Raw genomic sequence first — 56,359 nt, forward strand, 5'->3', positions numbered from 1 at the left:
GCGTCATGGTGGTCCAGGCCGACGGCGCGTCGTACATGGTGGACCTCGACCCGGCGCGGGCGAAACGGGCGATGGAGACGATCGGGGCGACCGGGCGGCAGGCGCTCACCGAGATGCGGCGCATGCTCGGCGTGCTGCGCGAAGGCGGCGACGCCGGCCCGTACGCTCCGCAGCCCGGCATCGAGCAGCTGACCGAGCTGGTCGGTCAGATCCGCTCGGCGGGGCTGCCGGTCGGCCTCACGGTCGAGGGGGTGCCCTCGGAGCTGCCCACCGCGTTGCAGTTGGCGGTCTACCGGATCGTCCAGGAGGCGCTGACGAACACCCGCAAGCACGGCGGACCCGCGGCCACGGCGGCGGTGAACCTCCACTACGGTGATGACGCGGTGGAGATCCGCATTCGCGACGACGGCCGGGGCGCGGCCGCCGCCGATGACGGACAGGGCCACGGGCTGGTCGGTATGAGCGAACGCGCCGCCCTGTACGGCGGGTCGGTGCGCACCGGCCCGCGACCCGGCGGCGGGTACGAGGTCTTCGCCCACCTCCCGGTGACCGAACCCCGACGAGCGGAGACGAGCGCGGCATGACGGACGAGACCAGGCCGATCCGGGTGATGCTCGTCGACGACCAGGAACTCGTGCGCGCGGGTTTCCGCATGGTGCTCGACGCGCAGCCGGACCTGGAGGTCGCCGGTGAGGCCGGCGACGGTGAGCAGGCCCTGCGCGTTCTCCAGGGGACTTCGGCGGACGTCGTGCTGATGGACGTGCGGATGCCGCGCATGGACGGCATCGAGGCCACCCGGCGGATCTGCGCGCTGCCGGACGCTCCCAAGGTGATCATCCTGACCACCTTCGACCTGGACGAGTACGCCTTCGCGGCGCTGAAGGCCGGGGCGTCCGGGTTCCTGCTCAAGGACGCCGGGCCGACGCAGCTGATCGAGGCCATGCACGCGGTGTGCTCCGGTGACGCGGTCGTCGCGCCCAGCACCACGCGCCGCCTGATCGACAAGTTCGTGCCCCACATCCCGGCCGAGGAACCGGTGCCGGACGGCAGGCTGGACACTCTGACGGCCCGCGAGCGGGAAGTGCTGGGCCTCGTCGCCAAGGGACTGTCCAACGGGGAGATCGCCGGCCGCCTGTACGTCTCCGAGGCGACCGTCAAGACGCACGTCGGCCGCGTCCTCATGAAGCTGGAGCTACGGGACCGGGTCCAGGCGGTCGTGTTCGCGTACGAGGCCGGCCTGGTCCGCAGCGGCGCGACCGACTGACGGCCCGGTCGGGCGCCGCGCACACCCGCGCCGACACCGCCCGCTATCGCCCTGGCCTGGCGTGATAAATGCCCATGTAATGGGCGCCGACGGCACGTCACTGCCTCAGCCGCCGTCCACTGAGACGACAATTTTCTCGTCTGAGTAGACGCCGTGGAAACACACGGATCCCCCCGGGACGATTTCGAGGCTGCGTGTTTCGGAAAAGAATCCGGCGCGGGCGAGGTTCGCGCCCATCGGCCGTAAGTTGCGCATCGATTTCGATCGTCGTGACGTTTCCGTCGCCGACCCGGCAGCACAATGTCCCGTACGACCGGAGTCTGATCGCGCGCGGGGCTGTGTCACCGAGAAGGCTGACGAAAGCCTCCCCTGCGGGCCGATGGCGGATCGGCGCCCGGAATCTAGCGTCGATCGCGACATTCCGCAGCGATCGAGGAGTCATCGGTGACAAGCACCGTCGTAGGCGCTCCGCCCGCCGTCCTGGCCGAGAACGTGGTCAAGGAGTACGGCTCCGGCGAGGCCGCCGTCCGCGCCCTGCACGGGGTGAGCGTGGGGTTCGCCCGCGGCGCCTTCACCGCGATCATGGGCCCGTCGGGGTCCGGCAAGTCCACGCTCATGCACTGCCTGGCGGGCCTGGACACGGTCAACCAGGGCGCGATCCGCATCGGCGACGTGGAGATCACCCGGCTGTCGGACAAGCAGCTCACCCTGTTGCGCCGCGACCGGGTCGGCTTCATCTTCCAGGCGTTCAACCTGTTGCCCACGCTGACCGCCGAGCAGAACATCCTTCTGCCCCTGGAGCTGTCGGGCCGTACGCCGGACCGCCGGTGGTTCGACCAGGTCGTCGACACGATCGGGCTGCGCCCGCGCCTGACCCACCGGCCCAGCGAACTGTCCGGCGGCCAGCAGCAGCGGGTGGCATGCGCCCGCGCCCTCGTCAGCCGGCCCGAGGTGATCTTCGCGGACGAGCCGACCGGCAACCTCGATTCCAGGTCCGGCGCCGAGGTCCTGTCGTTCCTGCGCTCCTCGGTACGGGAGATGGGCCAGACGATCGTGATGGTCACGCACGACCCGGTGGCGGCCTCGTACGCCGACCGCGTGGTGTTCCTGCGCGACGGGCGGATCACCTCCGAGCTGCACCGGCCCACGCCGGACAGCGTCCTGGACGCGCTGAAGAGGCTGGAGTCCTGACGTGCTGAAGACGACACTGGCCGGGCTCCGCGCGCACCTGCTGCGCCTCATGCTCACCGCCCTCGCCATCACCCTCGGCGTGGGCTTCGTGGCCGGCACGTTCGTGCTGACCGACACGATGAAGGCCGGGTTCGACCGGCAGTTCACCGCCTCCGCCGAGAAGGTCTCGGTGGCCGTCCTCGCCAAGGACGACAAGATCCCGGAGTCGACACTGCGCGCGGTCCGCGCCGTGTCCGGCGTTCAGGACGCCCAGGGACAGCTGCGAGGGGACGCCCCGCTGCTCGGCAAGGACGGCCGGGCGTACGGCGAGACGCCGACGCTGGGGATGTCGATGGCCACCGGCGCGCTGTCCCGCTACACGATCGAGAAGGGCCGCGCCCCGGCCGGCCCGGGCGAGGCCGTCCTGGAGAAGACGATCGCCGGGCACACGGGCTACCGGGTCGGCGACGCGATCCGGGTCCTGGACAAGAAGGGCACCGCCCACGCGTTCACCGTGACCGGCCTGGTCGACGTGGGCGTCGACCAGGAGATCGGCTTCCGTGGCGCCGTCGGGTTCACCAGGCCGGTCGCGGCGCAGATGACCGGCGAGCACGGCTACATGGAGATCGACGTCAAGGGCGCCCCCGGCGTCTCCGACGACCGGCTGCGCGCCGCCGTCGCCGCGGCGGCCGGGCCGTCGTTCACCACCGTGACCAGCCACGGACTCGCCAAGAAGCTGGCCGCCTCATCGGGCCTGGACGTCGACTCGATCGCCATGTTCTTCCTCGCGTTCGCGGTCGTGGCACTGTTCGTGGCCGCGCTGGTCATCTACAACACCTTCAATATTCTGATCGCCCAGCGGACTCGGGAGATGGCGCTGCTGCGCTGCGTCGGGGCGACCCGGGGCCAGGTCTTCCGGAGCGTCCTGATCGAGTCGGCGGTCGTCGGACTGCTGGCCTCGGCGCTCGGCGCGATCGTCGGAATCGGCCTCGGATACGGCGCGGCCCTCATCTTCAACTCCGGGAGCGGCATGCCGGGCGGCTCGCTGACCGTCTCGCCCACCCCGTTCCTCGTCGGCATCCCCGTGGGACTCGCCGTCACCGTGCTTTCGGCGCTGATGCCGGCCCGCGCGGCGACGCGGGTTCCGCCGGTCGCCGCGCTCCGTGCGCAGACGGAGGGACGGGTGAAGGGCCGGGCCGGCGTCCTCCGCGTCATCGCCGGCGCCCTTCTCGGCGCGGCCGGCATCGGCGTGGCCGTCCTCGCGCTGACCTCGAAACCAGGGCAGACCCCCTTCCTCATGGTCATGGTCGCGGGCGCATTGCTCTTCCTCGGTGTGATCGCGCTCAGCCCGCTGATCGTCCGGGCGCTGAGCGGGATCGTCGGCTGGCCGCCCGCGCGGATCTTCGGGGTGCCCGGCCGGCTGGCCCTGGCGAACTCCCGGCGCAACCCCAAGCGTGCGGCGGTCACCACGGTGGCGCTGACGGTGGGGGTCACACTGATGACGATGTTCTCGGTGGCGCTCACGTCGGTGCGCTCCACCGCGGACAGCAGCCTTCGCGACCAGTTCCCGGTCGACTACCAGCTGAGCACGCAGACGGGCGACGACGACCGGCCGATCGCCGGTGACGCGGTGGCCCGGTTGCGCGCCAAGCCGGAGTTCTCTGCCGTCATCGAGATCCGTACGGCGTCCGCCACGGTGGGCGGACACAAGGAGGACGTCGGGTCGATGACCCAGCGGTTCCTCGGCAGGGACCTCAAACCGAAGGTCACGGCGGGCTCCCTGACGGACCTGCGGCCGGGCGCCGTGGTGCTGCACCAGCGCCGGGCCGGTGGCCTCGGCGCGCGGGTCGGCGGGACGGTGTCCGTGCGGACCCGCCAAGGCACGGCGAACCTTCGCGTGGCCGCGATCGTCTCCGGGGAGTCGATCCTCCCCGACGTCCTGCTCGACGAGACGGACTTCACACGGTCGTTCGGCCCCAAGGATCCGGAGCAGGTCTATCTGATCGCCAAGCCGGGGATCTCGACGCTCTCCTCGCGGGCGGCCGTCGACGACGCGCTGAAGGCATACCCCGCGGTCCGGGTGCAGTCGGCGGCGGACATCAAGGACCAGCTGTCGAAGGCCCTCGACCAGGTCTTCCTGCTGGTCGCCGGCCTGCTCGCGCTGGCGATCGTCATCTCGCTGATCGGCATCGCGAACACGCTGACCCTGTCGGTGGTGGAGCGGACCAGGGAGTCGGCGCTGTTGCGGGCGTTGGGCCTGACCCGGCGCGGGCTGCGCCGGATGCTGTCGCTGGAGGCACTGATCATCTCCCTGATCGGTGCGCTCATCGGAGTGGTGCTGGGCACGGCGCTCGGCTGGGTCGCGATCTCCGCCGCCCTCGACAGCGCGGTGCTCGGACTGCCCATCGGCCGGATCGTCCTGTTCGTCGTGCTGGCGGCCGTCGCCGGCGTGGCAGCGGCGATCATGCCGGGAAGGCGGGCCGCGCGGACGTCGATCGTCGAGTCGCTGGCCGCCGAGTAGGGCGGCCGTTATCGACAGACGGCGACAAAACAGTCACTTTATGTAACGATCCGATTGCGCCAAGGTAGATCCGCTTACTGTTACCTGTGAGTATCTGGATAACTACCGTACGTACCGGCCGCTCTTCGGGGCGGCTGTGAACCGAAGTACGGGAGGAAATCAGGTGCTCAAGAAGCTCACCGCGGCCGGGGTGGCGGCGGCAGCCGTCACCGGCGCGCTGCTGCTCGCCGCCCCCGCCAACGCCGGCATCGGCATCGGCACGAGCGGCGAGGGAGGCGTCCTGTCCGGAAACCAGGTCCTGGTGCCGATCACGGCCCCGATCAACGTGTGCGGCAACAGCATCGCCGTCATCGGCGGCGCGATCGCCGGCTGCAAGGGCGGCTCCTCGGTCGGCGGCGGTCCCGGTTACCACCGCCCGCCCTGCCACCACCCCCACCGCCCGCCGTGCCACCGCCCTCACCGCCCGTGGTCGTCGTCCTGACCCGGTCGCAGAGGTAAGAGCGTTCACCGGCCCGCCCGCAGTGCCACCGGGCGGGCCGGTGTGCGGTCCGGCCGAGATAAGCTGTGGCCGCACCGTCCGGTACCCGCAAAGGACTGGAACGCCCTATGACCGAGCGAAACCGGCTCATCGACCGACCCCTGCCCCCGCCTCCGGAGACGGAGGCTGGATGACCGCGTCCCACGACCGGCCCGGACGGCTGGCCGTCGGCGTCGTCGGCGTCGGCCGCGTCGGTTCCGCCCTCGGTCACGCCCTCACACTCGCCGGCCACACCGTCGTCGCCGCCGCCGGCGTCTCCGAGGCCTCCCACGAACGCGCACGGCAGCGGCTCCCCGGCGTTCCGATCCGGTCCGTCCAGGAGGTCGTCTCCGCCGCCGACCTCGTCCTGCTCGCCGTTCCCGACGACGCGCTCGCGCCGCTGGTCGCGGGGCTGATCGCCACCGACGTCAAGGTCGAGGGCAAGTTGCTGGCGCACACGAGCGGCCGGTACGGCGTGCGCGTCCTGGAGCCCGCCGCGCGCGCCGGCGCCCTCCCGCTCGCCCTGCATCCCGTGATGACCTTCACCGGACGGCCCGACGACGTCGATCGGCTGGCCGGGATCAGCTTCGGCGTGACCTCGCCCGAGCCGCTGCGCCCCGTCGCCGAGGCCCTCGTCGTGGAGATGGGCGGTGAGCCCGTCTGGATTCCCGAGGACCGGCGCGCGCTCTACCACGCGGCGCTCGCGGGCGGCGCCAACCACCTCGTCACGCTCGTGGCCGAGTCGATGGACCTGCTGGCGCGGGTCGGCGTCGACGCGCCCGGCCGGATGCTCGGGCCGCTCCTCGGCGCGGCGCTCGACAACGCCCTGCGGCTCGGCGTGAAGGGCCTGACCGGCCCGGTCGTCCGCGGCGACGCCGGGACGGTCGCCGAGCACGTCGCCGAACTCGCCCGCGTCTCGCCCGAGGCGCAGGGAGCGTACATCGCCCTGGCCCGGCTCACCGCCGACCGCGCGCTGGCCGCCGGGCTGCTCCGCGCCGAAGACGCCGAACGCCTGCTCGATGCCCTCGCGGGCGGCTCTGGAGACGACACCGAGGGGACCCGAGAATGATGCCCGTCATCGCCCGCACACGTGAGGAAGTCGCCGCCGCCCGCGCCTCCCTGGGTACCGTGGCGCTCGTCCCGACGATGGGCGCGCTGCACGACGGCCACCGGTCGCTGCTGCGCCGGGCCCGCGAGCTGGCCGACGCCGTCGCGGTGAGCATCTTCGTCAACCCGCTGCAGTTCGGGCCGGGGGAGGACCTCGACCGGTACCCACGGACGCTCCCCGACGACGTCGAGATCTGCGCCGCGGAAGGCGTCGACCTGGTCTTCGCGCCGACGGTCGACGTCATGTACCCGCCGACCGCGCTCGGCGCGCGCGTCACGCTCGACTCCGGGCAGATGGGCACGATCGTGGAGGGTGCCTGCCGCCCGGGCCACTTCGACGGCGTGCTCACGGTCGTCCTCAAGCTGTTCAACCTGGTCCGCCCGGACATCGCCGTCTTCGGCGAGAAGGACGCCCAGCAGCTCGCGATGATCCGGCGGATGGTCGCCGACCTGAACGTCCCCGTCCGCGTCGCCGGCTCCCCGACCGTACGCGAGGAGGACGGCCTGGCGCTGTCCAGCCGCAACCGCTACCTGTCCGCGTCCGAGCGCCTCACCGCCCTGTCGCTGTCCATGGCCCTGCGCGCGGGCGCCGACGCGGTGGACGACGGCCCCGCCAAGGCCGTACGCGCGGCGCGGACCGTGCTCGACGGGGCGATCGCCGCCGACCCGCCGCTCGAGCTCGACTACCTCGTGCTCGTCGACCCGGAGACGTTCCGCGAGGTCGACGACGCCCACACCGGCTCGGCCGTCCTCGCCGTCGCCGGCCGGGTGGGCGCCACCCACCTGATCGACAACGTCCCCCTCCACTTCGGCTAAACCGTTTTGGAGTTTCACTGCCGCGCCCTTCGGAGTGACGCCTATGTTCCGCACAATGTTTAAGTCGAAGATCCATCGCGCCACGGTGACCCAGGCGGACCTGCACTACGTCGGCTCGGTGACGATCGACGAGGACCTGATGGAGGCCGCTGACCTGCTGCCCGGCGAGCAGGTGCAGATCGTCGACATCGACAATGGCGCCCGCCTGGAGACGTACGTCATCGCCGGCCCGCGCGGCAGCGGCGTGATCGGCATCAACGGGGCCGCCGCCCACCTCGTCCACCCCGGCGACCTTGTGATCATCATCAGCTACGGCACGATGACCGACGAGGAGGCCCGGTCGTTCCGGCCGCGCGTCGTCCACGTCGACCGCGACAACCGGATCATCGACCTGGGCACCGACCCGGCCGAACCGGTGCCGGGCACGATGACAGTCCGCGGCGACACGGCGACCACGTGCGCCTAAGGCGCCGGGTGGCCGCCCCGGACCATTGGCCGGCCGGCCGGCATTACGTCGCAAGCCCTCAGACTCAGACGTCGTAGGTCAGACTGATCGTCTCCGAGACCGGGTACGACTGACCTCGCCGCCGACTCGGGTGCCTGGAATTGCTTCGCGCGGGGTCATGCCTCGGCCCGACTTTGGCGCAGCAGCTCAGCAGCGATCGAGTAGGGGGGTGCCGCCGCCTCGGACCGGGCGGCGTGCTCGACGATCGCGTCCACTATGGAGCGGTCTCCGGCGGGCCGGGGGTACGCGGCGTAGACCTGCGGCAGTTGGGCGGCCAAGCTGTCGGTGTTGCGGCCGGCGTCGATGAAGACGCCTTTGTGGGTCAGATAGGTCAGAAGGCCGCGCCGGTCGGCGATCCCCAGAGAGGAGTGCAGGGCGATCGCTTCCCAGACCCTGTCGACGTCCGTGGCGGCGATGCCGTGATCGGTCAGCAGCGAGGCCGCGAGGTCTGCGCCTTCCACCTCAAACCGGGCCTTGCCCGGCGCGAGGTTGCCTAGTCCCAGGTCATGCAGCACGCAGGCGGCGAAGAGCAGGCCCTCATCGTAGGCGGCGTCGTCTAGGCAGCCTTCGTGCTCGGCCAGTAGCCGGGCGAACAGGAAGCTGCGGATGCTGTGGTCGGCAATCGGCGAGCTCTCTGACGTCTGCGCCAAGGAGAGGCTGGCATCGGCCAGCGGCCCGGTGGGCAAGGCGAGTGCGCGGTTCATACTTCGACCGTACGAGCGGGCCGCGGCAACCAACAGTGGCCCGAAGGCCAACCGACGCTATGATCGGGCCATGACGACGGCGGTGGATCGGCATCGCGTGGTGGTCCTTGTTCTGCCCGGCGTGTCGGCGCTGGAATTTGGGATCGCGATGCAGATCTTCGGGGCAGACCCCCATTACGAGATGACGGTGTGCACGGACGGCCAGGGCGGACAGGTGCCAAGCGCTGGCTTCACGATCACCGCTTCGGCCGGTCTCGACGCCATGGGCGTTGCCGACACTGTGATCGTCCCCCGTTACGAGAACGTCGACGTTCCTCCGTCGTCCGATGTATTGGCGGCGCTGCGCGCGGCGCACGCCCGAGGCACCCGCCTCGTCTCCATCTGCACGGGAGCCTTCGCCCTCGCAGCGGCCGGGCTACTCGATGGCCGCCCCGCGACCACGCACTGGCAATACGCCGATCAACTGCGCCGGCGATACCCGCGTATCGACGTCCTGCCGAACCAGCTCTACGTCGACGATGGCGACATCCTCACCTCTGCCGGCATTACTGCGGGCGTAGACCTCTGCCTGCACCTGGTCCGCCTCGACCAAGGCTCTGCGGCGGCCAACACCCGCGCGCGGTTTCTCGTCGCCCCCCCGCGGCGCACAGGAGGCCAGGCACAGTTTGTCGATCCGATCCGCGCTGACGCGACCGGAGATCGACTCGCCCCTCTAAGGGACTGGATGCTGGAAAACCTTGCGGACGATCTGAGCATCGATGTTCTTGCGACACGCGCCCACATCTCCCGACGGACCCTCATACGCCGATTCCGGGAAGAGGTCGGCACTTCGCCGATGGCGTGGCTGACTCACGCACGCATCGACCGTGCGCGTGAACTATTGGAAACGACGACCATGTCGGTCGAACGTATCGGCCGCCTCACCGGGCTCGGCGCGCCCGCCTCCGTTCGGGCGGCCTTCCATCGACAAGTCGGCACTTCCCCACGGGAATACCGGGCCCTTTTCCGTCATTCCGGATAGAACCGTCGCGCTGGTTAGGGGCTCATTCGCCGGGTGCGCTCGCTCGACCTGGCTCCCTGGCCCCGCACTTCGCTTTGCATCCGGGTACTATCAATTTGATAGTATGATCAAGGTGGAGGTTTGCGTCGTGACCGAACAACACATCGCGACACCGGAACGCAACGTCTACGCGGCGGACTGCCCGACCCGGCAGGTGCTGGACCAGGTGGCGCACAAGTGGACGGTTCTGATCATCGGCATCTTGTGTGAAGGGCCACATCGCTACGGTCAAATCGCGCGGGCAGTGGAGGGAGTGAGCCCTAGGGTGCTGTCCCGCACGCTGCGCGACTTGGAGCGCGACGGGCTGGTGCGTCGGGAGCTCCTCAACGCCAGCCCGCCCGCTGTCGAGTACACGCTTACCCCCCTGGGGCAGGGGCTGGAGGAGATCATCTCGCCGATACGGGACTGGGCCGAGCGGCACCTTGACGAGATCCACGGCGCGCGAGAACGCTTCGACGACGAGGCCGGGCAGCAGGATCGCACGCCGTGGCAACGGCAGAAGCCCATGCCCTGATGAACGCTGCGGGCTCAAGGCAGGGGTACGGACTCACAAGTCTGTACTGGGCGCCGCTCGCTCGACCGCTTAACGTCGGAAGCGGCAATCCCAACCTCGAAGGACTCCCCAAATGAGTACCGTCACCATCTTCGGCGCCACTGGCTACGCGGGCGGCGCCATTACCACTGAGCTGCTGGACCGGGGCCACGCTGTTGTGGCGGTCGCACGCTCGACCTCCACGCTGACCGAGCGAGCGAATCTGACCGTGGTCTCCGGCTCGTTGCACGACCCGGCCGTGCTGGCGCAGGCCACGAAGGGCGCCGACGTGATCCTGGTCGCGCTGCCGGCGGGAGCGATCGACGGCGTCCAGTTGATTGACGCGTTGCCCTCCCTGCTCACCACTGCCGCTGAAGGAGGCGCGCGGCTCGGCATCATGGGCGGGGCGGGCAGCCTGCAGACAAGCCCGGACGGGCCGCTGCTTGTGGACTCACCTGATTTCCCGGCGTCCGCCCTGGACGAAGCGCTAAGGCACAAGGCGATCCTGGAGGCGCTGCGTAGCTCCGGGACGGAGGTGGACTGGTTTTACGTGAGCCCGGCGGCAGGGTTCGGCTCCTGGAACCCGGGCAACCGGACCGGTCGCTATCGCACTGGCGGCGACGTGTTGCTCAGTGATTCCAGCGGCAACTCGAACATCTCGGCGGCCGACCTGGCCATTGCGTTCGCCGAGGAGGTTGAGCACCCGGCGCACCACCGAGAGCGCTTCCACGTTGCTTACTGAACCTCAACCATCTAGGTGCTGCCGGCCGCAGTGGGCGCTGACCGGTCAGGAGCCGCCCGGCGCGTCGGCGTGACGCGACGCCCGTAGGGCGGGGATCAGGGCGGCGACCCGGTCGAGTTGGTCGCGCTGGGCGCGCAGGTCGAGCGCGCCCAGGCGGATGACGAGGTGGCGTGCTCCTGCGGCGACGTAGCGGCCGAGGCCGTCGAGCACCTCGTCGTCGGAGCCGGTGACGACGGCCTGGATCCGCTCCAGATCCTCCAGTGGCATGCCGTACGTGGCCCGCGCGTAGTCCTCCAGGGCGCGGCGGCCGCTCTCCACGCTCTCGTCGACCCGTACGGACACGAACAGGGCCGGGGTGATGTCATCGGCCGTACGGCCGGCGTCGGCCGCCGCCTTCCGTACGTCGAGCAGGCCGGTCTCGTAGTCAGTGGGGTCGGGCGGGTAGGGCAGCCAGCCGTCGTACAGCCTCCCGGTGCGCGCGAGCGCCGCCGGGGTGGCGCCGCCGAGCCAGATCGGCGGGCCGCCGGGGCGGAACGGCCGGGTCGCGGGCGGGAGGTCGTCGAACCGGAGGATCTCGCCGTGGAACGAGGTCGCCCCCTTCCACAGGTCGCGCCAGAGCGTGACCGTCTCGTCCAGCCGGGCGAAGCGGCGCTCCCACGGCACCTCCGACAGTGTGTAGAAGGGCCGGCCGAAACGGCCGGGGAAGCCCGCGCCGACCGTCACGGTGAGCCGGCCGCCGGACAGCAGGTCGATCGACGCGATCGCCTGTGCGGCCTGGACCGGGCGGCGCAGGAACGGCAGCAGCGCTCCGGTCCCCAGCGTCACGCGTTCGGTCGCCGGGACCAGCGCGGCGAGCATCGTGAGCGCCTCGATGCGCGGACTGATCAGGCCGTCGTTGGCGAAGAGCGAGGTGAAGCCCGAGCGTTCGGCACGGCGGCCGAAGGCGACGAGGTCCCGGGGGTCGCCGTCCGGGCCCCACTGGGCGCTTCCGGTCGGGATCAGTACACCGATGTCCATGCCGACGATGCTCACGCCCGGTGTCGGCGCCCACAATTCCCTGCTGGGAATGGCCGCGACTCCGCGTCCTGCCGTACAACAGGCCCGTGGACTTCCCCCGTAAGCTCCGCGAACGCCGCACCCGCCGGCATCTCAGCCAGCTCGACCTGGCCATGCGAGCGGGCACTACGCAGCGGTACCTCAGCTTCATCGAGTCCGGCCGGTCCGTCCCCGGCCGGACCATGGTGCTGCGTCTCGCCGAGTCGCTCGAACTGCCACTGCGCGAGCGCAACGAGCTGCTGCTGGCCGCCGGGTTCGCGCCCGCCTACCCGGAGAGCTCACTCGACGAGCCGGTGCTGGCCCCGGTGCGCACCGCGATCGACCACATCCTCCGCGGTCATCTGCCGTACCCGGCGCTGGTGATCGACCGGAACGGCGGCCTGATCGCCGCGAACGACGCGATGAGCCTGATCGCGGAGGGCGCGGCCCCCGAACTGTTCGGCCCGGGAAGGAACGTCTACCGCTTGGCGCTGCATCCCGACGGCATGGCGCCCCGCATCCGCAACCTCGCCGAGTGGGCGCGCCACATCCTGACCCGGCTGAGCGATCGGGAGGAGCTGCACGCCGAGCTGGCGGGCTACGTCCCCGATCTGGAGCCGTCCGCCGGGCAGCTGGGGTTCGCCGTCCCGCTCCATCTGGCGTCCTCACGCGGTGAGCTGCATCTGATGACGACGGTGACGACGTTCGCCACGGCCGTCGACGTGACGCTCGCCGAGCTGAAGCTGGAGGCGTTCCTGCCGGTGGACGCGGCGACGGCGGAGGCCCTCCAGGAGGCCGCCGGCCTTCGCCCGTCCGTGTCCGGTGCGATGGATCACTCGGGGAACTGGTAGTCGGTCGTGATCCGGCCGTCGTCGTCGAGGACGAGGACGTCCAGGCCGCCGCCGGCCACCGTGCCGTCGGCGGCGGACACCGCGTCCCAGCCGAACTTGACGACCTCGTGGAGGCGGATCGCGCCGCCGCGCGCGCGGAAGGTATACCGCCCGGTGGCGACGTACTCTTCGTAGCTCCGCCTCACCCGGGTCTCGATGGCGTCGTGCCCCTGGGCCTCGAGGGTCGTGTGGTCGAAGCCGAGTCCGGCGGCGACCTCACGGATCTCCACGGGTGGGTGGAGGATGTGCGTCGCGTCCTCCGCCCAGAGGGTCTCGATGGCCTTGCGCCGCTGCCCGGCGTCCGGCTCCGTCCACTGGGCCATGTAGCGGTCGGCCAGGTCCTGCGGGTCTATCTCGATCATGGAGGCTCCTCGGCGAGTGGATGAGGGGTCGCCCAAGATCCTGCGGGCGGCGGCGACGGCCGACAATTCCCCGTGGGGAATGACCGGCCAGGGCCCGAGTACGCGCCCCGGCGGAACGAGGTGGGAGAACGGGCGGTTATAGTCAATCTGACGAGAACTCGCCTCCCGAGGAGGGTCCATGATCCCTCGACGCCTCACCGCCCCCGATCCGGGCTGGACCATCGACACCGACATCGTGGTGATCGGCTCCGGCATCGCCGGACTCGTGACGGCGCTGCGGGCCCGAACCGCCGGGCGGGTGCTGCTCGTCACCAAGGCACTGATGGACGACGGGTCCACACGGTGGGCGCAGGGCGGCATCGCGGCGGCCCTGCACCCCGACGACTCCCCGGAGGAGCACCTCCAGGACACCCTCACCGCCGGCGTCGGCGTCTGCGCCCCCGAGGCCGTGCGCGTGCTCGTGACCGAGGGCCCGGACGCGGTACGCCGTCTGATGGATCTCGGCGCCGAGTTCGACCGGAACGACGACGGGCGCATCGCGCTGACCCGCGAGGGCGGTCACCTCAAACGCCGCATCGCGCACGCGGGCGGCGACGCCACCGGCGCGGAGATCAGCCGGGCGCTGCTCGCGGCGATCAAGGGCGCCGGCATCGAGGTGGTCGAGCACGCCCTGGTGCTCGACCTGCTACTGGACCAGGGCCGCGCCGCCGGTGTGACCCTCCACGTCATGGGCGAGGGCCAGCGCGACGGCGTCGGCGCCGTACGGGCCCGCGCGGTGATCCTCGCCACCGGCGGACTGGGGCAGGTCTTCGAGGCCACCACCAACCCGGAGGTGTCGACCGGTGACGGCGTGGCGCTGGCGCTGCGCGCCGGGGCGGCCGTCGCGGACCTGGAGTTCGTGCAGTTCCACCCCACCGTCATGTGGCTGGGGCCGGACGCGAAGGGCCGGCAGCCGCTGATCTCCGAGGCCGTACGCGGCGAGGGTGCGTTCCTCATCGACGAGCGGGGCGACCGGTTCATGGCCGGGCGGCATCCGCTGGCCGATCTCGCCCCCCGTGACGTCGTCGCCAAGGCGATCATGGCGATGATGCGGGAGACCGGCGCCCCGTGCGCGTACCTCGACGGCCGGAACCTCGGACCACGGATCTGGGCGAACCGCTTCCCGACGATCCTGGCGGCCTGCGAGGAGCACGGCATCGACCCCGTGCACGAGCCGATCCCGGTCATCCCCGCCGCGCACTACGCGAGCGGCGGCGTCCGTACGGACCTGTGGGGCCGCACCTCCGTTCCGGGCCTGTACGCCTGCGGCGAGGTCGCGTGCACCGGCGTGCACGGCGCGAACCGGCTCGCCTCGAACTCCCTCCTCGAAGGCCTCGTCTTCGGCCGGCGCATCGCCGAGGCGCTGCCCGCCGACCTCGCCGGGGAGACGCCTTCGCGGACCGCCGGAGCGCTCCCGGCGCCGGTGCTGCTCGATCCGAGCGTCCACGCCGAGGCGCAGCGCATCATGACCTCGGAAGCGGGCGTGCTACGGAACGGTCCAGGACTGGAGCGGGCCGCTGGGGAGCTCGCCGCCCTCGCCGACCGTACGACCGGCGAGCCGTGCACCGAGGCGTGGGAGGCGACCAACCTGCACACCGTCGCGTCCCTGATCGTCGCGGCGTCGCGGCGCCGCGAGGAGACCCGGGGCAGTCACTGGCGCGAGGACTTCCCCGACGCCGACGACACCTGGCGCGGCCACCTGGTCTCGACCCTCGCCGACGACGGAACCCTCACCACGAACTACGAGCCCCGGGAGTTGTCATGAACGCCGAGCTGGAGACGAGGCTGCGCGCCGCCGGACTGGATCCCCAGGCTGTGGACGGCCTCGTCCGTACGGCGCTGGCCGAGGACGGCGGAAAGGACGTCACCAGCGAGCCGATCTTCGGGTACACCGCCACCGGCCGCGCCGACATGGTCGCCCGGCGGTCCGGCGTCGTCGCCGGGCTCCCCGTCGCCGAACTCGTCTTCGCGGCGGTCACGGAAGGTGACGGTTTCGGGGACCTCAAGGTCGTCACCCGGGTCGAGGACGGCTCCCGGGTCGCGCCCGGGGACGTCCTGCTCACCGTCGAAGGCCCGCTCGTACCGCTCCTGCGCGCCGAGCGCACCGCGCTGAACTTCCTCACCCACCTGTCCGGCATCGCCACCCTCACCCGCCGGTGGGCGGACGAGATCGCCAGCACCAGGGCCCGGGTCCGCGACACCCGTAAGACGCTGCCGGGGCTGCGGGCGATGCAGAAGTACGCCGTCCGTTGCGGCGGCGGCGTGAACCACCGCATGTCGCTCTCGGACGCGGCGCTGATCAAGGACAACCATGTGGCCGCCGCCGGCTCGGTGACCGCCGCGTTCACCGCCGTGAGCACGCCGGGTCTGCACGTCCAGATCGAGTGCGACACCCTCGACCAGGTGCGGGAGGCGCTGGCCGCGGGGGCGCGGTCGATCCTGCTGGACAACATGAGCGTCGCCGAGATGACCGAGGCCGTACGCCTGACCGAGGGCCGGGCCGAGCTGGAGGCCAGCGGCGGGCTCACTTTGGACGGGGCCCGCGCTGTGGCCGAGACCGGAGTCGACTACCTTGCCGTGGGAGCGCTGACCCATTCCGCGCCCGCGCTCGACATCGGCCTTGACCTCACCACAGCGGGGACCTGATGCTGCTCACGATCGACGTCGGTAACACCCACACGGTGCTGGGCCTCTTCGAAGGCGAGGAGGTGATCGAGCACTGGCGGATCAACACCGACGCCCGGCGCACCGCCGACGAGATCGCCGTCGTTCTGCAGGGCCTCGTGCAGCAGAGCCCGCTGCTGGCCGAGACCGACATCAGCGGCATCGCCCTGTGCTCCACGGTCCCTTCCGTCCTGCACGAGATGCGGGAGATGTGCCGCCGCTACTACGGCGACGTCACCGCCGTCATCGTCGAACCCGGCGTCAAGACCGGCGTGCCGATCCGGATGGACAACCCCAAAGAGGTCGGCTCCGACCGCATCATCAACGCGCTCGCGGCCGGCCACCTGCACGGCGGCCCCGCGATCGTCGTCGACTTCGGCACCGCGACGACGTTCGACGCCGTCTCGGCCAAGGGCGAGTACGTCGGCGGCGCCATCGCACCCGGCATCGAGATCTCCGTGGACGCGCTGTCCGCACGCGGCGCCCAGCTGCACAAGGTCGAGCTCGTACGCCCCCGCAACGTCATCGGCAAGAGCACCGTCGAGGCGCTGCAGGCCGGCATCATCTTCGGGTTCGCGGGCCAGGTCGACGGCGTCGTACGCCGGATGGCGGAGGAACTGTCCGACGACCCCGAGGAGGTCACGGTCGTGGCGACCGGCGGCCTCGCTCCGCTCGTCCTGGATGAGGCCCGCAGCATCGACGTGTACGAGCCGTGGCTCACGCTCATCGGTCTGCGCCTGGTCTACGAGCGCAACGTCGGCGTCTCCGGCTGAGGCGCCGACGACCCGCTCGGCGCGCACCTCACCCGCATGCCTCGGCGGCCGAACCCGACTCACGAGGGGGCTCGGCGGCCGAGGGGGGTCCGCCGGACCGGTAGCCTTCTTAGCCGTGAGCGAGTCGTACGACGATCTTCCGGAGCAGATGCGGGTCCGCCGCGAGAAGGTGGAGCGGTTGCGCGCGAACGGCGTGGACCCCTACCCACTCGGATTTCCGCGCACCGCGACGATCGCGGAGGTCCGCGCGAAGTATCCCGACCTGGAGCCGGGCGCGTCGACCGGGGAGAAGGCCGGCGTCACCGGCCGGGTCATCCTGGCCCGGAACACCGGCAAGCTCTGCTTCGCCACGATCCGCGACGGCAGCGGCGACATCCAGGTGATGCTCTCGCTGGCCAACGTCGGCCCGGAGGCCCTGGAGTCCTGGAAGCGCGACATCGACCTCGGCGACCACGTCGGCGTCGAGGGCGAGGTCATCACCTCCAGACGCGGCGAGCTGTCGATCATGGCGGACCGGTTCGCGCTGACCTCCAAGTCGCTGCGCCCGCTCCCGGAGAAGCACGCCGGCCTGACCGACCCCGAGCAGCGCGTACGCCTCCGCTACGTCGACCTGATCGTCAACGACGAGGCGCGGCGGATGGCCCGGCTGCGCAGCGACACCGTCCGGGCGATTCGCGAGTACCTCACCGGCCGCGAGTTCCTCGAGGTCGAGACGCCGATGCTCCAGCCGATCCACGGCGGGGCGACGGCGCGCCCGTTCGTCACGCACATCAACGCGTACGACATGGACCTCTACCTGCGGATCGCGATCGAGCTGTACCTCAAGCGGCTCGTCGTCGGCGGCATCGAGAAGGTCTTCGAGATCAACCGCAACTTCCGTAACGAGGGCGCGGACTCCACGCACAACCCCGAGTTCACGATGCTCGAGGCGTACGAGGCGTACGGCGACTACGACACGATCGCCACCCTCACCCGCGAGCTGTATCAGGCCGCGGTGGTCGCCGCGCTCGGCACGACGGTCGTCGTTCACAAGGACCAGGAGATCGACCTAGCCGGAGACCAGTGGCCCCAGGTCACCCTGTACGGCTCGGTGTCCGACGCGGTCGGCGAGGAGATCACCACCGAGACGCCCATCGAGGACGTCCGGAAGATCCTCGAGCGGCGCGGCCTGGAGTACGACCCCAAGTGGGGGCAGGGCAAGCTCGTCCAGGAGCTCTTCGAGGCGCTGGTCGAGCACACCCTGGTCCAGCCGACGTTCGTGCGCGACTACCCGCTGGAGACCTCGCCGCTCGCCCGCACGCACCGCGACAACCCGCTCCTCACCGAGAAGTGGGACCTCATCGGCTTCGGCACCGAGCTGGGCACCGGCTACTCCGAGCTGATCGACCCGATCGAGCAGCGCCGCCGGCTGACCGAGCAGTCGCTGCTGGCCGCGGGCGGCGACCCGGAGGCCATGCAGCTCGACGAGGACTTCCTGCGCGCCCTGGAGTACGCCATGCCCCCCACGGGCGGCGTCGGCATCGGCATCGACCGCATGATCATGGCCTTCACCGGCAAGAATATCCGCGAGACGATCCTGTTCCCGCTGGTCAAGCCGGAGTGACCACCGCGAGCCCCGGCGGTCCGTCCGCTCCGCCCGGGGCTCGTCTCATCCGCGAAGACGCATCCATCTCTTTTCATTTCCGCGGCCTGTCGTCGCTCTTCGGCGTGTTCGGTGGGAACCACGGGACCGGCGGTGAGCCGGCCGCGATGTACTCCTGGGCCTTAACCCGACCCCGCCACGGCGGCCTGAACAACCTGCCCGCCGACAGCGCAGGTTACGTCAGCCGCCGCCGGGGCGGCGGTGGCGGTCGTATCAGTCGGCAAGGCGGTCAGGTACGGTGCCGGTCGGGCTCGCCGATCGCCTGCCAGGGGACCGTGTTCCACGGGCTGTCCGGTGATTCGAGGAGAGTCTTGAGGTGTTTGTCCGACACCTCCTGTGGTGCGGGGAAGTTTTCGTCGGGGGTGCCGCGCAGCATTCCCATCCAGACGATGCGGCCGAGGAGGTAGTCGTCCGCGTACTCCTTCCAGGACCCGTAGGCGGCCGCGGTCGGCTGGACGACGGCCCCCAGCAGTCGCCAGGCTTCGGCCTCATCCAGATAGCCGGCGGCGAACCCGTTCCGGACGACGTCCACGTAGAGGGCCACGTCCCAGGCCAGCGGCGAGACGCCGAACCGCTCGGCGATCTGCGCCCGATAGCCCCTCTCCGCCAGGCCGCTCAAGGACTCGACCACGTCGTCCTGAGAGGAGATCTCCCAGTTCTCGGTCAGCCACCGCCGGGAGCGCTTGTCGTCGATGCGCTTGAACGGATACAGCGTCGTCCGTGACGCGTCGGCCCCCCGGTTGACCGGTGCGCACAGCGACACGATCCAGAGCTGATGCATCGTCAGCGGAACTGGATACTTCTCCTCGACCTTGGGCCCTCGCAACATAACGGTGCACCCTACGACAAATGAAACGGCGTCAGGGGCGGGCATCAGGCGCAGCCGGGGCTTCCTCGCATGCGATCCAGGACTCGCCGGGCATAGCCGTCGGTGGCCTGGATCTCGGCCAGCGGAACGAGCGATAGCCGGACCCGTGTCAGCATCGAAACCTTGCGGGAGATGGAGATCGGATGCAGGCAGTTCGTGGGCAGTTCCTCGATCTCGGTCCATAGGGCGGGCTTCAGCTCATCCACCAGCCGCAGCCGGAACTCCCCGTGGGTACATCGGTAGCACAGCGGAGTCTTGCCGTGCTCGCCGCCGGCACCCGCTCGACCACGGCCGAAAGCCGTTCCGTCGGCCCTTGCCGCCTCTTTCTGCTCTTCCTCGGCCGCCCGAGGATCGAGTGACCCGGGGCCGCCCCACTGGAGCCAATACATGTTCCAGCGGGAGGCACGCATCTCGTTGAAGAGGTCCGTCAGCCGGTCGAGCGAGTCACCGTCGCGCGACACCACCATCTCGAAGGCGGTGACCGGCACCGGGGCCGCCTGGAGCGCCGCCGCCATCAGCCCGTCGGCGATGTACGGGGTCTCGGCGAACCAGGAGACGAACGACGTGAACTCGATCTTCCAGTCGGCGATCCGCTCTTTTAACGGCAGCTCGGCCGCCTCGGCGATGGCGGCATCGATCGCCTCCCACATCGGCTGGGTCTCCAGATGCAGATCCAGCTCCATCGCCGCGAGAATCCGATCGGCGAGAGGAAGGGTCAACGTTCGGGTGCCGCGTTCGATGGCGCTGATGCTCGACACACTCACCCCGGATCGCTCGGCGAGCGCCTGCAGCGTGAGTCGCCGGGACATTCGAGCATTCCTGATCAGTGCGCCAAGTCGCTGATTGCTGTCATCGGACATGAGCGCCATCGTGCGCCTGGCAGGGCCGCCGCATCCATCCACTGTTCACAGTCTGTGGAAAACTCGTCACGCCACAGCGATGCACGTGCAGCGCCCCCCGGAGGAAGCCCTCCCGTTCCAGGGCTTCCCGCCAGACGGGAAAACTCTCGCCTGAGTAGAACGCGCTGGAGCAGATGGCCCCCGCCGACGGAGACTCCCCTGCGAGCCCCGCCGCAGAGCACGATCGGCTGCCTGTCCGAGCCTCCGTTGACTTTGGGGAAATCGCCGTTCTGGTGCGGCTGGGAAGGGCGACTATCCCAAAGTCAACGAGGACGCGGGCACCGGGCGTACGCCTGCGCCAGGACCCACGAGGAGCGCGAGCCACAGCGCCGAGATCACCAGGTCGGACGGGACGGATGGCGACGTCGTTCATCTGATCAACCTCGCGCGCCTTCGGGACGCCTTGATCACCATCGACATGCGTGGTCGCCACCCGCTCCAGCGGCCCTCGGCCCAACACCGCCGCGACAGCCTGGGGATGCCCCACCGGTTCAATCGGCGGATTCAAGCTCAACCCGCAGCTGAAGGATGTCCGGATCGTCCGGAGCCAGCGTTAGCGCGTGGGCGATATCGGTGCGCGCCTCGGCGAGTTGCCCGGCGGATCGGTGCGCGACGGCACGGTTGTACAGCAGCGCGGCGTCTTCGCCGGCCGCCAGGGCGCGCGTGAGGTCCCGTACCGCAGCTGTCGGGTCGCCGTGCGCTTCGGCCAACGCCGCCCGGCCGGCGAGCGCCGCGGCGAGTCCGGGTTCCGCGGCGAGCGCCGTGTCGAAGTCGCAACGAGCCTGTTCGACATCGCCGGCGGCGGCCGCCAGCTGACCGCGTACACAGATCAGGTGCGGGTTGCCGGGATCCACGGAGAGCCCGGTCCGTATGTCATCCGCCGCGCCGTCATCGTCTCCGATCATGGTTCGCAGTCCGGCCCGGTTCACATACGCGTCGACGTATCCGGGTTCGAGTTCGAGAACCCGGCCTAGATCACGCAATGCTGCACAGGCGTCACCGTGTGCCTGATGGAGGACGGCGCGGTTGAAGTACATCTCGGGGAAGGGCGGGCCGAGCCGGATCGCGATGTCGTACGCGGCCAGCGCCGCCTCGTCCTGTCCCGCCGAGCGCAGCAGATTGGCGCGGTCGAAGTGATATTCGGCGTAGTCCGGGTCGACGGTGAGCAGCGCGTCGTACGCACGCAGGGCCTCCACGGTGTCGCCGAGCACGGCCAGCAGACGCGCCCGGTTGGACAGCAGGGTGCACCGATCGAGTAGATGCCGGTCCGATGGCAGCTCACGATCCATTCGCGCGATGCCCTCGTCGACGAGCCGCAGCGCCCCCGCACGGTTCCCCAGCCGGAGTTCGATCAGGGCTTTTCCGTTCTGGTAAAAGATCTCGTAGAAGGCTCGATCCTGCGGGTCGGGGAGCAGCGACGCGACGGCGATCGCTGCGTTGATCGATGCCATCGCCCGCATGTGGTCGTGCCGTTTCGGGTCGTGGTGGCGGGTGTAGAGCATCGCGATCTCATAGCCGGCGACGCGGTGCACGGCCGGATCAGCGGAGGCCGCGTACGCCTCGTCGTAGAGCGCCTCGCTCTGCTCGCCCTGGCCGAGCAGCGCCAGGGACAGCGCCATCTGCCGGGTGAACCGCCACCAGCTGCCGCCCCCGGGTTCGGTTCGTGCCCGCCCACGCCGGCCGAGGTCGACGCACGCCTCGTGGAAGGCCAGGGCGAAACAGTGATCCTGCGCGGCGGCGAGCGCGGTGACGGCGGCGTCGGGGTCGGTGCCGCGTTCGCGGTGGTACGGGATGGCGCCGAGACGCCATGACCAGTCTCCGGTGACGAGTTCGTCCGCGCGAGCGTCGTGCAGCCGCGCTCGCTCGCTCGCTTCGAGTTGTTCGTAGGCCCGGAGCGCCTGTGGGTCGTCGCATGTGCCGTCGGACGCCACAAGGCGTGCAGCAAGATCACCTGAATCTTCGGCTCCGAGCGGTGCGGCGTCGGTGTTCCCCTCGATGATCTCGGCCTGCGGCCAGCCCTCGATCGATGTCCTGGTGCACAGGAGCAGGGACAGCAGCGACGGATCGAATCGCCGCAGCAGTATCGCGATCAACTCGCGGTCCGTCGCGTCGGCCTGATCGACGTTCTCCAGGACCAGAGCGGCGGATCCCGTATTCAGCCGCCTGAGGTACTCATTAAGAAAGTCGGCTATTCCGTGGGCGATTCGCGCCGTCCGGAGGCGAGAGTGGACGCGGGTGCGTTCCGCGTCCGGGATCTGATGGAACAGCGTCTCCCGCCCGATCGGAATCGTGGCGCGAAATTCCGGCGCGACAGTGCGGATCTCCAGGTCGTGCCGCTCAACCAGGTCCGGTGCGATGGCGAGGGCCGTGGGAACGACCGCCCTGATGATCGCGCCGCCTGCGGTGTAGGGGCCACGGAGGGCGGCATGCGCGTCGATTACCGGCGTTAAAAGTTTCGGTAGGCCCAAGGAATCGACGAGGCTTTCTCGATCCCATCTCGGGGGAACGGTCATGACGCGATGACGAGGCGACACCTCAAGCTCCATCTACGGTATCGGTGTCTGGCGACTGCCGGGCCTTTCGGCCACGGCTCGGCAGTCGCCGATGCTTTCAGGAAATCACGGAGCGCCGTGCGCCGTGGCCGCCTTGCCGGCCAGTTGTTTTATCTCTGGCTTGTGCACGGCTATTTTCTTCATGCGTAGCACCCCTCCCTTCGCATGAAACCATGGATTGGGTCCTGGATCACTCAACCCTGTGGTTTGCGGCCTGTCAAGTGGTTGACGCAGGCTCGGTGATGCCGGATAGCATGCAGCGCATGCCAGCGGACGAAGTGCGTGAGCTGCTCGCCCAAGCTGTTTCGCGGCGGCATGTCGGTGACTATCGAGGTGCGGAGAAGGTCATCGTCCGGGCGCTGGCCGCCTCCCGTGAATTAGTGCATAAGAGGTACGAGGCCGACGCGCTGACCGAGCTCGGTGTCGTGCAGTCGATGACCGGAGCCGTATCGAAAGCGCTACTCAATCTGGATCAATCTCTCGCCATATATCGACGTCTCGAATGTGGTTCCGGAGAGGCCCGAGTCCTCTGCATGATCGGTCAGGCGAAGCACCTCGCCGGTGATTATGCATCTGCATTCCCGTACTTCGCTCAATCTCTTGATTTCTGTCTCGCGAATAAGGACCGGTCCGGTGAGGCCACCGCCAGGATCTATCTCGGGATCGCTCACTACCGGACCGGCGAATATGCCGCCGCGTCGGCGAGCTATGAACGAGCTCTCGACCTGTGCCGCGATCTCGGCAACAGGCTGAGCGAAGCCAACGCGCTGCATTTCGACGGAGTCGTCCGGCTGGTGACCGGAGACCTCGCCAAGGCCGAACAGCGGCTCGCGGGCTCCCTGGACATCTATCGTGAGCTGGGGAACGGACTCGGGCAGGCCAACGCTCTGGTGAACCTCGGCGTTGTGCGCTATCTATCGGATGATCTCCCGGGGGCGACCGCTCACATCCTCAATTCTCTTCGGCGGTCGCGGGCCATTCCGTACCCCGTCGGCGAGGCCGACTGCCTCCGTGAGCTGGGCGTCGTCCAGTTCCTGTCGGGCGATGACCCGGCCGCGAGGGAGAGCCTCGCCCAGGCGGTCGACATCTTCCAGGCCGTCGGTGACCGTGTCGGGCATGCCGAGGCACTCAACCGCCTCGGGACGGTACTGTGCTCCGCGAGCCGCCCCGGCGACGCCCGCGGCCGATTCTCCGCGGCACTCGAGCTGAGCCGCGCGACGGGTTGCCGGTTGGAAGAAGGACGCGCCATTGAGGGGATCGGCCACTGCCTGGCCCTGGCCGGAGATACGGAAGCGGCTGTCGATCACCTGAACCGGGCACTCGCCGTGTACGACTGTATTGGGGTCCCCGATGCCCGCCGCGTCATGGCGGATCTCCCACGGCTTGCTCGGTGACCCGTGCGGCCAGGGCACGGAAGGTTGAAGCCGGGCGAGCGGGAGTGACGCGGGCCGCCTCTTTGTGGCGTCACCGGGACTTCATGCTGCTGTGGGGCGGCCAGACGATCAATATGACGGGCACGCAGGTCAGCCAGCTGGCGGTCCCCCTGGTCGCGCTGTCCGTGCTGCACGCGTCCGCGTTTCAGGTGAGCCTGCTGTCGGCCATGGGGTTCGTGCCGTACGTGCTGGCCGGGCTGCCTGCGGGCGCGCTGGTCGACCGTTTCCGGCGCCGGCCGTTGATGGTGTGGTGCAGCCTGTCCCAAGGACTGGTCCTCGGATCCGTGCCGGTCGCCATCGTGTGCGGTGACCTCACTCTGTGGCAGTTGAGCGTGGTCGCGTTCATCGTCGCCTCGCTCGCTGCCCTCTTCGATCCCGCGTACCAGAGTTATCTGCCGTCGCTGCTGCCAGCGAGGCAACTCGTCGACGGCAACGGGAAGCTGGGCGCCTCTTACGCGTTCGCGACGGTGGTCGGGCAGAGCACGGCCGGCTGGCTGGTCGCCGCGCTGGGAGCCGCCGGGACGATCGGGGTCGACGCGGTCTCCTCATTGATGAGCGCGGCGTCCCTGAAACTGATCGCCGCACGGGAACCGTCTCCGGAACGGCACGGCACCCGGATGCGGGCGGAGATCGGCGAAGGTCTCCGCTACGTGTTCCACGACCGGCTGATGCGACCCGTCGTCCTGGCGAACACGATGGTCTCGGCGGGGATCGGCGCCTCGTGGTCGCTGTGGGTGCTGTACGTCGTCCGCGACCTGCACTGGCCGATGGTCGTCGCCGGCCTGTGTCAGGGGGTCGCCGCCGTCGGCGGCGTGCTGGGCGGACTGTGCACCGAACCGCTCGCCAGGCGGCTCGGTCTCCCTTTGCTGATGCTGGTCACCACGCCGATGTACGTACTGGACCTGGTGCCGACCGTGCTCGTTGGGCCGGGTCTGACCGGTCAGGTCGTGGTCACCGTCGGATACACCGTCGCCCTGGCCGGAGAATTCGCCTACGTCAACGCCAACCTCAGCTACCGTCAGCTCATCTGCCCGCCGGACCTGCTCGGCCGGATGAACGCCACGACACGATGGCTGTCATGGGGCATCCGGCCGCTGTTCACCCTGATCTTCGGCCTGATCGCCACCTGGATCGGGGTACGGGCGGCGCTCAGCCTCGCGGCCGGCCTCTTCGCGTTCCCGTTCGCCATCCTCGTCGCCTCACCGCTGCGCGGGCGCACGCGAGAACGTCGGTGAAACGCTCCCAGCGGGCGGTCTGCGGCATCCGCCCCGGTTCACGTCCGCAGTTGCCGGTCGAGCGCAGAGAACGCCGGGGTCGACACGAGCGGCATGTCGACCCCGGCGTTCATCCGGGGGACGGGGGGCCGGTGGGGTTCCTGACGCGGGGGTGGCCGGTCCGGGCTTGCCGACGCCCTTAGACGGCCGTTTCACCTGATCCGCAGGCGATATGGTCTTAGGCGGCGGCTCGGTCGAGGAGGTGGACGGGGACGCTGCGGCCGTCGGGCAGCAGCTCACCGGTGTCCTCGAAGACGATGACGCCGTTGCAGAGGAGCCCCCACCCTTGTTCGGGGTGGTAGGAGACGAGGCGTGCTGCGTCATGGTCGGGAGCGTCCGCTGTCGGGCACGTCGGGCGGTGCTGGCACATTGCGGCGTCTCCCCCTTACTTTCAGTAGGCATGTATTCGTTCTCATTGACCAGCATGCCGCGCGATCCGCGCCAGCGAAGTGGGAAAAATACCCGGTTGACTACCTGAACCGCGTACGTAGGTATACGTACGCGGGCCGTCGGAAGAGCGGTCAGGGGTGGATGAGGTGGTACGCGGAGTACTCGATGCGCTCGCGGGCCTGGAGCAGGAGCGCGGAGATCTCGCGTTCGCGGGCGTCGTCGAGCCGGATCGCGGGGATCGACACGCTGATCGCGTCGCGGGCCGGGCGCCGGAGCCGCAGGGCCACGCCGAAGCAGCACACGCCCGGGGTGTTCTCCTCGCGGTCGACGGCATGGCCGCGGTCGCGGACGCGGCGCAACTCGGCGCGGAGCTCGTCAGGTTCGGTGATCGTGTGCTCGGTCTGGCGTTCGAGGTCGTCGCGGAGCACCGGATCGGGGCGGTCGGCCAGCAGCGCCTTGCCGAGGGAGGTGCTGTGGGCGGCCACGCGCCGGCCGACGCGGATGACGGGCCGGAGGTTGTGCCGTGACGGCCGGGAGGACAGGTAGACCACGTCGTAGTCGTCGAGGCGCCCGAAGTGGACGGTCTCGCCCGTGGCCTCCGCGAGCCAGTCGAGCGTCTCGTGGGCCATGCCGACCACGGGGTCGCCGTCGATGTAGGAGGCGCCCACGAGCAGGGCGCGCATGCCGATGCGGTAGAGCGTGCCGGTCGGGTCGGTCTCCACCCAGCCGAGCTGCACGAGCGTGCGCAGCAGGGCGTACAGGCTGCTCTTGGGGTAGCCGAGCTCCTGCTGGATCTCGGTCAGGCTGTACATGCCGCCCTGGCGGGCGAAGAAGTCGAGCAGCGCGACGGTCCGCGTCGCGGACTTGACGCCCGGCGCGGTCCCTTCGGATGCATCCATCACAGCTCCTCCAGAGCACCCGGCCTGCGCTCTCGCGCGGCCCGGCGACCACGCCGGAGCCAGGGCACAGCTTAGTCCCGTTCAAGTCTTGTTCATATATGCGAACACTGGTTATGGTTGTGGACACTTTTAGCGATCGAGCATCCGGAGGATTCCCCTATGGCCAAGATCGTCCTGAGCCACGTGGACAAGGCCTACTCGAACGAAGCCAAGGCGGTGGACGACCTCAATCTGGAGATCGAGGACGGGGAGTTCATGGTCCTCGTGGGCCCGTCCGGGTGCGGCAAGTCGACCGCCCTGCGGATGATCGCGGGTCTGGAGGACATCACCGGCGGTGAGATCGCGATCGGTGACCGGGTGGTCAACAACCTGGCGCCCAAGGACCGCGACATCGCGATGGTCTTCCAGAACTACGCGCTCTACCCGCACATGACGGTCGAGCAGAACCTCGCGTTCGGCCTCCAGCTGCGCGGCACGCCGAAGCCGGAGATCAAGAAGCGGGTCGGCGAGGCCGCCAAGATGCTGGGCCTCGACCAGTTCCTCAAGCGCAAGCCGGCCGCGCTGTCCGGTGGTCAGCGGCAGCGTGTCGCGATGGGCCGCGCGATCGTACGCGAGCCGCAGGCGTTCCTGATGGACGAGCCGCTGTCCAACCTCGACGCCAAGCTCCGCGTGTCGATGCGCGCCTCCCTCAACCAGCTGCACGACCGGCTGGGCGTCACCACGGTGTACGTCACCCACGACCAGATCGAGGCCATGACCCTCGGCGACCGCGTCTGCGTGCTGCGCGAGGGCAAGCTCCAGCAGGTCGACACTCCGCAGAACCTCTTCGACAACCCGGTCAACCTGTTCGTCGCCGGCTTCATCGGCTCCCCGGCGATGAACTTCGTCACCGCCGAGCTCGTCCGTGACGACGGCCCTCACGTCACCTTCGCCGGGTACAAGCTGCCCGTCCCCGCCTCGGTGCTGGAGTCCCGCGTCGGCCTCGACGACTACTTCGGCAAGGAGGTCATCCTGGGCATCCGGCCGTCCGACTTCGAGGACGCCGGGCACAGCGGCAACGACTGGCCGACGATCCCGGTGCACGCGGACGTCACCGAGGAGCTCGGCAGCGAGATCAACGTGATCTTCACGATCGACGCCCCGCCGGTCGAGCACAAGGACACCGCCGACCTCGCCCACGACGCCGACGAGGACGACGCGGCGATCCCGCTGGCCGACAACAAGGCGCTGTGGACCGCTCGCGTCAACGCCCGCTCGCGCGTGCGCCCGGGCCAGGACCTCGAGCTGTCGGTCGACACGAGCCGCCTGCACTTCTTCGACGCCGAGAGCGGCCTGGCCATCGGCCGCTCGGAGACCGCCGCGGTCGCCGACGCCGCCGCCACGGTCTGAGTCTCGCCGCCACGGGCCTCCTCCCCTCGGGGCGGAGGCCCGTGGTGTCTCGTCAGGCCGAGCGTCTCGTCAGGCGGACTCGCGGACGATGAGTTCGGGGGACAGGACGACCTGCCGGTGGTCGTGCCGTTCCGGGTCGCCGGTCTCCGCGAGGGCGAGCTCTGTCGCGATACGACCGAGGTCCGCGCGCGGCTGGCGTACGGTCGTCAGCGGCACGACGGCCGTCGCGGCCAGGTCGATGTCGTCGTAGCCGACCACGCTGATCTCCGAGGGCACCTTCACCCCCGCCCGTACGAGCTGGTTGATCAGTCCGAGCGCGAGAAGGTCGTTGGCGCAGAAGACGCCGGTCGGCAGGGGGTCGAGGGTGAGTAGCCTCTCCGCCGCCGCCCGTCCGGCCTCGGCGGTCATCTCCGGCTGCTCGAACGTCGTCAGCGCGCTCTCGGTCAGCCCGGCGTCCCGCGCGGCGCGTACGGCGCCGTCGTGGCGCTCGCGGACCGGGCCGAAGGACAGCGGGCCGGTGACGAACAGGAGCCGGCGGTGCCGCCGGCCGAGCAGGTGGCGGGCGGCCAGCGCCCCGCCCGGGCGGTGGTCGGCCCCCACCGAGCAGACGCCGGTACCGGTTCGGTCGAGCAGCACCACTGCGAGGCCGCGTCCGTGGAGGTCGGTGATGCGGTCCTCGCCGAGGTCCAGCGGGCTGATCAGGACGCCGGAGACGTTCTGCTCCTCCAGGAAGTCGAGGCAGCGCTCTTCCTTGGCGAGGGAGCCGTCGCTCGTGCACCACAGCGCGTCGAACCCGTCGGCGTTCATCGCCGCCTCGGCGGCCCGGCCGAGGTCGGCGAAGTACGGGTTGGCCATGCTCGGGACGACCACCCCGAGGGTGTGCCCGCGTCCCTGCCGGAGCTGCCGGGCGGTCTCGTTGCGGATGAAGCCGAGCTCGCCGATCGAGGCCTGCACGCGTTCCCGGGTCGCTTCGGCCACGAGATTTGGCCGATTTAGGACATTCGAAACCGTGCCCACCGAGACTCCCGCATGGATCGCAACATCTCGGATGCTGATGCGCGTCAACGCTTCCACCTTCCCGGTGAGTGCGGTTTCCGCAGGTCGACGAGGGTGAACAACTGTGGCCGATGTGTTATGTAGCGCAACGGATATGAACGCCTACGCGTCGTAACATGCGAACCCTTGACGGTCCGAAGACGGCCGCTTAGCGTTCCGGAGCGGAGCGTAGCTTGAAACGATTCACGATCTTTGCCGGATCGCTGCGCAGAAGGATGGGGGCGAGGGCGCACACATGACCCCACCCGGACACGCCGACATTGGTCCCGGCAATGATGCCGGGACGTTTCCTCGTGTCATCGGCTTGCCACACGAGGCGACGTTCCCGCTCAACTCTCCAACGTATGAATCGTTACCTGGAGTTCCCACGTCGCGCATCCCCATGCGGACGGACGGCCGACTCCGGTCAAGCACGCTCCGGCCTACCCGTGCCCATGCGGCCGTCGCCGCATCCCCGCAGCCATCACCCGGGACGAGGGAGGACGGAGTGGAACAGGCCACACTCGCACGCCGTGGCACCGATGATCCGCGTCTGAGCGAGGATGAGCTCCGCTTGCTCGCGCAGATCGCCACAGGTGTCACCGCAGATGTGGCGGCGCGGAAACTCGAACTCAGCGCGCGCACCCTGCGGAGGAGGCTGCGATCGATATGTGACCGGCTCGACGTGAACACCCCCATCGAGGCCGTCGTATGGGCGGCACGGCGGCAGCTGATCTGACCGGGTGGAGCCCACCGGCTAGGGTCACCTGTTTGTGGAGATAGCGATCCGTCGTGCCCGCGTCACCGACGTCCGGGTGATCCGGCGGCTGATCGACCTGTACTCCGGGCCGGGCCGGTTGCTGGAGAAGCCCACCGTCACCCTCTACGAGGACGTCCAGGAGTTCTGGGTGGCGGAGGACCGGGAGAGCGGTGACGTCGTGGGCTGCGGCGCGTTGCACGTCATGTGGGAGGATCTCGCCGAGGTCCGTTCGGTGGCCGTCGACCCGTCCTGGCACGGGCGGGGCGTGGGGCACCGGATCGTCGCGCGGCTCCTCGACACCGCGCGCGAACTCGGTGTACGCCGCGTGTTCTGCCTGACCTTCGAGGTGGAGTTCTTCGCCCGGCACGGGTTCCAGCCCCTCAAGGGCACTCCGGTGGCGCCGGAGGTCTACGAGGAGCTGCTGCGGAGCTACGACGACGGTGTGGCGGAGTTCCTCGACCTGGAGCGGGTGAAGCCGAACACCCTGGGCAACACCCGGATGCTGCTTCATCTGGAAGGTAGTGAATGAGCGAGCCTTACCGGCCGTACGGCGGGCCGGCGGACCACGGGTCGTACGGCGAGAACCGGCCGGGGGAGTACACGGAGTACCAGGGGTCGTACGGCGGAGATGAGCCGGCGGGGGAGCTGATCCTCGCCCCGATCGCGCGGCGGGCCGGCGCCCGCCTGATCGACGCGGGCCTGCTCGGGGTGGTCGGGTTCGCGGTCATCCTCCCCTTCATGATCGCCGCGGTGGGGCTCAACGAGCCCGGTAGCCACGTCAAGAACGGCGGCGGCATCTGGTCCGGCACGGCCATCATCGGCTGGATCCTCGTCCTGGCGATCCTGCCGTTCGCGTACGAGGCGGTGCAGCTGGCGCTGTGGGGACAGACGCTCGGCAAGCGCGTGCTGCGGCTGCGGGTGCTGACCGAGACGGGCGAGCCCCTCACACCTGCTCGCGCGGCCGCGCGAGCCGCGGTCAACAACGTCGTCTATCTCTTCGGATGCGGGGTCGGCACGGTCATGGCGTACCTCTGGGCGATCTGGGACCAGCCGCTGCACCAGGGACTGCACGACCGGCTGGCGGCCACGGTCGTGGTCGACGACCGAGAGTTCGCGGACGAGTGACCGAGGAGGCCGTCGACGCGGTCGCCGAGCCGTCGCAGCGACTGGTCGCCCGCATCATCGACACCCTCATCGTCGGCGTGCCCATCGGTACGGGCGCCGCCGAGTTCTTCTCCCGCGAGACGGCGCAGACGGTCGTCGCGCCGATCGCCTTCGCGGTGGTCTTCTTCATCTACGAGGCCGTGCAGCTGGCCGCCTGGGGCCGTACGGTCGGCAAGCGCCTCACCGGTCTGCGGGTGGTCTCCGTGACCGGGGACCGGCCGACCGTGCCGCAGGCGCTGATCCGCGCGGCGATCTACGCGCTACCGCCCGCCACGCGCCCGGTGCCGGTCCTCAACGTCCTCGCCGCGATCTTCTGGCTGGCCGAGAACGGCCTGCAGTTCGAAGGGGCGTACCGTCAGGCGCTCCACGACCGTGCGGCCGGCACCCTCGTGATCGACACCCGGCCACGCGTCGTGGAGGAGCCCGCCCCGGCCGACGAGCCGGAGCTCGTGGACGGGCCGGGCCTCATGGACGGGCCGGAGCTCGTGGACGGGCCGGGACTCGTGGACGAGCCGGGACTCGTGGACGGGCCGGGACTCGTGGACGAGCCGGGCTCAGATCAGCCGTAGCTGCCGGTCACGCGCGCGACGGCGGGCGGCCTCCGGGCGGGTCACCAGCTCGGCGGGGATCGAGCGCAGGAACGGCGACGGCTCCCGGCGGCGCGTGGAGGACAGGAACAGGTGCGTCTGGGCTCGCGTCATCCCGACGAAGAACAGCCGCCGCTCCTCCGCCTCGTCGCTGTCGTTCAGCCGCAGCGGCAGGAGGCCGTCCTCGCAGCCGACGACGAACACGACGGGGAACTCCAGGCCCTTGGCCGCGTGCAGGGTCAGCAGCGCGATCCGGTCGGCGCGCGGGTCGTACGCGTCGACCTCGGCGCCGAGGGCCAGCTCGCCCAGGAACGCCTCCAGGTCGTCGCCGCAGCGGACGGCCAGCGGCGTCAGCAACTCGGCCGCCGACCGCAGCACCGCCTCGTCGTGCACCTCGGCGAGCGCGCCGGTCGCGGCCCGGAGCCGGTCGCGCAGCGGCCCGCCGTGGTGCCGCAGCTCGTGCGCGAGCTCGCGGACGCCGGGCCGCTTGATCAGCCGGTCGTGCGAGCGCTTCTGGTACGGCATGCCGGCCCGCGTCAGCGCCTCCATGATCGGCTCCGACTGCGCGTCGGTCCGGTACAGCACCGCGATGTCGGAGAAGTCCAGGTGGTCGGCGTGATGGCCGTCGGACCGCCCGGAGTCCAGCGAGTGGAAGGACGCCCCGCCCAGCAGCCGGTCGATCGTGCCCGTGACGTACTCGGCCTCGGCCTGGGCGTCGGCCGTCTCGTGCACCTGGATGAGCCGGTCGCCGGAACGCTGCGGGAGGAGCGCGCGGCCGGGGACGAGGCTCGTGGCGGCGATCGCGCGTACGGCCCCGTCGACGATCGCCGGCGCCGAGCGGTAGTTGCGGGTGAGCTGGACCGTCGTCGCGCCGGAGAAGTCGGACTGGAAGCGCAGGAAGAATCCGACGTCCGCCCCGCGGAAGGAGTAGATCGCCTGGTCGGGGTCGCCGATCGCGGTCAGCCCGCCGTCGGGCCGGGTCAGCAGCCGCAGCAGGGCGTACTGCGTCTCGTCGACGTCCTGGTACTCGTCGACACTGATCCACGGCCAGCGCTCGCGGTAGGCGTCGGCCAGCTCCGGGTCCTCGCCCAGGAGGCGTACGGGCAGGCGGAGCAGGTCGGTGAAGTCGGCCAGGCCGCGCTCACGCAGCCGCTTCTCGAACGTGCTGCGGGCCTCGGGCTCCTCCTGCCCGGGGTCGCCGCCGGGCCGGTCGAACCCGGCGAGCAGCCGCCGCGCCTCCTTGTCCGAGCCGGTCATCTCCCGTGCGATGTCGAGCCGGTCGGCCTCGTCGGCGATGCGGAAGCCGCCGGGCAGCCCGGCCCGCTCGTGCTGTTCGCGCAGGATCAGCGCGCCCAGGCCGTGGAAGGTCGTGACGGTGAGCCGGCCGGCGCGGCCGGGCAGGAGGGCGTCGAGCCGCTCGCGCATCTCCTCGGCCGCGCGGCGGGTGAACGTGATCGCGAGACAGTGCTCGGGCGGGACGCCGCGCTCGCCGACGAGATGGGCGATCCGGTGCGTCAGCGTGCGCGTCTTCCCCGTGCCCGGCCCGGCGATGATCAGCAGCGGGCCGCCCGGGTGCGCGGCCGCCGCGCGCTGGTCGGGGTCGAGCCCGTCCAGCACCGACTCCCCGGCGGCCTCGACGGCCTCCAGGATGTCCTGTTGGCCCTCGATCGGTGCCTCCTCCTCTGTCGCGGCCTCGGGCGCCTCTGCGGCCTCTGAGGGCTCCGGGGCGGTGCTCTGGACCGGCGGCGGGCGGTCGTCGGCTCCCGGCACGTCGAACAGGCCGGGCTCCCGGGGGGCGGGGGCCCGTACGGCCGTCGCGGGCGTCTCGGGGAGGTCGAAGAGCCCGGAGTCGTCGGGCGCGCCCTGGAGGCCGACGGCGCGCTTTCCCTCCCGGCGCAGCTCGCCCGGTTCGAAGAGCCGGATCACGCCGTACTCTCCGTCGAACCCCGCGTCGCGGATGACCTCGCGCCGGCGCAGCCGGGCGATGGCCTCGGCCAGGAGCTCGCCGCCCGCCTGGCGCACGTCCTCGAGCGGCACCTCGTCGAGGATCGCCAGCTCCGGGCCGAGGGCCGCCACCAGCTCGGCGATGTGCCCCAGCACGGACTTCGAGCGCGGCCCGACCCCGCGGATCTCGCTGACGATCTCCGGCAGCGGAATGAGGTTGCGGAAGTCCGCCGCGCCCTCGGGCCGCCGTCCCTCCGCGTGGTCGGCCAGCTCGTCGACGCGGTAGAGCACGCCGACGGTCAGCGGGCGGCCGCACGAGGGGCAGCGTCCGTCCCGCGCCTTGGTCTCCTCCGGTTCCAGTCGCACGCCGCACTTGCGGTGCCCGTCGAGGTGGTACTTGCCCTCCTCGGGGAAGAACTCGACGCTGCCGGCGAATCCCTCGCCGGTCTCGAGGGCGGCGCGCAGGGCGTAGTAGTCCATCTCCGTCGAGAAGGCCGACGCCTCACGGGCGAGTGCGGGCGGGGAATGCGCGTCCGAGTTGCTGACGAGGCGGTAGCGGTCCAGCGATCCGACCCGCCAGTTCATCAGGGGATCGGACGACAGCCCGGTCTCGACCGCGAAGATGTGGTCGGCCAGGTCGTCGTAGCAGTCGGCGACGGCGTCGAACCCGGACTTGGACCCCAGGACGGAGAACCACGGCGTCCACACGTGCGCGGGGATGAGGTACGACCCGGGGTCGCTCTGCAGCGTGATCTCCAGGAGGTGCCGGGAGTCGAGGCCGAGGATGGGCCGGCCGTCGGAGGTCAGGTTGCCGATCCGGGCCAGCGCGGCGGTGATGCGCTCGGCCGCGTCGAACGAGGGGGCATAAAGAAGGTGATGTACCTTCCGTGTGCGTTCACCCTTTTTGTAGATGGTGGAGATCTCCACGGAGAGCAGAAAGCGCACCGGAGCCCGGCACGCGGGCGGTAGTGTGCGGGCCACCCGTCGCTCCAGCTCTGGCCGCAGCCGGAACAGGCCCGGTTCGGCGGGAACGAGGTTCTGCCGCAGCTCATCCATCCACGCCGGATGCGTGAAATCCCCTGTACCGACGACCGATACGCCTTTGCGCCCGGCCCACCAGGCCAAGTGTTCAAGGTCACAGTCCTTGCTGCAGGCGCGGGAGTACTTCGAATGGATATGAAGGTCCGCGTAGAACATCACGTCGTCGCCCGCCGTCTCTCGATCGTCCGCTCCAACCCCATTGGATCCTGCCATGTCCCGGGACTTATGATCGCCGGTTCGCCGGGCGGCAGGATTCCCGGAACCCCTTGCCCACAGGGGATCCCGCAGTCCGCGATGGGGCGGGCGCGGCGCATTCGCGTGCGGTCCTGGGGCTTAAGGGCCGGTTGGGCGCTGTTATTCATCGATGCCCAGGGGCGTCGTGAAATCGGAGAGACGCCCGTTTGCCGGGCGGGCCACCCTCAGTCGCCTCCACCCCGTGGTGCTGCGGGAACGCCGGTGGTGGGTCCGTGCGTTGACGATGGGGCTCGCGACCGGCCTCGCCCCCAATCCCTCCCCCTCCTCCGCGGCCCAGATGTCCTCCGCTGCCCGGTCTGAAAGGGGGCGGTGCACCCGCGGCGAGGCGCTGCGAGACAATTTCAGGGTGAGGATGCACGCCGAAGACCACTGGGTCGGGGTGGGCGTCCGTTAAACCCGACCGAACGGAAGGTGTGGGTTGGATGTGGAAGGACCTCGCGGCCCTCGCGCCGCCTCTCACGGTGGCCGCCGCGTTCTGCGCAGGCGTGTTCTGGGTGGTGCGGCGAGAGATGGGCGGTAAGCGACGGCGCGAACGCGCCCCCGAGAAGCGCCGGAGCGACCAGTAACCCCGAGGATCCGGAGCGATTGCCGGGGATAACGCTGCGTAACGGGCGTGCTAAACTCGGATCTGTGGTTCGAATTGTCATCGGCCACCGTCGCGGTATATCTTTGGCAACCGAATGCAGTTTGCTCCGGTGAAAGGTCAGTCTCCATGGCAGAGCAGATCATTAAGCGCCTCATCGACGACCTCGATGGTGGCGAGGCGGAGGAGACGGTTCCGTTCTCTATCGACGGTGTCTCCTATGAGATCGATCTCAGCAGCGACAACGCGAAGAAGCTGCGCGATTCTCTGTCGCCGTTCGTGGAGCACGCGCGGAGGGCCGGCGTCGGACGCCGCCGCCGCAGCCGTGCCGCCTCGAGCCGCGAGCGCAGCGCGGACATCCGTGCGTGGGCGAAGGCACGTGGCATCAAGGTCAACGAGCGCGGCCGCATCCCGGCGACTGTCGTCGAGGAGTACGAACGCGCCCACTGACCCGCAGCAGGGACAAGTCAGACCGGCCCGTTGCCCGAATTTGTCGGCGGCGGGCCGTTCGCTTGCGGCGTACGGGGAACATCCGGGCCCCGCGCGGTAGTTGGATGAGGATGAACAGCCTTAGCCCGGGGAATCTCTTCTGGTACGGCGCCGAGGTAGTGACCGCGGGGCGGGGCTAGCATGCGGGAGGACAGGGTCGGACATCCCGGCCTCTGCCCGACCGCTCTGTGAGGAGCGACGAGATGTTCGAGAGGTTTACGGACCGCGCGCGGCGGGTTGTCGTCCTGGCTCAGGAAGAGGCCAGGATGCTCAACCACAACTACATCGGCACCGAGCACATCCTCTTGGGCCTCATCCACGAGGGCGAGGGTGTTGCCGCCAAGGCTCTGGAGAGCCTGGGCATCAGCCTCGAGGCCGTCCGCCAGCAGGTCGAAGAGATAATCGGCCAGGGGCAGCAGGCTCCTTCGGGACACATCCCGTTCACTCCGCGGGCGAAGAAGGTCCTTGAGCTGTCACTGCGGGAGGCCCTGCAGCTCGGCCACAACTACATCGGGACCGAGCACATCCTGCTCGGCCTGATCCGCGAGGGTGAGGGCGTGGCCGCCCAGGTGCTCGTGAAGCTGGGTGCCGACCTGAACCGCGTCCGCCAGCAGGTCATTCAGCTGCTGCACGGTTACCAGGGCAAGGAGCCGGCGTCCTCCGGCGGCCCGTCGGAGGCGGCGCCTTCGACCTCCCTTGTGCTGGACCAGTTCGGCCGCAACCTGACCCAGGCCGCGCGCGAAGGCAAGCTCGACCCCGTCATCGGGCGAGAGAAAGAGATCGAGCGGGTCATGCAGGTGCTGTCCCGCCGTACCAAGAACAACCCGGTGCTGATCGGCGAGCCGGGCGTCGGTAAAACGGCCGTCGTGGAGGGCCTGTCCCAGAAGATCGTCAAGGGCGAGGTGCCCGAGACGCTCAAGGACAAGCAGCTCTACACGCTGGACCTCGGTGCCCTGGTTGCCGGTTCCCGCTACCGCGGTGACTTCGAGGAGCGCCTGAAGAAGGTACTCAAGGAGATCCGCACGCGCGGCGACATCATCCTGTTCATCGACGAGCTGCACACGCTCGTCGGGGCGGGCGCCGCCGAGGGCGCGATCGACGCCGCCAGCATCCTCAAGCCCATGTTGGCCCGCGGCGAGCTGCAGACCATCGGCGCGACGACGCTGGACGAATACCGCAAGTACCTCGAGAAGGACGCGGCGCTCGAGCGGCGCTTTCAGCCGATCCAGGTGGCCGAGCCCTCGCTCAGCCACACGATCGAGATCCTCAAGGGCCTGCGGGATCGCTACGAGGCGCACCACCGCGTGTCGATCACCGACGCCGCACTCGTGGCCGCCGCCCAGCTCGCCGACCGCTACATCAGCGACCGGTTCCTGCCCGACAAGGCGATCGACCTCATCGACGAGGCCGGGTCGCGGATGCGCATCCGCCGCATGACCGCGCCGCCGGACCTCCGCGAGTACGACGAGAAGATCGCCGACGTGCGGCGCGAGAAGGAGTCCGCGATCGACGCGCAGGACTTCGAGAAGGCCGCCGCCCTGCGCGACAAGGAGAAGCAGCTTCTCCAGGCCAAGGCGCAGCGGGAGAAGGAGTGGAAGGCCGGCGACATGGACGTCGTCGCCGAGGTCACCGAGGAGCTCATCGCCGAGGTGCTCGCGACGGCGACGGGGATCCCGGTGTTCAAGCTCACCGAGGAGGAGACCACACGTCTGCTCCGCATGGAGGACGAGCTGCACAGGCGGGTCATCGGCCAGAACGACGCCATCAAGGCGCTGTCCCAGTCGATCCGGCGCACCCGCGCCGGCCTGAAGGACCCGAAGCGTCCCGGTGGATCGTTCATCTTCGCGGGCCCGTCCGGTGTCGGTAAGACCGAGCTGTCCAAGACGCTGGCCGAGTTCCTGTTCGGCGACGAGGACGCGCTGATCCAGCTCGACATGAGCGAGTTCATGGAGAAGCACACCGTCTCGCGGCTGTTCGGCTCCCCGCCCGGCTACGTCGGGTACGAAGAGGGCGGCCAGCTCACCGAGAAGGTGCGCCGCAAGCCGTTCTCCGTGGTCCTGTTCGACGAGATCGAGAAGGCCCACCCGGACATCTTCAACTCGCTGCTGCAGATCCTGGAGGACGGTCGCCTGACCGACGCCCAGGGCCGGGTGGTCGACTTCAAGAACACGGTCGTGATCATGACGACCAACCTGGGTACCCGCGACATCTCCAAGGGCCTGTCGGTCGGCTTCGCCCGGGAGAACGACGAGCAGGGGTCGTACGACCGGATGAAGGCGAAGGTCAACGAAGAGCTCAAGCAGCACTTCCGGCCGGAGTTCCTCAACCGTGTCGACGACACCGTGGTCTTCCACCAGCTCACCCCCAAGGAGATCATCCAGATCGTCGATCTGATGATCGCCAAGGTGGACGAGCGGCTGAAGGACCGGGACATGGGCATCGAGCTTCGCCAGGATGCCAAGGACCTGCTGGCCGAGCGGGGCTACGACCCGGTGCTGGGCGCCCGTCCGCTGCGCCGCACGATCCAGCGGGAGATCGAGGACAGCCTGTCCGAGAAGATCCTGTACAACGAGCTGCGCGCCGGCGAGATCGTCATCGTCGGCGTCGAGGGCACCGGCGAGACGGCGAAGTTCACCTTCACCGGCGAGCCCAAGCCCGACTCGGTGCCCGACTCTCCGCCTCCGGCGACCGAGTCGGTCAACCACCCGTAGTCCGGCACAACGTCGCAGGCCCCGCGCTCCGTACGGAACGCGGGGCCTGCGACGTGTCCGGGACCCGTGGGCCGACGCGGTACGACCGGGCGCGGTGCACCTGGATCAAGCGGGCGGATACACCTCGACCTCCGCGTAGTGCCCCGACGCCTTCTTGAGCTTGGCATCGCTCGTCACCAGTGGGCAGTCGAGCGCCTCGGCGAGCGCCACGTAGCAGGCGTCGTACGCGGTGAGATTGTCGCGCAGGTTCCAAACACGCTCCCCGAGGTCGCGCATCGGATAACGCGTGAAGGGAAGGGCAGCGAAATCCCGCCGTGCGTCGTTCGCTCGATCTGGAGAGATCTTCCGCCCGAGAACCAGCCCCCGTAGCGCGTGGAGAACCTCGGCATCGATGAGATGCGGTACATGCATCGGCGCACCAGCCAAGCGTTCTACCAGCGTGGCGTCCGGTCTCTCATCGACGAGTGCGCGAAGGATCGCAGAGGTGTCGACGACGATCACTCGCCGCGCTCCTCGCGGATGACGGCCACGATGTCCTCTCCGCGTGCGCCGCCGGTCCGCTGTCTCACTCGTTCGAAAACCTCTGCGGCAGTCGGCCGGTCGGTGAGCTCTGTGATCTGGCGGAGGAGGTACTCCGAGAGGGACAGTCCTTCTGCGGCGGCACGCGCTCGCACTTTGGCGTGCACCTTGTCGGGAACGTTGCGTATCTGCAGGTTCTTGGACACACATCCAGGGTGCCATGCGTACCGCATGATCGCCATGCGTTTTGCATGCTCAGGTCCGGCGCCTGGTAGATCCGGGTCGCAGCCTCGACGGCCACCCGCTCTGTCAGTGGCCGGTGGCGCCGTCGATGCGTTCGCGGAGCAGGTCGGCGTGGCCGTTGTGGCGGGCGTACTCCTGGATCATCAGCGTGTACACCCAGCGGAGGCTCATCTCGACGCCGCGTCGCGGATCGAGGAACGTCTCGTCGAGGGAACGCCCGGACATGGCCCGGCGGACGAGCTCGATCTCGCAGAGATAGGTGTCCAGGTCCGCCTCGGCGTCGGCGGGGGCCACGTCGAACTCGGCGTTCAGGTCCTCGTCGGTGACGTACAGGTAGCCGGGTGTCTCCCCGGCGAACCGGTGGCGGAACCAGTCGCGCTCCACCTCGGCCATGTGGCGGACGAGACCGAGCAGTGACAGGTCCGAGGGCTCGATGCAGCGCCGTTTGAGCTGTTCGGCGGTCAGCCCGGCGCACTTCCACAGCAGCGTCCGCCGATGGTGATCGAGCCAGGCTTCGGCGTTCGCGGGCTCGTCGCTCGTCAGCGCCTCGATGGGAGCAGGCCCGTGGGTGATCTGCGGTGCCGTCCAGGTCATGATGCCACCGTTTCCGAGGACTCAGCGGGGGAGGGCGAAGCGGCCGTCGTCGAGGGGGTCGATGAGGCCGTCCTCGATGAGCGACGCGAGGGCGCGCTCACGCTGCCGCACATCGTCCCACGCGTCATCCAGTGCCTCTCGCTCCACGGGCCCGCTGGCGTGCCGCAGAACGGCGAGGAGGCGGCCCCGGCACTGGCGGTCGGTCCCGGCGTACGTCTGGCCCTTGCGCGCCGGACCGTCGTACGCGGGCTTGCCGGCCAGCCGCCAGGAGCACGAGGCGGTCACCGGGCAGTCGGCGCAGCGCGGAGCACGGGCCGTGCACACGAGCGCCCCCAGCTCCATCACGGCCACGCCCCAGGTCGCGGCCGTCTCGGCGTCCGGCGGCAGCAGCGACTCGGCGAGGCGCACCTCGGCGGCGGTCTGGGCCTTCGGCGGGTACTCCACGCCGGTGACCACCCGGGCCAGCACCCGGCGCACGTTGGTGTCCAGGACGGCGTGCCGCTGCCGGTAGGCGAAGCTCGCCACCGCGGCGGCCGTGTAGGCGCCCACGCCCGGCAGAGCGCGCAGGTCGTCGTACGCCGACGGCACCCGCCCGTCGTGGCGATCGACGATCGCGCGGGCACTCGCGTGGAGGTTCAGCGCGCGACGGGGGTAACCGAGCCGTCCCCAGGCGCGGACGGCCTCGCCGGGCGGCTCGGCCGCCAGCGCCGCGGGCGTGGGCCACCGGGTCAGCCACGCCTCGTACGCGGGCAGCACCCGGGACACCGGGGTCTGCTGCAGCATGATCTCGCTGACCAGGACCGCCCACGGAGAGGCGTCCGGGCGGCGCCAGGGCAGGTCCCGTGCGTGCTCGGCATACCAGCTGAGGATGGGTTCGGCGTAGGTAGGTCGGTGCATGGTGATTCGATCCTGACACGGCGGGTCGCGGCACCGCGCATTGATCGAAAAAGGATACTGAGCGTATGGACTCCGACACGCAACGGGACCTGGGGGAGGCGGACGCCTACTGGCGCCGCCGGGTCTACGTTCTCGCCGGGGGGATCACCGCCATCGGCCTGATGGCGTGGACCTGCTCGGGTCCCGACCACAAGAAGTCGACGGCCCAGGTGCGCAACGCCGCCGCCACGATGACCCCGCTGCCGGTCACGGCCACCCCGGTGGCGACCGCGGCGACTCCGGCCGCGACCGTGACGGTCACGGTCACGCCCACGGCCGTGCCGGGCGTGAAGCCACGCAGTGGGGATCGCTGCGATGACGCGGACGTCGTCGTCGGGCTGGCGCCGACCAAGGACCTGTACAAGAGCAAGGAACACCCGCGATTCCGGCTCAGTGTGGTGAACGCCGGCCGGCGGGCCTGCACGTTCGACGTCGGCGCGAAGGCGCTGCGGCTCCGGATCACCTCGGGCGCCGATCCGGTGTGGTCGTCCGACCGGTGCGCGGACGGCCCGGCGTCCGACCTTCAGCTCCTCCGGCGCGGCGTTCCGTACATCGCGGACGTCGACTGGGATCGCACACGCTGCGGCGGTGACTCCCGCGCACGGCCGGGGACCTACGTCGTCACGGCCAAGGGCCGCGGGGTGCGGACGCGGAGCCAGGTGTTCCGCCTGCGCTAGGCGTTCTCTCCCGCCGACCTGGCGGGAGAGAACGCCTAGACGTAGCGCTCGAGGATCGAGGACTCGGCCAGGCGGGACAGGCCCTCGCGGACGCTGCGGGCGCGGGACTCGCCGACGCCGCCGACCGACTGCAGGTCGTCGATGCTGGCGGCGAGGAGCTTCTGCAGGCCGCCGAAGTGCTCGACGAGGCGCTCGACGAGCAGGCTCGGCAGGCGGGGGACCTTGGCGAGCAGGCGGTAGCCCCTCGGGCTGACCGGCGTGTCGAGCGGGTCGTTGCCGCCGAAGTCGAGGACCTCCGCCACGGTGGCCAGGTCGAGGAGCTCGGAGGCCGAGAGCTGGTTCAGCGCGGCGAGGACCTCGGCGACCGACCGGGCGTGATCCTCCGGCTGGTAGTCGCGGACGATCAGCTCGCGGTCCACGTCGACGCCGGAGACCAGCTCGTCGAGCTGGAGGGACAGCAGCCGCCCGTCGGTGCCCAGCTCGACGACGTAGCCGTTGATCTCGTCGGCGATGCGGCGGACCATCTCCAGCCGCTGCACCACCGCGCTGACGTCGCGGGCGGTGACGAGGTCCTCGATCTCCAGCGCCGACAGCGTGCCGGCCACCTCGTCGAGCCGCAGCTTGTAGCGTTCGAGCGTGGCGAGGGCCTGGTTGGCGCGGGACAGGATGGCGGCCGAGTCCTCCAGGACGTAGCGGTGGCCGTCGAGGTAGAGGGCGATGATCCGCATCGACTGGCTGACCGACAGCACCGGGTAACCGCTCTGGCGGGCGACGCGCTCGGCCGTGCGGTGGCGGGTGCCGGACTCCTCGGTCGGGATCGTCGGATCCGGCATGAGGTGCACGCCGGCGCGCACGATGCGGGTGCAGTTGGCGTCGATGACGATCGCGCCGTCCATCTTGGCGAGCTCGCGCAGCCGGGTGGAGGAGAACTCGACGTCGAGCTCGAACCCGCCCGTGCTCAGGCCCGCGACGACGCGGTCGTAACCCATCACGATGAGCGCGCCGGTGTGGCCGCGAAGGATGCGTTCCAGCCCGTCGCGGAGCTGCGTACCCGGAGCGATGGCGGCAAGGGTTGCGCGGCGTCGCTCGTCTCTGCCCTTGTCTGTTGCTGGCACGTGACCCCCGGAGGTCGCTGGACGGCGGTCAGTTTATCGGTGAACGCGGAAAGCCGACCCGCTCCCCTCGCTCGACGGCGGACGGCCCGGCCTCATGCGTCCGCGCTCACGGCCGCGAACGCGATGTCGAGGGCCGACCACACGTCATCCACTTCTGCCACTTGCATACCCTCATCCGTCACGATCGTGCCAGTCGTACGGCCGGCCGTCGGGTCGAGTGACCCTCCGGGCACGATGGCGCGCCGGTAGCCGAGCCGGGAGGCCTCGGAGAGCCGGCGCTTGGCGGCCTGCACGCCCCGGACCTCGCCGGCCAGCCCGACCTCGCCGAAGACGACCAGGTCGGAGGGGAGTGTGGCGTCGTTGGCCGCGCCGGTGACGGCGAGCGCCACGGCCAGGTCGACGGACGGCTCGCTGAGCCGCACGCCGCCGACCGTCGCGGCGTACACGTCGCGGTCGTGCAGCTTGACCCGGCAGCGGCGCTGCAGCACCGCCAGCATCATCGCGACCCGGGACGAGTCGAGCCCGGAGGTCATGCGCCGCGGGTTGGCCAGCGGCGAGGGCGCGACCAGCGACTGCACCTCCGCCACCAGCGGACGCCGGCCCTCCAGCGTGACCGTGACGCAGGTGCCCGGCGCGGGTTTCTCCTGGCGGGTCAGGAACAGGCCGCTGGGGTCGGCGAGGCCGATGATCCCCATCTCGGACAGGTCGAAGCAGCCCAGCTCGTCGGTCGGGCCGTAGCGGTTCTTCACCGCGCGGATCATGCGCAGCCGGCTGTGCCGGTCGCCCTCGAAGTAGAGCACGACGTCGACGAGGTGCTCCAGGACGCGTGGGCCGGCGATCGAGCCGTCCTTGGTCACGTGGCCGACGACGATCGTGGTGATGCCGCGCTCCTTGGCGACCCGGATCAGGTTGGCGGCGACCTCCCGGACCTGGCTGACCCCGCCGGCGGCGCCGTCGATCTCGGCCGAGCCGACCGTCTGGATCGAGTCGACGACGATCAGCTCGGGTTTGACGGCGTCGATCTGGCCGAGGACGGCGGCGAGGTCGGTCTCGGCGGCGAGGTAGAGCCGGTCGGCGATCGCGCCGATCCGGTCGGCGCGCAGCCGCACCTGCTCCGCCGACTCCTCGCCCGTGACGTACAGCGCGGTGCCGCGGTCGGCGTGCAGGGCCGCGACCTCCAGCAGCAGCGTGGACTTGCCGATGCCGGGCTCGCCGGCCAGCAGCAGCACCGCGCCCGGCACCAGGCCCCCGCCCAGCACGCGGTCGAACTCGTCGAGCCCGGTCGCGGTGGTCTGCGAGGCCTGCACGTCCACCTCGCCGATCGGGCGGGCCGGCGCGCTCACCGGGCCCGGCGTCACGACCCGCGCCGGCTTGGCCGCTCCCGCCACCTCGACGGTGCCCCACGCCTGGCACTCCCCGCAGCGCCCGACCCACTTGGAGGCCTGCCAGCCACACTCGGCACAGCGGTACGCCTGCTTCACGCTTTTCGCCATGCCCGCGACTGTACGGCCCGCCGCCGACAAATGAGAGTGACCTTGGTGACCGTGGGTGACATAGTAGTCACCGACCGACTTCGGACAAGGGTGTTGACGGAGCCTGTCCGCGAGGTCTTACTGGCGGCAGAGAGGCAGGGGAGGGTGCGATGCGCACGTGGATGGCGCTCGTGTCGTTGGTTCCGGCGCTCGTCATGGGCGGCCCGGCGCGGGCGGCCGCCGGCCGCTACGTCGCGCTCGGCGACTCGTTCACAGCCGGGCCCTTCATCCCGCACCGGCACGGCACCCCGATCGCCTGCCTGCGTTCCGACCACAACTATCCGTCGCTCGTGGCGCGGATGTTCGAGCCCGCCGCCTTCACGGACGTGAGCTGCAGCGGCGCCACGACCGACGACATGACCCGGTCCCAGCCCGTCCTCTTCGGCCACAACGCTCCGCAACTCGACGCCGTGACCCGCGACACCGCGCTGGTGACGATCGGCATCGGCGGCAACGACATCGGCTACAGCCGCATCGTCCTGACCTGCGCGACGCTCAGCATCGCCGAGCCCCAGGGTGCGCCCTGCACGCGGCACTTCGGCGCGACCCTCGACGAGCGGATCGCCGCCACCGCACCCAAGATCGCCGCGCTCCTGCGGGCCGTGCACGCCCGTGCGCCCCGCGCCCGCGTCCTCGTCGTCGGCTATCCACGGATGCTGCCCGCCCGCACCGGATGCTGGCCGACCGTCCCCGCAGCCTCCGGCGACATCCCGTACCTCGACCGGTTCGAGCGGCACCTCAACGCGATGCTCGCCGAGCAGGCCCGGCTCGGCGGCGCGGGCTTCGTCGACGCCTACACCAGCGCCCGGCGCCACGACATGTGCGCCGCCGACCGGTGGGTCGAGGGCATCCTGGTCACCAGCCCGGGCGCGCCGGTCCACCCCAACGCCAAGGGCATGCAGGCCATCGCCGACCGGGTCCTCGCGGTGCTCGGCGCCTCTCGCGTAGCCGCCGACTGATCCGGGTACCAGTCAGTAGTGCCGCCACCATAGGTTGACGGCGTAGTCGACCTCACAGCCCTCGACCTCGCCGAGGAACTCCGCGGCGAGCTCGGCCGGGAACTCGATCTTCAGTACGGCCTCGAGGGCCGCGCGGTCGTCGAACCGCCAGCGAATGCCCAGCGGCGTACGGGAGAACCCATGCCGAGACCAGAACCGCTCGACCGCGTCGGGGTCATAGGACGGCAGCCAGCGCCGGAACCACGTACCGAACGTCGACCGCGTGGCGTCGTTGTCGATGACGAACGCCGCGCCGCCGCGTCGAACGACCCGGCGCAACTCCGCCAGGCCCGGTTCACAGCCCGGCCCGAAGAAGTACGCCCAGCGGGCGTGGACGACGTCGACGGACGCGTCGGGAACGGGGAGCGACTGGGCCGCGCCCACGCGTACGGCGACGTTCGGGACCCCTGCGACGCGGCGGCGGGCGAGCCCGGCCAGGCCGGCGTGCGGTTCGACGCCCACGACCTTCGCCGCGGTCCGCGCGAACGCGGGCAGGTGGAAGCCGGTGCCACAGCCCACGTCGAGCACGACCGCGCCGTCCCACGGCCGGATCTCGCGCATGGCCCGCTCGATCCTGCCGTCCGGGTCGACCGCGCGGTTCTCGAGCTCATAGACCTGGGGACTGCTCCAGATGTTGGGGCTGGCAATGGCTCCGTCGGCGATCACGCCTCCACGGTAGACGCCGGGACGGCTGGCCGGACCAGGCGATGAAACGCATAGGCTTGCCGATTGTGGAAGAAGTCCTCCAGGTCCCCGACGCGCCGATCGTACTGTCCTCGGCCTCGGTCTACCCGGAGAAGACGCCGGCCGCGTTCGACCTCGCCGCGCGCCTCGGGTACGACGGCATCGAGATCATGGTCACCGCCGATCCGGCGAGCCAGGACATCGATGTGCTGCGCAGACTCTCCGACTATCACCAGATCCCGATCACGTCGATCCACGCGCCCTGCCTCCTGCTGACCCAGCGGGTCTGGGGGCGGGAGCCCTGGGGCAAGCTCATGCGCTCCAAGGACGCCGCCGAGAAGCTCGGCGCCGACATCGTCGTGGTCCATCCCCCGTTCCGCTGGCAGCGGGAGTACGCCCGCGAGTTCGAGGAGGGGCTCGCCCGCATGCAGGAGGAGACCGACGTCGTCTTCGCGGTGGAGAACATGTTCCCCGTACGCGCGCGGGCGGCCGAGGTCGGGATGTACTCCCCGCATTGGAACCCCGTCGACCTGCCCTACCCCAACGTCACGGTCGATCTCTCGCACGCCGCCGTGTCCGGGTCCGACCCGCTGGCCATGGCCGACGACCTCGGCGACCGGCTGGCGCACATTCACCTCGCCGACGGCATCGGCATCGTCAACCGCGACGAGCACCTGGTCCCCGGCCGGGGCAACCAGCCGTGCGCGGAGCTGCTGGAGCGCCTGGCCGCCCAGCGCTACACCGGCCAGGTCGTCGTCGAGATCAACACCCGCCGTGCCGTCGACCGCGACCAGCGGGCCGACGACCTCGCCGAGTCGCTGGCGTTCGCCCGCCTGCATCTGGCCGCGGCCGCTCACGCCGGCAGCTGGCAGGTGAACTCCGAGGGCGAGGTCACGCCCTCGTGACCGCGTCGGCGGCCCCGTCGCCCGCACGGTCCGCCCCGAACGGCACCCTGCTCCAAGGGCGCCGCGTCATGGCCGCTTGGCTCGTACGGGCGGCGCCGAACGGCAGCGTGCTCCAAGGGCACCGTGTCGTGTCCGTTTCGCGCGTTCGGGCCGCCCCGGACCGCGCCCGGCTCGCGGGGCGCGGATGACGGCGCCGACGCGCCGTCCGGGGCGCCGTCCGGGGCGGTCCTCGTCGCGGGACGACATCCTGGCGGCGGCGCGCGTGCTGTTCGGCGAGCGCGGCTACGACAAGGCCTCAATCCGGGCGATCGCCCGCGAGGCGGGAGTGGACCCGGCCCTGGTCCACCACTTCTTCGGCGCCAAGGAGGATCTGTTCGCGGCGGCGATGGAGTTCCCCGTCGACCCCGCGATGGTCTTGGGGCAGGTGGTGGACGGACCGAGGGACGAGCTCGGCGAGCGGCTGACCCGGACGTTCCTGCGGATCTGGGAGGATCCGCGGCTGCGACCGCAGTTCGTCGGCATCATCCGCTCCGCCACCACGACCGAGCAGGGCGCCGAGCTGCTCCGGGAGTTCATCTCGACCGCGCTCCTGGCCCGGGCCGGAGACGCGCTCGGCCTGCCGCGCCTGAACATCACCGCGGCCGCGGCCCAGATGGTGGGTGTCGCGATGCTGAGGTACGTCCTGGAGATCGAGCCGATGGCGTCGGCGACCGAGGAGGAGCTCGTGGCGCTGCTCGCGCCGACCCTTCAGTGTTACCTCGGCGGCTGACCCCCGTCACCCTTCGTTTCGCGCCTTGACGGTCCCGTGGCACGCACTTAAATTCAACACATGACGAATTATGCCATCGAGGTCCGGGACCTCCGTGTCGCCCGAGGCGGGCGGGCGGTCCTGCACGACCTGACCTTCGAGGTGCCGCACGGCTCCGTCGTCGGGTTGCTCGGGCCGAGCGGCTGCGGCAAGACCACGCTCATGCGCGCCGTCGTCGGCGTGCAGATCGTCCAGAGCGGCACGGTCACCGTCCTTGGCCGTCCGGCCGGCCACCGCGACCTGCGGCGCCGCGTCGGTTACGCCACCCAGAGCCCTGCCGTCTACGCCGACCTCACCGTCCGGGAGAACCTCCGCTACTTCGCCGCGGTGCTCGGCGCCGACCGGGGCGACGCGGACCGGGTCGCCGAGGAGGTCGGCCTGGGCGGCGCCCGCGACCAGGTCGCCGCCAGCCTGTCCGGTGGTCAGCTGAACCGGGCCAGCCTCGCCGTCGCCCTCCTCGGGCGGCCGGAGCTGCTCGTCTTCGACGAGCCCACCGTCGGGCTGGACCCGGTGCTGCGCGGCGAGCTCTGGGAGCTCTTCCACGAGCTGGCCGGCCGGGGAACGACCCTGCTCGTCTCCAGCCACGTCATGGACGAGGCCGCCCGATGCGAGCGGCTGCTGCTCATGCGGGAGGGGCTGATCATCGCCGACGACACCCCCGACGCGCTGCGCGAGCGCACCGGCGCCGACGACCTCGAACAGGCGTTCCTCAAGGTCATCGAGCAGCGGGGAAAGGTGGCGGCATGAGCCCGGCCATCACGCTCGCGACGGCGCGGCGCATCCTGACCCAGCTGCGCCACGACCATCGCACGCTCGGGCTGATCGTCGGTGTCCCCACGCTGCTGATGATCCTGCTGCGCTACGTACTCGACCGGCCGCAGGCGTTCGACCGGTACGGGCCGATGCTCCTGGCCATCTTCCCCTTCACCGTCATGTTCATCGTCACGAGCATCGCCACCCTGCGGGAGCGGACCAGCGGCACGCTGGAGCGGCTGATGACGATGCCGCTCGGCCGGCTGGACCTGCTCCTCGGGTACGCACTCGCCTTCGGTCTCACCGCCCTCGTTCAGGTGGGGGTCGTCTCCGCCGTCGCGCTCACCTGGCTCGGCCTCGACCTCCGCGGCTCGGTGTGGACGCTCCTCGCGCTGACCCTGTTCGCCGCGCTGCTCGGCGTGGCGCTCGGGCTGCTCGCCAGTGCGTTCGCGCGCACGGAGTTCCAGGCGGTCCAGTTCATGCCGGCGTTCGTCCTGCCGCAGCTTCTGCTGGCCGGGCTGTTCGTGCCGCGCGACCAGATGTCCACGGCGCTGCGGTGGATCGCCGACGCGCTGCCGCTGTCGTACCTCGTCGAGGCGATGCGGGAGCTGACCGGACAGGCCGGCCTCACCGGCACGCTGCTGCGCGACACCGCGGTCGTCGCCGGCTGCACCGTCCTCGGGCTGCTGCTGGGCGCCGCCACCCTCCGCCGCCGCACGCCCTGACGACCGGCCGGCCCCGGGGGTGATCCACTGTGACCAGGTCGATCGCGGCTGGCATAGCCTGATGGGCGATCGGGACAGTGTGGTCCCTTGGGAGAGGGGGAAGCTTGCTCCGCCAGGCTCTCTTGGCCGCCTCGCGCAGCGGCGGCGTACGCCGGATCGTCGAGACCGCGCCGTACAGCAGAAGCGTCGTTCGCCGGTTCGTCGCGGGGGAGACCTCCGCCGACGTTCTTGAGGGCACCGACCGGCTCATCTCCGATGGGCTGTTGGTGACCATCGACCATCTCGGTGAGGACACCGTCGAGGCCGTCCAGGCCAAGGCCATCACCGCCGAGTACGAACGCCTCCTCGAGCGGATCGCCGAGGCCGGGTACGGCGCCCGCGCCGAGGTGTCCGTCAAGCTCACCGCGCTCGGCCAGCTGCTCGACGACGGCGAGCGCACGGCGCTGGACAACGCCCGGCGCATCTGCGCGGCCGCCCGCAACGCCCGGACGACCGTGACCCTCGACATGGAGGATCACACCACGGTCGACTCCACCCTGCGCATCCTGAAGGAGCTGTGCCAGGACTTCCCCGACACCGGGGCGGTCATCCAGGCGTATCTCCGCCGCGCCGAGGAGTACTGCGCCGACCTCGCCCATGAGGGGTCGCGGGTGCGGCTGTGTAAGGGCGCCTACAACGCCCCCGACTCGGCGGCCTTCACCGGCAAGGACGACGTCGACAAGTCCTACGTCCGGTGCATGCGGGTGCTGATGGCCGGCCGCGGCTACCCGATGCTGGCCACCCACGACCCGCGGCTCATCGAGATCGCCGGTGCGCTCGCCGTGCTGAACGAGCGCACGCCGGACACCTTCGAGTACCAGATGCTGTACGGCATCCGCCCGAACGAGCAGCGGCGCCTGGCCGAGCTCGGCGGGCAGGTCCGCGTCTACATCCCCTACGGCGAGGAGTGGTACGGCTACCTCATGCGGCGGCTGGCCGAGCGGCCCGCCAACGTCGGTTTCTTCCTGAGGTCGCTCGCCTCGAAGTCCTGAGCGGAAAAGGACGAACCGCCCCGGCCGCGTGGGGATAACGCACTTTGGGAGGTGCGGGCAGGGCGGGGCGGTTCGTCGTCCCCGGGCCGGAAGGCCCGGGGCGTCGTGGTGTTCCATTTAGTACTTGCCCGATGGACGGGTTTCGGTTCCCGGTTTGTCGACCGGGACGGTCCGTCTCACCGGTCCGTCGTACGTACGGCGGACCGGATCGGGTTCAACGGATCAGCCGGAATCAGCCGCCGGTGTAGGCGCGGATGATGGTCTGGTCGATCTTTCCGCCGCCGTTGTCGGTGGCCTGGACGCGCAGGGACACGCCCTGGCCCTTCGTGACCTTGGGAAGTTCGGCGGTGTACTTGCCGCCGGTTCCGGTGGTGACGGTGGCGGGTCGCCAGGTCGTGCCGTCGTCGAGGGAGGTCCACAGTTTCAGGCCGTCGGCCTTGGCGGTGGTGGCTCCCTTGACGCGGGCGACGGTGAAGGTGGCGACCTCGCCGTTCGGGTGGTTGAGCAGGTCCAGCGGCAGCGCGTAGTCCACCGTCAGCAGCGGCACCCGCGTCTCACCCGGCTTCGAGCGGAACGTCCACGTCGTCGACGTCTTCGACGACACGGACAGCGCCTTGGAAGCGTCGACGGTGTAGACGAGCCGGTAGGTGCCCGCCGCGGCCGGCGCGCTGAAGTCGCCGTGCGAAGCGGCGACGGTCCCGGCGAGCCTGTCGCCGGCGTACAGCTTCATCGTGCGAGAGCTGACCTTGCCCCAGTCCTCGTCGTCCGTCAGGCAGTCGAATCCATCCGGCAGGTTCTGCAGGTCGACCAGTTCGACGTGGATGTTCCCGCGGGCCCGGGTGCTCGCGCTGGGGGCGCAGAAACTGGCCGTGGCGCCCGTCGCGGAGTACGGACCCGGCCGGAACGGCTGGCGGACCCATGCGCTCGTGTAGGTCTCCCCGGCGGTGTACTGCCGGATCGGGACCTGCGTCACCCAGCTCGCCTGGCCGAGATCCGGCGGGAAGGCCTCGTCGAGCCACCGCACGCCCCCGACACCGGTGACGTAGTCGGTGCGCGTCGACCCGGCGGGGACCTTGCTCTCCGCCTCGGTCGCCAGGAAGCCGCCCGGGGTGACGCCGTACCGCTTCTCGCCGTCGGGCTTTGACGTGTCGCCGTTCAGGGCGCCGAACCGCTCGTTCACCCGCGCGAGGTCCTTCGCGGCAGCCGTGTAGTTCACCTCGGCCGGGACCTTCGGACCCAGGTCCCGCAGCAGGTCGTAGACGGTCTTGCCGCCGTCGGTCAGCCGGGCGAAGGCGTACGCGCGGAAGGTGCCGGTGCGCACGCCGCCGACCGCCGTGCTGTAGACCATCGGGGACCCGTCGAAGGCGTTCACGCCGCTGCCCCAGACGCCGCCGTCTCCGACGCTGCGCTCCACCTGGAGCCCCTGGGCGGCGCTCGGGTCGATCTTCGCGTCGGCGGCCGACAGCCGTACCGGCCGGGCCTTCGAGGCGTCGAGGGACAGCGTCGTGTCACCGTGCACCGTCAGCTCGGCGTCGCCGGTGAACGCGGACCGCTGCTTGCCCTTCGTGGTGTCGTCCACCGTGCCGAGGACGGCATAGCGGCCGACCGGGACCGTGAGCCGCGCGACTCCGTCGGCGGGGATCTCCACGCCGCCGTCGTACAGATCCGGGTCGTCGAGGTTCACGACCCCGACGTTGCCGCCGAGCGCACCCTCGGGGGTGCCCGGGATGGGGGTGGCCTTGAGCGTCAGCGTGTGCGTCTCCGGTTCGGCGACCACGCCGACCGGGACCCGCAGCGCCACCCCGGACGCCGTCGCGGTGACGGCGCCGCTGTAGCCCCCCGCCGTCGTCAGGACGCGCGGGTCGAGCGTCAGCGTCACGGAGGCGGAACCGCCTGCCGGGACGCTCACCGTGGCGGGGAGACCGATGCCCTTCACGGCCTTGCCGGCCGGGGAGGCCAGCTGGGCCGCGAGCTTGAGCGTGGCGGCGGCGGACCCGCTGTTCGTCCAGCTCAGCCGCTGGGTGAGCGCCTTGGTCGACCCGCGCGGAACCGAGCCGAACGCGACGGTCGGCTGGTCGCCGACCACGGTCGCCCGTGAGGCGACGCCGACGTCGAGGCGGCCGGCGCCGACCTGGTAGACGGTCCCCGGTGCCTGGTGCGCCGTGGTGACCAGCGTCGCCTTGAGCCGCGCCGGCGTCCAGGACGGGTGCTTCTGGAGGAGATCGGCGGCCGCCCCCGCGACGTGCGGAGTGGCCATGGACGTGCCGCTGGCGGAGGTGTACCGCGCGTCGATGACGGTCCCCATCGCGGTGCCCTTGGCGCGGGCGGCGATGACGTCGACGCCCGGTGCGGAGATCTCCGGTTTCATCACCGGGCCGCCACGGCTGGAGAAGTCGGCGACCTTGTCGGCACCGTCCACGGCTCCGACGGTCAGCGCGGAGGGGGCGATGCCCGGCGTCTCGATGCTGGCCGGGGAGGGGCCGCTGTTGCCGGCAGCGATCACGAAGAGCGTCTTGTTCTTGGCGGTGAGCGTCTCGACGGCCTTGGCCGCCGGGTCGTTCGCCGGGTCCTCGCTGTAGCCGCCCAGGCTCATGCTGACGATCCGCGCCTTGCCGGACGCCCACTCCATTCCGGCGATGACGTCGGAGTCCCGGCCGCCGCCGTCGTCGCCGAGGACCTTGCCGATGAGCAGGTTCGCGTCGGGGGCGACGCCCTTGCGCTCGCCGTTCGCGGACGCCCCGGTGCCCGCGATCGTGGCGGCGACGTGGGTGCCGTGGCCGACGTGGTCGACGGTGTCCTTCGCCTGGCTGAAGTTCTTCTGCTCGGCGATCCGGCCCTTCAGGTCGGGGTGGGTGGCGTCGACGCCGGTGTCGAGGATGGCGACCTTGACGCCCTTGCCGGTCGCACCGGCCTTCCAGGCGGTGGGGGCGCCGATCTGCTGGAGGTTGTGATCGAGCGCCTGGGCGCGGACCTTGCGGTCCAGCCAGATGCGCGTGACGCCCTCGGCCGGTGCGCTGCGCGCGAGTGCCGGTCCGTTGCCCTTGGGCTGGCGCACCGCGGTCGCGCCGATGCTGCTCAGGCTGCGGTGGCCGGAGGCGAGCGCCCGCACGCTCGCTCCGCCACGCACGATGAGCGGCAGCGTGGAGGATCTGGCGTCGTCGTCGCCGTCCTCGATCAACGTCGTGACGTCGAACAGCGCCGGGTCGTAGACCGTCCCGACCCTGGACCGGACGTCCAGCGGGGTGACGCGAATCGTCCCGTCCGGCCGGATGTCCTTGACGAACGGGATCTTCTCCCGGCCCGCGCCCGGCTTCACCGAGACCAGCGAGGGGCGGTTCCTGACGGTCCGTACCTCGACGACGTCCCCGGTGATCAGTGTGACCTTCCACGACCGGTCTGCGGGAAGCCGCGAGGCCGCCGTGGTCTTGGGGGTGGTCGTGGTACGGACGGCGGGCGCGGCGTGCGCGGTGACCGGGACCCCGGCGACCACGGCACCGGCGACGGTGATCGCCACGCCCGCTCTGAGTCTTCTCATCCAACGACTCGATTCTCATGGACAACATCGGTCACAGAGAATTGGTCGCAGGAGCCGGATCCTTTCCGGTGAATTCGGGACGTATCCGGGCGGGTGCGCCGAGTGGTCGATGATCTCCGGTGGTCGCCGTGTCCTCGAAGCGGCAGCCGCGACGCCCTCCGCCCGCGGCCGGGCGGCTGGGAGGGTTCGGACCGGGGTCGTGCGGCTCGGTACGCTCTGGGAGACGGGGAGGCTGACAAAGATGATCGCGATTCTCGGTGCCGGCAAGATGGGCGAGGCACTGCTGTCCGGAGTGCTACGGGCGGGGCGCAAGCCGTCCGAGCTGATGGTGACGACGCGGCGTGAGGAGCGCGGTGCGCTGCTGCGCGAGCGGTACGGCGTCCAGGTGGCCACCAACGCCGAGGCCGCGGCGACCGCGGACACCCTCGTCCTCGCCGTCAAGCCGCAGGACATGGACACGCTGCTCGCGGAGCTGACGGACCACGTCCCGGCCGGGCGACTGGTCATCTCCCTGGCCGCCGGCATCCCGACCGCCTTCATCGAAGAGCGCCTGCCGGAGGACGTCGCGGTCGTCCGCGTCATGTCCAACACGCCCGTCCACGTCGACGAGGCGATGAGCGTGATCTCCGCCGGCACGCACGCGGGCGAGGAGCACCTCAAGCTGACCGAGGAGCTGCTGACCCCGGTCGGCAAGGTGCTGCGCATCCCCGAGTCGCTGCAGGACGCCGCGACCGCGCTGTCCGGCAGCGGCCCGGCGTACTTCTACTACCTCGTCGAGGCGATGGTCGACGCGGGCATCCTGCTCGGCATGCCGCGCGCGGCCGCGCTCGAGATGGTGATCCAGTCCGCGGTCGGTGCGGCGGTCATGCTGCGGGACTCCGGCGACCACCCGGTCATGCTGCGCGAGGCGGTGACCTCGCCCGCGGGCACGACGATCTCCGCCATCCGCGAGCTGGAGCGCCACGGCGTGCGCGCCGCCGTCATCGAGGCCATCGAGGCCGCCCGCGACCGCGGCCGCGAACTCGGCGCTGGCTGAACCCACGAGATCGCGACTTTTTCGGCCGGGTATTGAACCGGAGCGACCTCGCGAACGGTGATTCGGGTATGGGTCTGATACTTCGTCTCCTCGTCGTCGCGGGGCTCGCGGTCGACGCGTACATCCACTTCCACCTGGCCGGGAACATGGGGTCGTCCGGCGGCGGTCTCTCCGAGGGCACGCTCTTCTGGGTCCAGGGGGTCGTCGCCGCGCTCGTCGCCGTGCTGGTGCTGGTCCGCGCGACCCGCCTCACGTACGCGATCGCCTTCCTGGTCGCGGCGAGCGCGCTCGGTGCCGTGCTGCTCTACCGGTACGTCGACGTCGGCCCGCTCGGGCCGCTGCAGAACATGTACGAGCCGGTCTGGTACACCGAGAAGGTCGTCACGACCGTCGCCGAGGCCGTGGCGACCGTCGCGGCCGCACTCGGTCTCTGGCACGTCTCGGCGCGGGAGCGCGTCGGCGGGTGACGCGGTGGGGTGGTACGTCCGAGCGCCTCGTCTGTCAGCGGGTGACGCGGCGGCCCCGGGCGATCTCGGAGGTGTCCGACTCCCGCCGGGCGCGCAGCAGCAGGGCCACCCACGACCGGTAGGGCCGCCAGGCCTCCGCGATCGCCGCCAGCCGCGCCGGACTGGGGTCGTGCAGGCCGTACTCGTGGGCCATCTCGTCGTGCAGCCGGCGTTCCGAGGCGGGGAACACGTCCGGGTGCCCGGCGCCCCGGATGAGGATGAGCTCCGCGGAGAACAGCCCGATGCCGGGGATCTTCTGCAGTTCGACGAGGGCCCGGGCGATCTCCATGCTCCGCAGCCGGTCGGCGTCGAGGTCGCCGTCCAGTGCGGCGCGGGCGATGCCGTGCAGCCGCTCGATCTTGACCGGCGGCAGCCCCGGCACGTCGGTGACGGCCAGCAGCCGCTCCGGAGCGGGGAAGCTCGCGAGCCCGCCGACGTCGTCGCCGAGGCGCTCCGCCATGCGCTGCTTGATGGCGGCCGCCTGGATGATGCGGATGCGGTGCCCGATCACGCTCCAGCAGGCCGCCTCGTACGGCGAGTGGAACAGCACCGGCCGCAGACCTGGATACCGCTGCCGCAGCGCGGCCACGTGCGGGTCGTCGATGGACGCGAAGCCCGTGCCGTCGACGTCCAGCGACAGAATCCGCCGGGCGTGCTCGGCGGCCGGCCCCACGTCGTCGGGGTGCGCGTCGATCTCGGCGAGGACCGTGTCACCCTCCTGCCGGAGCCGCACGCCCACCGGGCGCCACGACGGCGCGGCGGGGAAGGCCAGCGCCAGCGTGCCACGGTGGCGACCCGCGTCCGGCCGCCCCGCCGGCGTGAACCCCTCGAGGAACCGGACACTCGCCGCCAGGGCGAACGGTCCCGAAGCGGCCAGCGTGACAATTTCGCTCATATCTCGATGGTCGCACCGGGGTCCGACGTTTCCGGTGGGTTAAACTGACGACGTGCGAGGACCGCTCAGTAGCAGTTGGTGGGCCGCCTGACGGCGGCCGACCTGTCCTTGCGTTCCATCCAACGGCCGCCGCCTCGGCGGCCGTTTCGCATGCGCCGGCGAGGCGGGCTCTGTTCCAAGGAGTCACCGTGACCCGCGTTCTCAGTCTCTTCACCCCGTCCGGTCGCCCGACCCTCGGCAACCTGCTGGGG

The 56,359-nt window shown here is 70.4% G+C and carries 55 protein-coding genes (2 of these 55 running past the window's edge); 36 read left to right on the forward strand and 19 right to left on the reverse strand.

The annotated features are described in order from the left end of the window. From NE236_RS04830 to panD, 8 genes are all read left to right on the forward strand, one after another. Positions 1-584, forward strand: the end of a protein-coding gene (locus tag NE236_RS04830) for a sensor histidine kinase (RefSeq protein ID WP_252840580.1). The gene continues 622 nt to the left of window position 1, outside the view; only the last 584 of its 1,206 coding nucleotides appear in the window; its start codon lies beyond the left edge, outside the window; it ends in the stop codon at positions 582-584. Then, a complete protein-coding gene (locus NE236_RS04835) occupies positions 581-1,264 on the forward strand; it encodes a response regulator (protein ID WP_252840581.1) in 684 nt (227 codons plus the stop codon). Before NE236_RS04830 ends, NE236_RS04835 begins: the two co-directional genes overlap by 4 nt. Before the next feature lie 444 nt (positions 1,265-1,708). Further along, positions 1,709-2,455: an ABC transporter ATP-binding protein gene (locus NE236_RS04840; RefSeq protein ID WP_252840582.1), complete on the forward strand. Its 747-nt coding sequence runs from the start codon at positions 1,709-1,711 to the stop codon at positions 2,453-2,455. A gap of 1 nt (position 2,456) precedes the next feature. Beyond that, on the forward strand, positions 2,457-4,955 hold the full coding sequence (locus NE236_RS04845; protein WP_252840583.1) for an ABC transporter permease: 2,499 nt from the start codon (positions 2,457-2,459) through the stop codon (positions 4,953-4,955). Positions 4,956-5,118: 163 nt separating this feature from the next. Then, entirely contained in the window at positions 5,119-5,436 is a 318-nt protein-coding gene (locus NE236_RS04850) for a chaplin family protein (RefSeq protein WP_252840584.1), read from the forward strand. A gap of 187 nt (positions 5,437-5,623) precedes the next feature. Next, positions 5,624-6,541 carry a Rossmann-like and DUF2520 domain-containing protein gene (locus NE236_RS04855; RefSeq protein WP_252840585.1) on the forward strand — a complete coding sequence of 306 codons (918 nt, stop codon included), beginning with the start codon at positions 5,624-5,626 and terminating at the stop codon, positions 6,539-6,541. Then, on the forward strand, positions 6,538-7,395 hold the full coding sequence (gene panC / locus NE236_RS04860) for a pantoate--beta-alanine ligase (RefSeq protein ID WP_252840586.1): 858 nt from the start codon (positions 6,538-6,540) through the stop codon (positions 7,393-7,395). The genes NE236_RS04855 and panC overlap by 4 nt, the downstream gene beginning before the upstream one ends. A gap of 43 nt (positions 7,396-7,438) precedes the next feature. Next, positions 7,439-7,861, forward strand: a complete 423-nt coding sequence (gene panD / locus NE236_RS04865; RefSeq protein ID WP_252840587.1) for an aspartate 1-decarboxylase — start codon at positions 7,439-7,441, stop codon at positions 7,859-7,861. Between the two features lie 155 nt (positions 7,862-8,016). On the opposite strand, the gene NE236_RS04870 is transcribed toward panD, so the two are convergent. Next, the gene (locus NE236_RS04870) at positions 8,017-8,604 is read right to left on the reverse strand and encodes an HD domain-containing protein (protein ID WP_252840588.1); all 588 of its coding nucleotides are present in this window, start codon (positions 8,602-8,604) and stop codon (positions 8,017-8,019) included. A gap of 70 nt (positions 8,605-8,674) precedes the next feature. Here NE236_RS04870 and NE236_RS04875 point away from each other — a divergent pair, with 70 nt between their 5' ends. The 3 genes from NE236_RS04875 (at position 8,675) to NE236_RS04885 (ending at position 10,938) form a co-directional block, all read left to right on the forward strand. Further along, positions 8,675-9,625, forward strand: coding sequence for a GlxA family transcriptional regulator (locus tag NE236_RS04875; RefSeq protein ID WP_252840589.1), 951 nt, complete (start codon positions 8,675-8,677; stop codon positions 9,623-9,625). A 103-nt stretch (positions 9,626-9,728) separates the two neighbouring features. Then, the gene (locus NE236_RS04880; RefSeq protein WP_252840590.1) at positions 9,729-10,178 is read left to right on the forward strand and encodes a winged helix-turn-helix transcriptional regulator; all 450 of its coding nucleotides are present in this window, start codon (positions 9,729-9,731) and stop codon (positions 10,176-10,178) included. 112 nt (positions 10,179-10,290) lie between these two features. Further along, positions 10,291-10,938, forward strand: coding sequence for an NAD(P)-dependent oxidoreductase (locus NE236_RS04885; protein WP_252840591.1), 648 nt, complete (start codon positions 10,291-10,293; stop codon positions 10,936-10,938). A 45-nt stretch (positions 10,939-10,983) separates the two neighbouring features. On the opposite strand, the gene NE236_RS04890 is transcribed toward NE236_RS04885, so the two are convergent. After that, entirely contained in the window at positions 10,984-11,955 is a 972-nt protein-coding gene (locus tag NE236_RS04890; RefSeq protein ID WP_252840592.1) for an LLM class flavin-dependent oxidoreductase, read from the reverse strand. Positions 11,956-12,041: 86 nt separating this feature from the next. On the opposite strand from NE236_RS04890, the gene NE236_RS04895 reads away from it, so the two are divergent. Further along, positions 12,042-12,824: an MmyB family transcriptional regulator gene (locus NE236_RS04895; RefSeq protein ID WP_252840593.1), complete on the forward strand. Its 783-nt coding sequence runs from the start codon at positions 12,042-12,044 to the stop codon at positions 12,822-12,824. Here NE236_RS04895 and NE236_RS04900 read toward each other — a convergent pair. Continuing rightward, entirely contained in the window at positions 12,806-13,225 is a 420-nt protein-coding gene (locus NE236_RS04900; protein ID WP_252840594.1) for a hypothetical protein, read from the reverse strand. The two genes, NE236_RS04895 and NE236_RS04900, sit on opposite strands and share 19 nt — an antisense overlap. A gap of 178 nt (positions 13,226-13,403) precedes the next feature. Here NE236_RS04900 and NE236_RS44955 point away from each other — a divergent pair, with 178 nt between their 5' ends. The 4 genes from NE236_RS44955 to lysX all read left to right on the forward strand — a co-directional run bounded on the left by NE236_RS44955 (position 13,404) and on the right by lysX (position 18,304). After that, positions 13,404-15,029: an L-aspartate oxidase gene (locus NE236_RS44955; protein ID WP_252840595.1), complete on the forward strand. Its 1,626-nt coding sequence runs from the start codon at positions 13,404-13,406 to the stop codon at positions 15,027-15,029. After that, the gene (gene nadC, locus NE236_RS44960; protein ID WP_252840596.1) at positions 15,026-15,910 is read left to right on the forward strand and encodes a carboxylating nicotinate-nucleotide diphosphorylase; all 885 of its coding nucleotides are present in this window, start codon (positions 15,026-15,028) and stop codon (positions 15,908-15,910) included. The genes NE236_RS44955 and nadC overlap by 4 nt, the downstream gene beginning before the upstream one ends. Continuing rightward, positions 15,910-16,701 (forward strand): type III pantothenate kinase, encoded by a 792-nt coding sequence (locus NE236_RS04915; protein ID WP_252840597.1) that lies wholly within the window; start codon positions 15,910-15,912, stop codon positions 16,699-16,701. The genes nadC and NE236_RS04915 overlap by 1 nt, the downstream gene beginning before the upstream one ends. A gap of 115 nt (positions 16,702-16,816) precedes the next feature. Beyond that, the gene (gene lysX / locus NE236_RS04920; protein WP_308209046.1) at positions 16,817-18,304 is read left to right on the forward strand and encodes a bifunctional lysylphosphatidylglycerol synthetase/lysine--tRNA ligase LysX; all 1,488 of its coding nucleotides are present in this window, start codon (positions 16,817-16,819) and stop codon (positions 18,302-18,304) included. Positions 18,305-18,572: 268 nt separating this feature from the next. Here lysX and NE236_RS04925 read toward each other — a convergent pair whose 3' ends face one another. The 3 genes from NE236_RS04925 to NE236_RS04935 all read right to left on the reverse strand — a co-directional run bounded on the left by NE236_RS04925 (position 18,573) and on the right by NE236_RS04935 (position 22,578). Continuing rightward, a complete protein-coding gene (locus tag NE236_RS04925) occupies positions 18,573-19,172 on the reverse strand; it encodes a DUF1266 domain-containing protein (protein ID WP_252840598.1) in 600 nt (199 codons plus the stop codon). Positions 19,173-19,216: 44 nt separating this feature from the next. Beyond that, positions 19,217-20,080 (reverse strand): helix-turn-helix domain-containing protein, encoded by an 864-nt coding sequence (locus tag NE236_RS04930; RefSeq protein WP_252840599.1) that lies wholly within the window; start codon positions 20,078-20,080, stop codon positions 19,217-19,219. A 521-nt stretch (positions 20,081-20,601) separates the two neighbouring features. Next, entirely contained in the window at positions 20,602-22,578 is a 1,977-nt protein-coding gene (locus NE236_RS04935) for a tetratricopeptide repeat protein (protein WP_252840600.1), read from the reverse strand. A gap of 257 nt (positions 22,579-22,835) precedes the next feature. Here NE236_RS04935 and NE236_RS04940 point away from each other — a divergent pair, with 257 nt between their 5' ends. After that, positions 22,836-24,056 carry a tetratricopeptide repeat protein gene (locus tag NE236_RS04940; RefSeq protein WP_252840601.1) on the forward strand — a complete coding sequence of 407 codons (1,221 nt, stop codon included), beginning with the start codon at positions 22,836-22,838 and terminating at the stop codon, positions 24,054-24,056. Between the two features lie 44 nt (positions 24,057-24,100). Continuing rightward, complete coding sequence (locus NE236_RS04945) at positions 24,101-25,330, forward strand: MFS transporter (protein ID WP_308209047.1); 1,230 nt, start codon at positions 24,101-24,103, stop codon at positions 25,328-25,330. 217 nt (positions 25,331-25,547) lie between these two features. Here NE236_RS04945 and NE236_RS04950 read toward each other — a convergent pair whose 3' ends face one another. After that, positions 25,548-25,739, reverse strand: coding sequence for a DUF5999 family protein (locus NE236_RS04950; RefSeq protein ID WP_252840603.1), 192 nt, complete (start codon positions 25,737-25,739; stop codon positions 25,548-25,550). A 151-nt stretch (positions 25,740-25,890) separates the two neighbouring features. Continuing rightward, entirely contained in the window at positions 25,891-26,658 is a 768-nt protein-coding gene (locus tag NE236_RS04955) for an IclR family transcriptional regulator (RefSeq protein ID WP_252840604.1), read from the reverse strand. 159 nt (positions 26,659-26,817) lie between these two features. On the opposite strand from NE236_RS04955, the gene NE236_RS04960 reads away from it, so the two are divergent. After that, positions 26,818-28,047 carry an ABC transporter ATP-binding protein gene (locus tag NE236_RS04960; RefSeq protein ID WP_252840605.1) on the forward strand — a complete coding sequence of 410 codons (1,230 nt, stop codon included), beginning with the start codon at positions 26,818-26,820 and terminating at the stop codon, positions 28,045-28,047. Between the two features lie 69 nt (positions 28,048-28,116). Here NE236_RS04960 and NE236_RS04965 read toward each other — a convergent pair whose 3' ends face one another. Then, positions 28,117-29,121, reverse strand: a complete 1,005-nt coding sequence (locus tag NE236_RS04965) for a LacI family DNA-binding transcriptional regulator (RefSeq protein ID WP_308209048.1) — start codon at positions 29,119-29,121, stop codon at positions 28,117-28,119. Between the two features lie 469 nt (positions 29,122-29,590). Between NE236_RS04965 and NE236_RS04970 the strand changes: the two genes are divergently transcribed. From NE236_RS04970 to NE236_RS04985, 4 genes are read left to right on the forward strand one after another with little or no spacing between them, the layout of a single operon-like run. Beyond that, on the forward strand, positions 29,591-29,821 hold the full coding sequence (locus NE236_RS04970) for a transcriptional regulator (protein WP_252840607.1): 231 nt from the start codon (positions 29,591-29,593) through the stop codon (positions 29,819-29,821). 34 nt (positions 29,822-29,855) lie between these two features. Beyond that, complete coding sequence (locus NE236_RS04975) at positions 29,856-30,371, forward strand: amino-acid N-acetyltransferase (RefSeq protein WP_372494240.1); 516 nt, start codon at positions 29,856-29,858, stop codon at positions 30,369-30,371. Further along, positions 30,368-30,967, forward strand: coding sequence for an RDD family protein (locus tag NE236_RS04980; protein WP_252840608.1), 600 nt, complete (start codon positions 30,368-30,370; stop codon positions 30,965-30,967). Before NE236_RS04975 ends, NE236_RS04980 begins: the two co-directional genes overlap by 4 nt. Further along, positions 30,964-31,575: an RDD family protein gene (locus NE236_RS04985; RefSeq protein ID WP_252840609.1), complete on the forward strand. Its 612-nt coding sequence runs from the start codon at positions 30,964-30,966 to the stop codon at positions 31,573-31,575. The genes NE236_RS04980 and NE236_RS04985 overlap by 4 nt, the downstream gene beginning before the upstream one ends. Here the strand turns inward: NE236_RS04985 and NE236_RS04990 are convergent. Beyond that, the gene (locus NE236_RS04990) at positions 31,561-34,593 is read right to left on the reverse strand and encodes a UvrD-helicase domain-containing protein (protein WP_372494241.1); all 3,033 of its coding nucleotides are present in this window, start codon (positions 34,591-34,593) and stop codon (positions 31,561-31,563) included. The two genes, NE236_RS04985 and NE236_RS04990, sit on opposite strands and share 15 nt — an antisense overlap. 662 nt (positions 34,594-35,255) lie before the next feature. Here NE236_RS04990 and NE236_RS04995 point away from each other — a divergent pair. From NE236_RS04995 to NE236_RS05005, 3 genes are all read left to right on the forward strand, one after another. Then, a complete protein-coding gene (locus tag NE236_RS04995) occupies positions 35,256-35,399 on the forward strand; it encodes a hypothetical protein (protein ID WP_252840610.1) in 144 nt (47 codons plus the stop codon). Between the two features lie 146 nt (positions 35,400-35,545). Next, positions 35,546-35,866 carry a histone-like nucleoid-structuring protein Lsr2 gene (locus NE236_RS05000; protein WP_252779361.1) on the forward strand — a complete coding sequence of 107 codons (321 nt, stop codon included), beginning with the start codon at positions 35,546-35,548 and terminating at the stop codon, positions 35,864-35,866. Positions 35,867-36,108: 242 nt separating this feature from the next. Beyond that, entirely contained in the window at positions 36,109-38,616 is a 2,508-nt protein-coding gene (locus tag NE236_RS05005) for an ATP-dependent Clp protease ATP-binding subunit (protein ID WP_252840611.1), read from the forward strand. Between the two features lie 105 nt (positions 38,617-38,721). Here the strand turns inward: NE236_RS05005 and NE236_RS44330 are convergent, their stop codons facing one another. From NE236_RS44330 to NE236_RS05025, 4 genes are all read right to left on the reverse strand, one after another. Continuing rightward, positions 38,722-39,117: a type II toxin-antitoxin system VapC family toxin gene (locus NE236_RS44330; protein ID WP_252840612.1), complete on the reverse strand. Its 396-nt coding sequence runs from the start codon at positions 39,115-39,117 to the stop codon at positions 38,722-38,724. Then, positions 39,114-39,341, reverse strand: a complete 228-nt coding sequence (locus tag NE236_RS44335; RefSeq protein WP_252840613.1) for a FitA-like ribbon-helix-helix domain-containing protein — start codon at positions 39,339-39,341, stop codon at positions 39,114-39,116. Before NE236_RS44335 ends, NE236_RS44330 begins: the two co-directional genes overlap by 4 nt. 103 nt (positions 39,342-39,444) lie before the next feature. Further along, complete coding sequence (locus NE236_RS05020) at positions 39,445-39,972, reverse strand: DinB family protein (RefSeq protein ID WP_252840614.1); 528 nt, start codon at positions 39,970-39,972, stop codon at positions 39,445-39,447. A 21-nt stretch (positions 39,973-39,993) separates the two neighbouring features. Beyond that, positions 39,994-40,869 (reverse strand): HhH-GPD family protein, encoded by an 876-nt coding sequence (locus NE236_RS05025; RefSeq protein ID WP_252840615.1) that lies wholly within the window; start codon positions 40,867-40,869, stop codon positions 39,994-39,996. A gap of 65 nt (positions 40,870-40,934) precedes the next feature. Here NE236_RS05025 and NE236_RS05030 point away from each other — a divergent pair, with 65 nt between their 5' ends. Then, complete coding sequence (locus NE236_RS05030) at positions 40,935-41,585, forward strand: hypothetical protein (RefSeq protein ID WP_252840616.1); 651 nt, start codon at positions 40,935-40,937, stop codon at positions 41,583-41,585. A 35-nt stretch (positions 41,586-41,620) separates the two neighbouring features. Here NE236_RS05030 and disA read toward each other — a convergent pair whose 3' ends face one another. Together disA and radA are read right to left on the reverse strand one after the other, a co-directional pair. Further along, entirely contained in the window at positions 41,621-42,700 is a 1,080-nt protein-coding gene (disA, locus tag NE236_RS05035) for a DNA integrity scanning diadenylate cyclase DisA (protein WP_252840617.1), read from the reverse strand. Between the two features lie 92 nt (positions 42,701-42,792). After that, the gene (gene radA / locus NE236_RS05040) at positions 42,793-44,193 is read right to left on the reverse strand and encodes a DNA repair protein RadA (protein WP_252840618.1); all 1,401 of its coding nucleotides are present in this window, start codon (positions 44,191-44,193) and stop codon (positions 42,793-42,795) included. A gap of 149 nt (positions 44,194-44,342) precedes the next feature. Between radA and NE236_RS05045 the strand changes: the two genes are divergently transcribed. Next, positions 44,343-45,191, forward strand: coding sequence for an SGNH/GDSL hydrolase family protein (locus tag NE236_RS05045; protein ID WP_252840619.1), 849 nt, complete (start codon positions 44,343-44,345; stop codon positions 45,189-45,191). Positions 45,192-45,203: 12 nt separating this feature from the next. Here the strand turns inward: NE236_RS05045 and NE236_RS05050 are convergent, their stop codons facing one another. After that, complete coding sequence (locus NE236_RS05050) at positions 45,204-45,791, reverse strand: class I SAM-dependent methyltransferase (RefSeq protein WP_252841138.1); 588 nt, start codon at positions 45,789-45,791, stop codon at positions 45,204-45,206. Between the two features lie 146 nt (positions 45,792-45,937). Here NE236_RS05050 and NE236_RS05055 point away from each other — a divergent pair, with 146 nt between their 5' ends. From NE236_RS05055 to NE236_RS05075, 5 genes are all read left to right on the forward strand, one after another. Next, entirely contained in the window at positions 45,938-46,819 is an 882-nt protein-coding gene (locus NE236_RS05055; protein WP_372494243.1) for a sugar phosphate isomerase/epimerase family protein, read from the forward strand. A 184-nt stretch (positions 46,820-47,003) separates the two neighbouring features. Next, positions 47,004-47,588 (forward strand): TetR/AcrR family transcriptional regulator, encoded by a 585-nt coding sequence (locus NE236_RS05060; protein ID WP_252840621.1) that lies wholly within the window; start codon positions 47,004-47,006, stop codon positions 47,586-47,588. Between the two features lie 60 nt (positions 47,589-47,648). Then, the gene (locus NE236_RS05065) at positions 47,649-48,374 is read left to right on the forward strand and encodes an ABC transporter ATP-binding protein (protein WP_252840622.1); all 726 of its coding nucleotides are present in this window, start codon (positions 47,649-47,651) and stop codon (positions 48,372-48,374) included. Next, positions 48,371-49,105, forward strand: a complete 735-nt coding sequence (locus tag NE236_RS05070; RefSeq protein ID WP_252840623.1) for an ABC transporter permease — start codon at positions 48,371-48,373, stop codon at positions 49,103-49,105. The genes NE236_RS05065 and NE236_RS05070 overlap by 4 nt, the downstream gene beginning before the upstream one ends. Before the next feature lie 104 nt (positions 49,106-49,209). Next, positions 49,210-50,136 carry a proline dehydrogenase family protein gene (locus tag NE236_RS05075; RefSeq protein WP_252840624.1) on the forward strand — a complete coding sequence of 309 codons (927 nt, stop codon included), beginning with the start codon at positions 49,210-49,212 and terminating at the stop codon, positions 50,134-50,136. A gap of 232 nt (positions 50,137-50,368) precedes the next feature. On the opposite strand, the gene NE236_RS05080 is transcribed toward NE236_RS05075, so the two are convergent. Then, entirely contained in the window at positions 50,369-53,671 is a 3,303-nt protein-coding gene (locus tag NE236_RS05080) for a S8 family serine peptidase (protein ID WP_252840625.1), read from the reverse strand. Positions 53,672-53,912: 241 nt separating this feature from the next. On the opposite strand from NE236_RS05080, the gene proC reads away from it, so the two are divergent. Both proC and NE236_RS05090 read left to right on the forward strand, forming a co-directional pair. Then, positions 53,913-54,707: a pyrroline-5-carboxylate reductase gene (proC, locus tag NE236_RS05085; protein ID WP_252840626.1), complete on the forward strand. Its 795-nt coding sequence runs from the start codon at positions 53,913-53,915 to the stop codon at positions 54,705-54,707. Between the two features lie 68 nt (positions 54,708-54,775). Continuing rightward, a complete protein-coding gene (locus NE236_RS05090) occupies positions 54,776-55,174 on the forward strand; it encodes a hypothetical protein (protein ID WP_252840627.1) in 399 nt (132 codons plus the stop codon). A gap of 34 nt (positions 55,175-55,208) precedes the next feature. Here NE236_RS05090 and NE236_RS05095 read toward each other — a convergent pair whose 3' ends face one another. Then, positions 55,209-56,108: a DNA-3-methyladenine glycosylase family protein gene (locus NE236_RS05095; RefSeq protein WP_252840628.1), complete on the reverse strand. Its 900-nt coding sequence runs from the start codon at positions 56,106-56,108 to the stop codon at positions 55,209-55,211. A gap of 188 nt (positions 56,109-56,296) precedes the next feature. Here NE236_RS05095 and trpS point away from each other — a divergent pair, with 188 nt between their 5' ends. Further along, a protein-coding gene (gene trpS / locus NE236_RS05100) for a tryptophan--tRNA ligase (RefSeq protein WP_252840629.1) crosses the window boundary here: on the forward strand, positions 56,297-56,359 show its beginning. It continues 921 nt past the right edge of the window; the window shows 63 of its 984 coding nt (coding positions 1-63); it begins with the start codon at positions 56,297-56,299; the stop codon falls past the right edge of the window.

It is taken from the genome of Actinoallomurus purpureus (genome assembly GCF_024055795.1).
Classification (GTDB): Bacteria; Actinomycetota; Actinomycetes; order Streptosporangiales; family Streptosporangiaceae; genus Actinoallomurus; species Actinoallomurus purpureus.

Excerpts from the sequence above, each read along its gene's own strand:
- NE236_RS04835 (WP_252840581.1), top strand. The coding sequence starts at position 581 with ATGACGGACGAGACCAGGCCGATCCGGGTGATGCTCGTCGACGACCAG.
- NE236_RS04855 (WP_252840585.1), top strand. The coding sequence starts at position 5,624 with ATGACCGCGTCCCACGACCGGCCCGGACGGCTGGCCGTCGGCGTCGTC.
- panC (WP_252840586.1), top strand. The coding sequence starts at position 6,538 with ATGATGCCCGTCATCGCCCGCACACGTGAGGAAGTCGCCGCCGCCCGC.
- panD (WP_252840587.1), top strand. The coding sequence starts at position 7,439 with ATGTTCCGCACAATGTTTAAGTCGAAGATCCATCGCGCCACGGTGACC.
- NE236_RS04870 (WP_252840588.1), bottom strand. The coding sequence starts at position 8,604 with ATGAACCGCGCACTCGCCTTGCCCACCGGGCCGCTGGCCGATGCCAGC.
- NE236_RS04875 (WP_252840589.1), top strand. The coding sequence starts at position 8,675 with ATGACGACGGCGGTGGATCGGCATCGCGTGGTGGTCCTTGTTCTGCCC.
- NE236_RS04880 (WP_252840590.1), top strand. The coding sequence starts at position 9,729 with ATGATCAAGGTGGAGGTTTGCGTCGTGACCGAACAACACATCGCGACA.
- NE236_RS04885 (WP_252840591.1), top strand. The coding sequence starts at position 10,291 with ATGAGTACCGTCACCATCTTCGGCGCCACTGGCTACGCGGGCGGCGCC.
- NE236_RS04890 (WP_252840592.1), bottom strand. The coding sequence starts at position 11,955 with ATGGACATCGGTGTACTGATCCCGACCGGAAGCGCCCAGTGGGGCCCG.
- NE236_RS04900 (WP_252840594.1), bottom strand. The coding sequence starts at position 13,225 with ATGATCGAGATAGACCCGCAGGACCTGGCCGACCGCTACATGGCCCAG.
- NE236_RS44955 (WP_252840595.1), top strand. The coding sequence starts at position 13,404 with ATGATCCCTCGACGCCTCACCGCCCCCGATCCGGGCTGGACCATCGAC.
- nadC (WP_252840596.1), top strand. The coding sequence starts at position 15,026 with ATGAACGCCGAGCTGGAGACGAGGCTGCGCGCCGCCGGACTGGATCCC.
- NE236_RS04915 (WP_252840597.1), top strand. The coding sequence starts at position 15,910 with ATGCTGCTCACGATCGACGTCGGTAACACCCACACGGTGCTGGGCCTC.
- NE236_RS04925 (WP_252840598.1), bottom strand. The coding sequence starts at position 19,172 with ATGTTGCGAGGGCCCAAGGTCGAGGAGAAGTATCCAGTTCCGCTGACG.
- NE236_RS04930 (WP_252840599.1), bottom strand. The coding sequence starts at position 20,080 with ATGGCGCTCATGTCCGATGACAGCAATCAGCGACTTGGCGCACTGATC.
- NE236_RS04940 (WP_252840601.1), top strand. The coding sequence starts at position 22,836 with ATGGATTGGGTCCTGGATCACTCAACCCTGTGGTTTGCGGCCTGTCAA.
- NE236_RS04950 (WP_252840603.1), bottom strand. The coding sequence starts at position 25,739 with ATGTGCCAGCACCGCCCGACGTGCCCGACAGCGGACGCTCCCGACCAT.
- NE236_RS04955 (WP_252840604.1), bottom strand. The coding sequence starts at position 26,658 with ATGGATGCATCCGAAGGGACCGCGCCGGGCGTCAAGTCCGCGACGCGG.
- NE236_RS04960 (WP_252840605.1), top strand. The coding sequence starts at position 26,818 with ATGGCCAAGATCGTCCTGAGCCACGTGGACAAGGCCTACTCGAACGAA.
- NE236_RS04980 (WP_252840608.1), top strand. The coding sequence starts at position 30,368 with ATGAGCGAGCCTTACCGGCCGTACGGCGGGCCGGCGGACCACGGGTCG.
- NE236_RS04990 (WP_372494241.1), bottom strand. The coding sequence starts at position 34,593 with ATGGATGAGCTGCGGCAGAACCTCGTTCCCGCCGAACCGGGCCTGTTC.
- NE236_RS04995 (WP_252840610.1), top strand. The coding sequence starts at position 35,256 with ATGTGGAAGGACCTCGCGGCCCTCGCGCCGCCTCTCACGGTGGCCGCC.
- NE236_RS05000 (WP_252779361.1), top strand. The coding sequence starts at position 35,546 with ATGGCAGAGCAGATCATTAAGCGCCTCATCGACGACCTCGATGGTGGC.
- NE236_RS05005 (WP_252840611.1), top strand. The coding sequence starts at position 36,109 with ATGTTCGAGAGGTTTACGGACCGCGCGCGGCGGGTTGTCGTCCTGGCT.
- NE236_RS05020 (WP_252840614.1), bottom strand. The coding sequence starts at position 39,972 with ATGACCTGGACGGCACCGCAGATCACCCACGGGCCTGCTCCCATCGAG.
- NE236_RS05025 (WP_252840615.1), bottom strand. The coding sequence starts at position 40,869 with ATGCACCGACCTACCTACGCCGAACCCATCCTCAGCTGGTATGCCGAG.
- NE236_RS05030 (WP_252840616.1), top strand. The coding sequence starts at position 40,935 with ATGGACTCCGACACGCAACGGGACCTGGGGGAGGCGGACGCCTACTGG.
- radA (WP_252840618.1), bottom strand. The coding sequence starts at position 44,193 with ATGGCGAAAAGCGTGAAGCAGGCGTACCGCTGTGCCGAGTGTGGCTGG.
- NE236_RS05045 (WP_252840619.1), top strand. The coding sequence starts at position 44,343 with ATGCGCACGTGGATGGCGCTCGTGTCGTTGGTTCCGGCGCTCGTCATG.
- NE236_RS05050 (WP_252841138.1), bottom strand. The coding sequence starts at position 45,791 with ATGCGCGAGATCCGGCCGTGGGACGGCGCGGTCGTGCTCGACGTGGGC.
- NE236_RS05055 (WP_372494243.1), top strand. The coding sequence starts at position 45,938 with ATGAAACGCATAGGCTTGCCGATTGTGGAAGAAGTCCTCCAGGTCCCC.
- NE236_RS05060 (WP_252840621.1), top strand. The coding sequence starts at position 47,004 with ATGACGGCGCCGACGCGCCGTCCGGGGCGCCGTCCGGGGCGGTCCTCG.
- NE236_RS05065 (WP_252840622.1), top strand. The coding sequence starts at position 47,649 with ATGACGAATTATGCCATCGAGGTCCGGGACCTCCGTGTCGCCCGAGGC.
- NE236_RS05070 (WP_252840623.1), top strand. The coding sequence starts at position 48,371 with ATGAGCCCGGCCATCACGCTCGCGACGGCGCGGCGCATCCTGACCCAG.
- NE236_RS05080 (WP_252840625.1), bottom strand. The coding sequence starts at position 53,671 with ATGAGAAGACTCAGAGCGGGCGTGGCGATCACCGTCGCCGGTGCCGTG.
- proC (WP_252840626.1), top strand. The coding sequence starts at position 53,913 with ATGATCGCGATTCTCGGTGCCGGCAAGATGGGCGAGGCACTGCTGTCC.
- NE236_RS05090 (WP_252840627.1), top strand. The coding sequence starts at position 54,776 with ATGGGTCTGATACTTCGTCTCCTCGTCGTCGCGGGGCTCGCGGTCGAC.
- NE236_RS05095 (WP_252840628.1), bottom strand. The coding sequence starts at position 56,108 with ATGAGCGAAATTGTCACGCTGGCCGCTTCGGGACCGTTCGCCCTGGCG.